Genomic DNA, 56,817 nt, shown 5'->3' on the forward strand with positions numbered 1-56,817 from the left:
GTGCTCAATGGTGGCGAATTGTGCGGGCGTAATCTCCATGCCCGAGATTGTCCGACGAGATCGCCACGATCGCTATTAGTGTTAACACGCCCTAGCACTCCAGTGGCCCGCAGCTCCGGATCTATTAAAAGCTTCTTGACTTCGGTTCGACTCAAGATCGTGAGGTTGCTTCTGCTGCGCACGACCGAAGTTAGGTAGCCCATCGCCGTAGAAACACGGGTCTTGCCATTGTTTGAGACGGGGATGGGCGAGAAACCGTCGTCCCACATCCCGTTCAAGTCCTCGAAGTAGTTGTAGCCCTCACTCTCCCATTGCCTTGCGACGGCGCCCGTAAACTGGTCCCAGTCTGAGCGGAAGTAGCGGCGGATTGGGATAGGGCCGTCCTGACCATGCATGGGGTTGTCGAAGTCGAGGTCCTTTTCCAGTTTCTTGAAGTAGGGGAGAACACCCGCCCAGTCCCAGCCGGTAGCACCCAACTGGTGCCAGCGATCGAACTCGGCTGGAATCCCTCGCAGGGCCACTTGGCCGTTGATGCTGGAGCCCCCCCCTATGACTCGGGCTTGCTCGTATCGCAAAGGCAGCCGGTCTTGCGGATCCAGGTGAGGGACATCGTCTCCTCGGAGCACCCGAAGGTCCCAGAAATAGTCTCTGTTCCCCAGAGCTCGACCTGCATAAGTGTCCAGGATGTCTTCAGGAGTCTCGTCGGGCGAAAAGTCGGCGCCTGCCTCTATGAGGGCAACGTTTTTCTGGGGGTCTTCTGAGAGACGGTTTGCCAATACGCAGCCTGCAGAGCCTCCGCCGACAACGACGTGAGTAAACGACACGAGGGGAGTCTCCTACTTTAGATGGCTCCCTCGATGTAATATGGAGGTGCCTTATAACGGTAGGACCATTGTACTTTTGAGAGAGAACTTGTCAAACGCGGACTCAACGTCGCCATTCGCCCCGCTGCATAACCCAGTGTTTCGAATGCTTTGGACCGCCTCGCTCATAGCGAACGTCTGCATGTGGATGAACGACGTCGCCGCCGCGTGGATGATGACGTCGATGGTCACGGCTCCAATCTGGGTGGCTCTCGTTCAAACAGCTTCAACACTGCCGGTCTTCGTGCTTGGATTGCCAAGCGGAGCTATTGCCGACAACCTCGACCGAAAGCGCTACTACCTCGCGACCCAACTGTGGGTGGCCTGCACCTCGGCTGTGTTGAGTCTCGTGGTCTTCATGGGTTGGATGACGCCTTTGGCACTGCTGCTGCTGACATTTGCGAACGGGGTTGGCCTTGCAATGCGTTGGCCAATCTTCTCATCTGTTGTCCCGAGCCTCGTTTCACGTGGGCAGGTGCCGGCGGCATTGGCCCTGAACGCGGTTTCTATGAACATCTCCCGGATCGCGGGCCCCGTTGTGGCCGGCGCAGTCATCGCTTTGGCCGGCGGCGCGTGGGTCTTCCTGCTCAACGCTGTGATGTCATTGGTGGCGGTGCTCGTCGTGATTCGCTGGAAGAATGACTATGCGCCTCATCCCCTTGGTCGCGAGAGGATGCTGTCGGCCATGCGCGTGGGCTTGCAGTACGTTAGTCAGTCATCTCAACTCAAAGGGATGCTGCTTCGCACGTCCATCTACTTCTTTCACTCCACGGCTCTGCTGGCCCTTCTGCCCGTTCATGCGCGAGACCTTCCGCGAGGAGGTGCGTGGGCCTTTACACTTTTGTTGGCTTCAATGGGGACGGGTGCTGTTCTCATGATGCTCTGGCTGCCAAGATTGCGTGCTCATTTGGAGCGAGATCGACTGCTCTCGTTTGCCGGGGTATGCCTTTTGGGCGCGATGCTAACCGTCGCATGCTCGTCACTTGTGTGGGTTTCTGCGGCGGCGATGCTGGTCGCAGGGGCAGCCTGGATTTCCACCACAAATACTCTCAGCATTTCCATGCAGCATGGCCTTCCTGACTGGGTTCGTGCTCGAGGAATGTCTGTCTATCAGATGGCCATCATGGGCGCCAGTGCGTCCGGTGCGGCAGTTTGGGGGCAGGTTGCAACGTGGGGCACTGTGCCTATGAGCATGGCCTCAGCTGCGCTCAGTGGCTTCGTCGCTCTTCAGGTTGCGAGCCGCCTCATGCCGGATAAGGGAGGCCTGGACGACCTGACGCCGCGCCGATTGTCTTGGACTCCTAAGACCGCAACGCTTCCGACTCAAGGTCACGTCGTGATCATGATTGAGTACATCATTGATCCGTCTCGAGAGGTCGAATTTCAGACCATCATGCGTGACGAGAGCCGACGTAACAGACTCCGAAATGGAGCATTGTCCTGGGAATTGCTGCACGACTTGAATGCACCCGGGCGATTCCTTGAGGTCATCGTCGATGAGTCATGGACTGAGCATCTAAGACGTATCGACAGAACGACCATGGCAGACGATGCTTTGCGAGGAAGGCGAACAGCATTCCATCTTGGGCCCAATCCACCGCGTGTGAGCCGATAAGGACGGCGAGAAAGTCCACGGCCCGTTCCCACGCTTTCTGCGCGAGGTCCTGGCGATCGTTGGTCTGCCTGAGTCCAAGGCGCAGTCCAGAGCGAAAGAAGTCGCAAAGCTGTACAAAACCCCTAAAAAACGCCCCCTTAAATCCAGTAGCGTTCCAACCTGAAGGGGACGAACATTGAGGCATCTCTTCTTGGATGTCTCATATGGAAAAGCGCCACCCTAAATCCCCCTTGCTCGGTGTGTCCCATCGAGCGATCGAGCAACTTCGGGTCGACCTTCGAAACCCAAGGAAACACAGCCCCCGGCAGGTCCAGCAGATCGCCAACAGCATTGCTTCGTTCGGCTTCAATGTGCCGATCTTGGTGGACGCCGCCGACACGGTTGTTGCCGGACACGGGCGCCTGATGGCGGCCAAGCAGTTGGGCCTCGCCGAGGTCCCCGTCATCGTCTTGGAGCATCTGAGCGCGCCGCAGGCAAAGGCTTTTGCCATTGCCGACAACCGTTTGACAGAAATCTCGACCTGGGACGACGCCCTTCTTGCCGAAGTCCTTGTTGAACTAGCCACCCTTCGTTCAGCCCGAGAACCCCACGGGACAGGAGGCCGGTGATTGCCTCTCTGGTGCGGCTGTTGCGCTTGTCGGTGGGGCATGTGAGACGCGCTGCTCCGATTGCCACGGCTTCATCGAGCGCGATGCAGAGGCTCAAAGGTGGGGCTCCTGGCTTCCCTGCTTGACCGGACTTGAAAAGCGGGCGCAAAGCTTCGAGCACGAGGCGCTGGTTCCCCCCGGAAGGTAGCTTGGCCCGCCTCTTGTTCTTTGCCGACATCTGGAACAACGACCATCTCTGGCAACACAGATGATGTGGTGGTTCGGCCTGGTGCGACCCTGCACCTCACGGGCAACAGTGACAGCGTGCGCGTCGAAGGCGTCGCTGAACTGAGCGGGAACACCGGCCCCGTCTATGTGGCTAAGGGTGGGGCGGTGACCATTCGAGGGATTTCTGGCAGCGTAAGCGGGCCAGGTCGAGTGGTGAAGGTGCCGGGTGCCATCATCGGCGGCGTGTACGTCAAGCCCTGAGAAAGGGCGGTGGTGCAGCTCGCTTTAGCCTAAAACGCCAGCGAGCCACATCTAGGGTTTTGACAGGCCCTAAAGGCCAAACCCAGAGTGAAGGCCCCTGCCCCTGCAGTGGCACCTGCGGCGCGATTGGGGTCGGAGCTGTAAACACCTCGCCCGTTTTTTACTAAAGCGCAGCCACACGGTGCTAAAACTCGGCTGGATGGGTGTATTGATGGGTAGAAACAAAAAAGCGGCCCGGAGGCCGCGATTTTGCTTGCTTTGTGGCGGAGAGGGTGGGATTCGAACCCACGGTAGGGTCGCCCCTACGCCTGATTTCGAGTCAGGTACATTCGACCACTCTGCCACCTCTCCGTGTCGAAGCCTGAGATTCTAGCAGACGGCGCAGCGGGTTTTGCCGCATGCGCGCGGCGAAGGCCCGGTGAGACAATCCGTCACCGCTCGTCACCCGGTCCTCCATGCTCGTCGACACACAACCCGCCACTTACCAGCATGTGCCCGCCTCGCCCGAGGTGCGCGACCACTGGGTCGACTCCCAGCTCATTGGCGTTTTGATGGACAACGTGGGCCCGTCGTTGCTCGCGGCCATCTTGTCCCTGCCCGTGCTCGTCTACCTCATGGCGGGGCAGACCAACACCATTGCACTGGTGGTCTGGACCGTGCTGATGGTGGTGATGCTGGTGCTGCGCTATCGCCTGATCGGCATCTACCGGCTGCGCCACGACAGCCTGGAGGGGCCGCAGCGCATGAATTTCGTGCGGCGCTACCAGTGGTCGTGGACGGTCATGGCGCTGCTGTGGGGAGGTCCGGTGTTGCTGAGCTATCAGCAATCCACCCAGGCCACCCAGTTCGTCTGCGGGCTGGTGGTGCTGGGGCAAGGCCTGCTCACGCTCACCGCCTTCAGTTCCTACCTTCCCGTGTTTCGGCAGTACGCCAACGCGCTGATCTTCTCGGTGTTCGTCGGGCTGGCCTGGAACACCCTCTGGGTGCTGCACAAGCCGGACGCGGTGCAGATCGGCCTGGTGCTCATGGCACTGCTTTTCGTGTTCTGGGGTTTGCTGATGATGGCAGGCCGGCGTTTGCACGAGGTTCACCGCTCCAGCTTCGAATTGCAGTTCTCCAATCAGGAGCTGATTGACTCCCTCACGCTGCAGACCCGTGCTTCCCTGCGGGCGGTGGCGACCAAGAACCGTTTCCTGGCCTCGGCCGCGCACGACCTGCGCCAGCCGGTACACGCCCTCAGCCTGTACGCGGACTGGTTGGCCACCGAGCCGGAGATGGCCCGGGACATTGCACCGCGCATCTTGCAGTCCACCCGTGCCATCAACGAGTTGTTCGATTCTCTGTTCGACCTGACCCGTATCGACGCGGGCAACTACAAGGTCCGCCTGCAGCACGTGGATGTGAGGAAGCTGTTTGCCGACCTGTCGCTGCAGTTCGAGCCGGTGGCGGTGGGCAAGTCCCTGCGGTTGCGCACGCACACACGCGCCTGCACCATCTGGTCCGATCCGGTGGTGTTGCGCCGCATTCTCGGCAACCTGGTTTCCAATGCCTTGCGCCATACCCAGCACGGTGGCGTGTTGCTGGGACTGCGCCACCGCGAAGACATGCTGGTGTTCGAGGTGTGGGATACCGGCGTGGGCATTGCCCGCGAGCACCAGCAAGCCATCTTCCAGGAGTTCTTCCGGGTGTCGCAGCACCAGGGAACGGAGGACAGCCTGGGCCTGGGCTTGACGATCGTGTCCAAGCTCACATCGCTCATGGGTTATCAGTTGGCGCTGAACTCGGTGGCCAACCGGGGCAGTGTGTTCCGGGTGATGCTGCCGAACTTCACACAGCGCGAGCCGCTGGAGGCCCACCCGACGGCGTCCGAAAGCAACTCGGGGTTCTGACCGCAGGGTTGGTTGCCGCGAGGCATTCGGCAACCACACCGATGGGCTCAGAGGTCGAGCAGGCCGGCCGTTCGAGCCAGATGGCTAGCCTGCGAACGGCTCTTGACGTTCAGGCGACGGAACAGGCGCCAGAGATGCACCTTGACGGTGTGCTCGCTGATTTGCAGCTGCTCGGCAATGTCCCGGTTGCTCAGTCCCCGGTCCAGCATCACCAGCAGTTGCTTCTGGCGTTTCGAAAGCTTGTCGGGGATGGTCGGCGCGTTTTCGTCTTCCACCTCATCGGCCAGGAATTCGCGCAACACCTTCGCGATCTGGGCTGCACCGGCAGACTTTTCCACGTAAGCATCGGCACCCGCCTCACGCGCAAGATCTTCGTAATCGGACGATGGAGAGGCTGACAGAACGATCAGGGAGGTGTCGGGGAGCATCTGCCTTACTTCGCGCACGCCCGAAACACCATTGGTGTCGGGCAACTTGAGGTCAAGGCACACCAGCTCGGGTTCTCCGTGTTCCGCAATCGCTTTGCTTACTGCCGCCAGGCGCTCGAGTTCGACGACTTGCGTGGAAGCCCGCAGGCGTCGTAACAGCATGACGACGGCTTCGCGCATCAGCGGGTGGTCGTCAATAACAAAAATGCTCATGTCTGGCGGGCGTGGTAATAACAGGTCAATACGACAGCATATCGAGAATGCAGGGGTTTGGCGATAGTCAATGGCAAGCCAATGCAATCGTTCTTTTTAACTTTGGGTACCAAACCCCGAAGGGTATTGAGTCTACCGGCCCAACCGCAAGCGGCGTGCGGGTCGGAAGGACACACTCTCAGGGGAAACGCTGCAAACCCCGATTGTGTATCAAAGCGCGAACACAGTGACAAGAGGCAAGCTGTCACCTTGATTGAGGGTTGAAATGGGCGAGCGCGCGGGCCAGTGCGTCCGGCTCTACCTGTGGCCCCAACTGCGCTCGCAAGCCTTCCAGCGCGTCTTTGCCTTCCCGTTGCAGGCGGGCGATGGCGGCAGCCGCTTCTCTACCGGACGCAAAGCCGGTGCTTTGAAGCAGCACCTGCCCACCTGCTTCCACCAGCTTGAAATAGAACAGACCGTCGCTTTCGCGGTACTGCTTGAAAGCTGGTGTGGAGGACCGGGCCGCTTTGGCAGCGGCGGTGGTTGCCACGCTGTCGAGCCGCCGCAGACCCACGGCTTCGCGCAGGCGTGCCGTGAAAGGCGTGGCGATGGCGCGCGCCTTGTCCGCGCCCGTCTTGAGGGTCTTCTCGATCTCTGCGGGGTTCTGGATGAGCTGCTCGTAGACCTCGCGCATGGGTGCGATCTCGCGATCCAGGCGCTCGAACAGCGCCTGCTTGGCATCGCCCCAGGCGATGCCGTCGGCATAGGCGCGGGCCAGCGCCGTGGTTTCCTCGGCAGTGGCAAAGGCCTGGTAGAGCTGGAACAGGGCCGAGCCTTCGGTGGCTTTGGGTTCACCGGGAGCACGTGAGTCGGTAACGATGCCCATGATGAGCTTGCGCAGCTGTTCGCGGGGGACGAACAGTGGAATCGTGTTGTCGTAGCTTTTGCTCATCTTGCGGCCATCCAGGCCGGGCAGCAGAGCCACGTGGTCTTCGGTCACCGCGTCGGGCAGGGTGAAATGTTCGCCATAGAGGTGGTTGAAGCTGGACGCCATGTCGCGTGCCATCTCGATGTGCTGGATCTGGTCGCGTCCCACGGGCACCTGGTGGGCGTTGAACATGAGGATGTCGGCGGCCATCAGCACAGGGTACATGAACAGGCCGGCGGTGACGCCGGCATCGGGGTCTTCACCCGCGGCATTGTTCTTGTCCACCGATGCCTTGTAGGCGTGCGCACGGTTGAGAATGCCTTTGCCGGTGACGCAGGTCAGCAGCCAGGTGAGCTCAGGGATTTCGGGGATGTCGGACTGGCGGTAGAACGTGACCTTCTCCGGATCGAGGCCGCAGGCCAGCCAGGTGGCGGCGATTTCCAGCGTGGAGCGTTGCACGCGCGCAGGTTCGCCCACCTTGATGAGCGCGTGGTAGTCGGCGAGGAAGTAGAAGCTCTCGACCTCGGCCAGGCGGCTGGCGCGAACGGTGGGTCGGATGGCACCGACGTAGTTGCCCAGGTGCGGGGTGCCCGAGGTGGTGATGCCGGTGAGGACGCGTTGGGTTTTCATGGCGGGATCAGAACAGGAGCATGCGAAGAGGGGTGAGCAGCAGCTGGATGGTGCTTTGCGTGATCGACATCAGGGGGAGCAGCCAGAGCGTGCCGACCACGCCAGTGATCACCAGGGCCATCACGATGAAGAAACCCCAGGGCTCGACACGGGAGACCATGGCGGCCTGCTTCCAGGGCAGCAGGCCTACGAGGATGCGGCCACCATCCAGCGGCGGCAGCGGGAAAAGGTTGAACGCGTACATGACGAGGTTCACCTTCAGGCCGGCCTCGCACATCTTGAGGAAGAAGGGTTCCTCCACACCGGCGGCGACCAGCACATAGAACAGCACGGCCCAGGCGATGGCCTGGATCAGGTTGGCGCCCGGGCCTGCCAGCGCCACCCAGATCATGTCGCGCTTGGGGTTGCGAAGGCGCCCGAAGTTCACCGGCACCGGTTTGGCATAGCCAAACAGGAAGGCGCCTGACGTGGCGAAATACAGCAGCAGCGGCATGGCGATCGTGCCCAGCGGATCGATGTGGCTGATCGGGTTCAGCGTGATACGGCCCATCTGCTCGGCCGTGTTGTCGCCGTAGTGCCGCGCGACGTACCCGTGCGCCGCCTCATGCAGTGTGATGGCGAACAGCACCGGGATGGCGTAGAGGGTGACGGTTTGAACGATCTGGGCGAAGTCCATGGGCGGCGTGGCGGAGCAAATGCCTATTGTCCCAGACTGGGTGCAGGCGCCATGGGGTGGCGGTTCACAGGCCCAGCGGTGCCAATGGGCCCTGGCCGGTGCGCACCACCTCGGGCTCGCCGCCTGTACCCATGGGGGTGAGATCGACCACGGTGGTGGGCTCCAGAGCGCAGGCCCCAGCGTCGATCACGCCGGCAAGTTCGTGTTCGAGCCGCTCGCGGATATCGTGCGCGTCGTTGAGGGGTTCGGACTCATCGGGCAGGATCAGCGTGGTCGCCAGCAGCGGCGCGTCGTGCAGGTCCAGCAGCGCGCGCAATGTCTTGTGCTGGGGTACGCGCAGACCGATGGTCTTGCGCGAGGGGTGGCTCACACGACGAGGCACTTCCTTGCTCGCCTCGAGAATGAAGGTGTAGGGCCCCGGCGTGGCGAGTTTGAGTAGACGGTATTGCCGGTTGTCCACCCTGGCGTAGCTGGCGAGTTCGCTCAGGTCTCGGCAGAGCAGGGTGAGGTGGTGCTTGTCGTCCACCTGGCGGATGCGCCGGAGGCGATCGGCTGCGGCCTTGTCGTCCAGATGGCAGACGAGGGCGTAGCTCGAATCGGTGGGCACGGCGAGCACGCCGCCGCGTTCCAGCAACTGCACCGCCTGCTTGAGCAGGCGCGACTGAGGGTTCTCGGGATGGACTTCGAAGAACTGGGACATGCCCGCATTGTGACCGCCGAGCCACCCTGGACGCTCGACAGGGGCATGGAAGGAATTGCCGCAAACCGCAGGGCTGTACCGTCAGAACGGCTGACTGGCGCAGGAGCGTCGTTTGCCCTGCGGTGCCATGACCCGCACCAACGCCAGCGATCCTCTGCAGCGCTATAACGCCCGGCGCGATTTCCAGCGCACGCCGGAGCCTCGGGGAAAGGCGGCGAGTGGCCGGAAGGCGCTGGGCTTCGTGGTGCAGAAGCACTGGGCCAGCCGCCTGCACTACGACCTGCGTCTTGAGCTCGGCGGTGTGATGAAGAGCTGGGCCGTGCCCAAGGGGCCGAGCCTGGACCCGGGCGACAAGCGCATGGCAGTGGAGGTGGAAGACCATCCCGTGGCCTACGCCTCGTTCGAAGGCACGATTCCGCCGAGACAATATGGCGCGGGCAAGGTCATTGTCTGGGACAAGGGCATCTGGGTGCCACTGGGCGATCCTCACGGCGGGTTGCGCGCGGGCAACCTCAAATTCGAGCTGCAGGGCCACAAGCTGCGAGGCCGCTGGGCGCTGGTTCGCATGAAGACGGGCGACGAAAAAAAGCCGGCGTGGCTGCTGATCAAGGAGCGAGACGGCTATGCCCGCGCGTCCGAAGAACTCGACGTCGTCGAGGCTGAGCCTGACAGCGTGGCTTCGAAAGCCATGCCGGTGCCGGCACGCCGCGCGCGGCAAACGACCGCGCTGGTGCCGGACGCCTTGCCGCCCCAGGCGCTCAAGAGCACGCTGCCGGCCGTGCTGTCCCCGCAACTGGCGGTGCGCGCGGATGCCCCGCCCACCGGGGGGCAGGAGGACTGGCTTTACGAGGTCAAATTCGATGGTTACCGTCTGTTGACCCGCATCGATGGTGATCACGTGCAGTTGATCACCCGCAACGGTCACGACTGGACGCACCGGCTCCAGCCGCTTCACCGGGCCTTGCGGAACATGCATCTACCACCCGGCTGGTACGACGGTGAGATCGTGGTATTCAACGAGGCCGGCCTGCCGGATTTCGGCGCACTGCAGCAGTCGATGGAAAACGAGCGCACGTCCCGGGTGGTGTACTACCTTTTCGATCTCCCTTACGTTGGCGACCATGACCTGCGCGAAGCGCCGCTGGTGGCGCGCCGCGCTGTGCTGGCGCATCTTCTGCGCGAGACGCCATCGGATGAGGTGCGCTTCAGCGAGGTGTTCGAAGCGTCAGCCGCCAGTGTGCTGACGTCTGCCTGCCGGCTCGGGCTGGAGGGCGTGATCGCCAAGCGCAAGGACGCTCCCTACCGCTCCACGCGCAGTACCGACTGGCTCAAGCTCAAATGCGGGCAGCGCCAGGAGTTTGTGATCGGCGGCTTCACCGAGGGCAAGGGCACGCGCGCAGGGTTCGGCGCCCTGTTGCTGGGCTTGCACGAGCGGGACGGCTCGCTGCACCATGTGGGCAAGGTGGGCACCGGTTTCGACGCGAGCACCCTGGTGAGCCTGCACCGCAAGCTCGTGGCGATCGAGCGGCGCACCAGCCCGTTTGCCGCCGAGGTGAAGATCGCCGGCAAGACACACTGGGTGCGGCCGTCTCTGGTGGCCGAGGTGGCGTTCGCGGACTGGACGCTCAGTGGCAACATCCGCCATGCCGTGTTCATCGGCCTGCGCGAGGACAAGCCCGCCGAGTCGGTGGAGAAGGATGTGGAATTGCCCAAGCCGAACGATTCGCCCGCGCCTCTGCGCAAACCCGCGAACCCGCCCGTGCCCGCGCGGCGGCCACCCGCGCCCTCGGTCCGCGTGACGCATCCGGAGCGCGTCATCGATGCCAGCACCGGGGTAACCAAGCTCGACCTGGTGCGGTACTACGAGACCGTGGGGCCACTGATGATCGAACACCTGCGGCAGCGTCCAGTGGCGCTGATGCGCGCGCCCGCTGGCATCGACGGCGAGCTGTTTTTCCAGAAGCACCTGCCCGTCGCCACGAAGATGGCCGGTGTCGTGCGGCTGGACCCCGCGCTGGACCCCGGGCACGACCCCTGGGTGGCCATCGCGACGCGCCGGGGCCTGCTCTCCACCGCGCAGTGGAATGTGGTGGAGTTCCACACGCAGAACGCGTTCGCTCGCGGATTCGACAAACCCAACCGCATGGTGTTCGACCTGGACCCAGGAGAAGGCGTGGCCTGGCAGCAGGTGCGCGAAGCGGCACAGCTCACGCGGTCGCTGCTCGACCAGCTCGGCCTGGTGAGCTTCCTCAAGACCAGTGGCGGCAAGGGGCTGCATGTGGTGGTGCCGCTGCGCCGCCAGCATGGATGGGACACCGTCAAGGGCTTTGCGCAAGCGGTGGTGCAACACATGAGCGACACCATTCCGCAGCGTTTCGTGGCCAGGAGTGGTCCGAAGAACCGCGTGGGCAAGGTGTTCGTGGACTACCTGCGCAATGGTCGCGGTGCAACCACCGTCAGTGCCTGGTCGGCCCGGGCGCGCCCGGGCATGGGCGTCTCGGTGCCATTGGCGTGGAACGAGCTGTCCGAGCTGCGGGCTGGCGACCATTGGACCGTGCGCAACATCGAGGAGCGCCTGGCGATCGGCAATGGGCCGTGGAAGGACTACGGCCGTTCAGCGCGTCCGCTCACCACAGGGATGAAACTGATGGAGTTCCGGCCATGAGCACTGCGTCAATCCGATCCCGTACCGGTTCGCCGCGCTCTGGGCAGGACGAGAGTGCTCCGGATCGCCCCCGGGTGATCTGGAAGGGCGCGATCAGCTTCGGCCTGGTGCACGTGCCGGTCGCTCTCTATCCGGCTTCGCAGGACAACGGCATCGACTTTGACTGGCTCGACAAGCGATCGATGGACCCGGTCGGGTACCAGCGCATCAACAAGCGCACGGGAAAGCCCGTCAAGAACAGCGACATCGTCAAGGGCGTACAGCAGGACGACGGCGAGTACGTGATCTTGAGTGAAGCGCAGATCAAGGCCGCCTACCCTGCAGCCACACAGACGATCGAGATCGAGACCTTCGTGCAGGCTGCGGAAATCCCGTTCCTGCTGCTGGAGAAGCCTTATTACCTGGAGCCCGTCGGCAAGGGCGACAAGGTGTATGCGCTGCTGCGCGAGGCGATGCTGGAGTCGGGCGTGATCGGCATTTCGCGCGTGATCCTGCACACCAGGGAGCACCTCGCCGCGCTCATCCCCATGGGGCCCGCACTGGTGCTCAACACCATCCGCTGGGCCTCCGAAATCCGCCCCGTGGACGGCCTTCGCCTGCCCGCTGCGGGCAAAGCAGCCGCTGGCGTGAAGGCGGCGGAGCTGAAGATGGCGACTCAGCTGATCGGTGAGATGACCCGGTCATGGGACCCGGAGGCCTACGAAGACCGGTTCGTGGACGCGGTGCAGGCGCTGGTGCGACGCAAGGTGAAGGCGGGCGACACGAAAACCGTGAAACCCGTTGCCGAGGCGCCCGCAAGTGCGGCGCCATCGAACGTCGTGGATCTCACCGAATTGCTTGCGCGCAGCCTGGCGGGCCGCCAGGGCGAGGTGGGGACGGGTGGCGGAGCGGCCGTACGGCCAGCGCGTCGCACCAGAAACAGCCCTTCGACCGCACGCAAGCGGGCCTGAGAGCGGGCGCGAAAACGGCTACTCGGGCGGGTGCGCTTCCACCGGCAGGCGTCGGTCGCGCGCGGTGAGCCAGCTCGCGGTGGCCCCGCACAGCACGATCATGCCGATGCCAATGAGCTCCAGATGGCCGGGCACATGGCCGAACACCACCCAGCCGCAGAACATGGCGAAGGCGATCTGGCCATAGAGGTAGGGCGTGAGGGTGGACGCCTGCGTGCGCTTGAACGCCAGGATGAGCAGGAAGTGGCCTACCGTGCCCATGAAGCCGATCAGGCACAGGATGGCGAAGGTGGCGGCGTCGGGGATGGTCTTCCACACCACCGGCAGCACGAGACTGGACACCAGCGCGCCGACCCAGCCGGTGTAGAAGTGCATCGTCATCGGATCTTCCGTTCGAGCCATCTTGCTGGTCAGGATCTGGAACCAGGCATAGGTCAACACCATCGTCAGCGGCAGCAGGCTGGCCCAGCCCACCACCTCGCCACCGGGTTGCACCACCAGCAGGGCACCCGCGAACCCGCCGACCACCAGCCCCCAGCGCAGCAGGGAGACGCGTTCGCGCAGGAAGAGGGCAGCCAGCAAGGTGACCATCAGCGGCGTGATCATGACGATGGCCGTGAACTCGCCCACCGGCATGTACTGCAGTGCCACGAACGACAGGGAGCTCACCGTCAGCAGCAGTGCACCGCGCAGCAGCTGGAAGCGGGGGTGTTCGGTCCGCACCAGGCCGCGGCCACGCAGCGGCAGCATGACGGCAGTGACGACCACCGCGTGGAAGACGTACCGGAACCACACGGCCATGAGCACCGGTACCACGGCACCGACGTATTTGACGGAGGTGTCCAGCACGGCAAAACACGCTGTGGCAAGGATCAGGCAGGCGATGCCCAGCGCGGCCTGTGCGTGCGGATGGCGGGCAGGCTCCGCCATCACTGATGGATGCGCGATTCGAGCAGTTCCCACACCGGCGTGAGGCTGCCAGGAAGGTCGGGCAGCTGACCCAGGTCGGTGTGGCTTTCCTCGGGGCTGTGGAAGTCGCTGCCGCGCGATGCGGCAAGGCCGAACTCCTGGCAGAAACCGGCATACTTGGCGTAGTCGGCTTGTCCGTGCGCACCGGTCATGACCTCCACCCCCTGGCCGCCGTGCGCCTTGAATTCGCTGAACAGGGCGAATTCCTCGTTGGTGGTGAGCTTGTAGCGGCCCGGGTGTGCGATGACCGCCACGCCCCCCGAGCGGGTGATCCACCCGACGGCGTTGGCCAGTGTGGCCCACCGGTGCGGCACGTAACCCGGCTTGCCTTCGGTGATGTACTTGCGGAACACCTCACTGGTGTCCTTGCACACACCGATCTCCACCAGGTAGCGCGCGAAGTGCGAGCGCGAGATCAGGTCGGGATTGCCCACGTACTTGAGGGCGCCTTCGTAGACGCCGTGGATGCCGACCCGCGCCAGGTCGTCGCTCATTTCGCGGGCGCGTTGCTCGCGCCCGCCCCGCGTGGCGCGCAGACCGTCCTGCAGCTCCGGGTGCCGGTGGTCCATGCCCAGGCCAACGATGTGCACAGTGATGCCGGCAAAGGTCACAGAGACTTCGACGCCGGTCAGGTAAGGCAGGCCGGCATCGCGAGCGGCGGCCATGGCGCGATCCTGTCCACCCAGCTCGTCATGGTCGGTGAGTGCCCAGAGCTCCACGCCGTTGCCCTTCGCACGGTGCGCGAGGGCCTCGGGGGTGAGCGTGCCATCCGAAACGACGGAATGGCAGTGCAGGTCGGCGTTGAGCAGGGGGTTCACGCGACCATTTTAGGGTTCGGTGCCAAGGCCCTGTGTGAGCAAGGGTTCAGCCCGTGTTCCGCAGGCCCGCGGCGATGCCGTTGATGGAGATGTGGATGCCCCGGCGCACCCGTTCGTCCCGATCGGCCTGCTGTTCGCCGGCGCGGTAGCGGCGCACCAGCTCGACCTGCAGGTGATGCAGCGGGTCGATGTAGGGGAAGCGGTGGCGCATGGAGCGCTGCAGCGCGGCGTTGTTCAGCAGACGTTGCTTCTCGCCGGTGATGAGCGCCAGTGCGTCTGCGGTGCGCTGCCATTCCGCCTCGATCGCGGCGAACACCTGCTTGCGCAGGCGGGTGTCTGGCATGAGCTCGGCATAGCGCGAAGCCAGCGCGAGGTCGCTCTTGGCCAGCACCATGTCCATGTTGGAGAGCAGGGTGCTGAAGAAGGGCCACTGTTTCACCATCTTCTGCAGCAACGCCTTCTGCGCGGCCACGCCCCTGGGGCCGTCGCGGTGCAGGAAGGTGTGCACGGCTGAGCCGAACCCGTACCAGCCGGGCAGGGTGAGGCGGCACTGGCCCCAGCTGAATCCCCAGGGAATGGCCCGCAGGTCTTCGATCTTCTGCGTCGCCTTTCGCGAGGCCGGGCGCGAGCCGATGTTGAGTTCGGCAATCTCGCGGATCGGCGTGGCGGCAAAGAAGTACTCGGCAAAGCGCGGGGTGTCGTACACCAGCGCACGGTAGGCGGCCATGCTCTGCCGCGAGATTTCGTCGGCGGCCGCCAGAAAGGCCGCCGGTGCGTTTCGCGTGGGCTGGAGCAGCGTGGCCTCCAGTGTGGCGGCGACCAGCGTCTCCAGGTTGCGCCGGCCGATTTCCGGATTGGCGTACTTGGAGCCGATCACCTCGCCCTGCTCGGTCAGGCGTATCTGCCCGCGCACAGTGCCCGGGGGCTGCGCCAGGATGGCCTGGTAGCTCGGGCCACCGCCCCGGCCCACGGTGCCCCCCCGGCCATGGAACATGCGCAGCTGGATCGGTTGGTCGGTGTTCTTGTTGAGCGAGTCGAACAGCTCGACCAGCGCAATCTCGGCGCGGTACAGCTCCCAGTTGCTGGTGAAGATGCCGCCGTCCTTGTTGCTGTCCGAGTAGCCGAGCATGATGTCCTGCTCGCTGTAGCCACTGGCCGCGCCGCGCTGGACCATCGCGCGCACCCCCGGCAGGGCGATGTACTCGCGCATGATAGGGGCGGCGTTGCGCAGGTCTTCGATGGTTTCGAACAGTGGCACCACAATGAGGTCGCACACCGCGTCGTCGGCGAGCGTGCCACGCATCAGGCCGGCCTCCTTCTGCAGCAGCAGCACCTCCAGCAGGTCGCTCACGGTTTCCGTGTGGCTGATGATCGCGTGGCGGATGGCCTGTTCACCGAAGCGCTCGCGACCGGTGCGCGCGCCGTCGAAGATCGCGAGTTCGCCGAGTGTGTGCGCCGAATAGGTGGCTCCCGGCACGCGCAGGGGGCGGGCATCGTTGAGCTGGCGCAGCAGCACGGTGCGTTTGCCAGCCTCATCCAGGCTGGAGTACGCCGGCTCGATGCGCGCGGTCGCGAGCAGCTCGGCAACCACCTCCTCGTGCTTGTCGGAACTCTGCCGCAGGTCAACGGTGGCCAGGTGGAAACCGAACACCTGCACCGCGCGCATGAGCGGATGCAGGCGCGCGCGGGCCAGCGCGGCGCCATGGTGGGATTTCAGGGACGCATCGATGGTGCGCAGGTCGTCCAGCAGTTCGCTGGCACTGTGGTAGGGGTCCTGCGGTGCAACGGCGTGTCGCGCGGCCTCGCCGCCGGTGAGTTGCCTGAGCGTGGCCGCCAGGCGTGCGTACATGCCGGTGAGTGCGCGGCGGTAGGGTTCGTCCTGGCGGTGGGCATTGGTGTCTGGCGAGCGTTCGGCCAACGCCTGCATGGCAGGACTCACGTTGTTGAGCATGGCCGAGACCGACAGCTCGGCACCCAGGTTGTGCAGCTGCGTGAGGTGGTGGCGCAGCACCATCTCGGCCTGGCTGTGCAGGGCGAGCTCCAGCGTTTGCGCGGTCACGTTCGGGTTGCCGTCGCGGTCCCCCCCGATCCACTGGCCCATGCGCAGAAATGGCTCGATGGCGGTGCTCTCTCCGCTGCTGCCAAGTCCATCTTCCAGCTCGCGGTACAGGCGCGGGATCTGCGTGAGGAACGTCGCCTCGTAGTAACTCAGCGCGTTCTCGATTTCGTCGGCCACCGTGAGCTTGGTGAAGCGCAGCAGGCGCGTCTGCCACAGCTGCGTGACGCGGGCGCGGATCTGCGCCTCGATGTCTTCGCGCTCGCGCGGCAGGCGCTGCGGTTCGTCGCGCTCACCGAGCAGGCGGGCGATGGCCCGTTCGGCGTCCAGGATGCTCTTGCGCTGCACCTCGGTGGGGTGGGCGGTGAGCACGGGCGAGATGTGGCTGTGCGCGAGTGTGCGGACCACCTCCGCCGGCGCGATGCCCGCCTTGCGCAGCTTCTGCAGCGTGTGCGCGAGGCTGCCTTCCTGCAGGTTGCCGGCGCGCTCGTGCACGGCGCGGCGGCGGATGTGGTGGCGGTCCTCGGCCAGATTGGCCAGGTGGCTGAAATAGGTGAAGGCGCGGATCACGCTCACCGCCTGATCACCGCTCAGACCCTTGAGCAGCTTCTTCAGGGCCTTGTCGGCCGACTGGTCGGCGTGGCGGCGGAACGCCACCGAGAGCTGGCGGATCTGCTCGATCAGGTCGAAGGCTGCCTGGCCTTCCTGCTCGCGGATCACGTCGCCAAGGATGCGTCCGAGCAGGCGGATGTCATCGATCAGCGGCTGGTCCTTGTCCGCCCGGCCGGCGCCCTTCATGGTGCTTCGGGCGGTGGCGGTTCTGGCGGGCTTTCGCGTCATGATGGTGTTGTGGTGGAAGTGGACAGGCGCTCAGACAAACAGGCCATGCTAGCATCCAGAAGCGCCTGTTCCGTTACCAGATGGGTACCAAATGTTGCCCGTGCCGCGCGTCCCGCCGGCCCACCTTCCTGACCCATGTCCCTATCCGCTTCCCCCCTGGCCATCACCATCGCCACCCGCGAAAGCCGGCTCGCCCTGTGGCAGGCGGAGCACGTCAGGAGCCTGCTCGAAGGCCGGGGTCATCGCGTCACATTGCTGGGCATGACGACGCTGGGCGACCAGATTCTGGACCGCAGCCTGTCCAAGGTGGGCGGCAAGGGGCTCTTCGTGAAAGAGCTCGAACTCGCGCTCGAGGACGGACGTGCCGATATCGCGGTGCATTCGCTCAAGGATGTGCCCATGGAGCTTCCGCCGGGATTTGCCCTGGCCTGCGTGATGGAGCGGGAAGATCCGCGCGATGCCTGGGTGTCGCCCCATTGCGCCGGCCTGGCCGATCTGCCGCCGGACGCGGTCGTGGGCACGTCCAGCCTGCGTCGCCTGGTGTTGCTGCGTGCTGGCCTGGACCAGCTGGGGCGACACGACGTGCGCATCGAGCCCTTGCGCGGCAACCTGGATACACGGCTGCGCAAGCTGGACGAAGGCCGGTACCACGCCATCGTGCTGGCGGCCGCAGGGCTCAAGCGCCTGGGGCTCGAAGCGCGCATTCGCCACATCTTCGAAGCGTCGGATTCGTTGCCCGCTGCCGGGCAGGGTGCGCTGGGCATCGAAGTGCGCGCCGATCGGTCCGACCTCTTGGCCGCTCTGGCGCCGCTGGCCCACCAGCCCACATGGCTGCGCGTGGCCGCCGAGCGCACGGTCTCGCGTGCCATGGGTGGCAGCTGTTCCATGCCCCTGGCTGCCTACGCCGACTGGGACCGCAGCGGCGCGCTGCGGCTCGACGCCGCCTGGGGCGACCCGGAAGGCCGTTCCTCCCTGGTGCGCGTGGGCGAACAGGCGACCGTGACCACCCTGGCCGATGCCGAGGTGCTGGGCGAACGTGTGGCCCGCTCGTTGCGTGATGCCGGCGCTGCGAGCCCGGCTGCGGAGGCCTGAACCCCTGGTGGACACCGCTGTTCCATCCCGAGACACCAGGCGCCGGCTGGAACGTCTCATCGTCACACGACCTGCGCCCGAGGCGCAGGCCTGGGTACAAGCCTTGCGGGCGGACGGCTGGCCGGCGCACGCCCTGCCACTGATCCGGATCGCGCCGCCAGAGTCCGAGGCGGATCGGGCGGGTTTGAACCACTGGCGCAGGCACTGGATGCAGGCCGACGCCATCCTTTTCGTGAGCGGGGCGGCCGTGGGCCATTTCTTTGACGGGCCGGTGGCGGCGCCTGCTTCGCCTCCGCGCACCCGCTTCTGGGCGCCGGGGCCAGGCACGGCCAGCCTGATCGGGCAGGCCATCCAGCCGCTGGGCCTGGACATGTCCAGCATCGATGCGCCGCCTGCCGACGCCACGCAGTTCGACTCCGAGCACCTGTGGCCGGTGGTGTCGTCCCAGCTGGCCCCGGGGCGGCTTGTGCTGATCGTGCGTGGCGGCCCCTCAGCGCAGGACGGCGCGACCACCACCCCTGGCGTAGCCGGTAGGGGGCGCGACTGGCTGATCCGGCAATGCCTCGACGCCGGGGCGCAGGTGCAGGGCTGTGTGGCTTACGAAAGGCTCGCACCAACGCTCACCACCGATGACCACCGACTGATCGACGCGTCCGCCCATCCTCAAAGCGCCTGGCTTTTCAGCAGCTCGGAGGCGCTCACACCCCTGCAGAAACTCCAGCCCGCACCCGTCTGGGCGGAGACCACCGCGCTGGTGACACATCCCCGCATTGGGGACGCCGCGGCGCATACCGGCTTCGGGCAGATCGTGCAAACCCGGCCCGCGCTGGCCGACGTGGTCCGCGCTCTAGAATCGGGCTGGAGCCGACCATGAGCGCAGACATCCCTGACCCCATTCCTGCCGCGACGCCGGCGCCCGCGGTTGCCGCGCCTCCCGTCGCCCCTGTGGCACCACGCCGACCCGGTGGTGTCCTGAACTGGCTGGCCCTGCTGATCGCCGCGCTGGCGCTCGTGATCACCGGCGTGCTCTGGCAGAAGCTCGGCTTCACGCAGCAGGAATTGGCACGCCGCAGCCAGGACACCGTGACGCAGGCCGTGGAGGCGCGCACGCTGGCGGCACAGGCCGAAGCACTCACACAGGAACTCCAGGCCCGGCTCGCGGTGGCCGAACTGCGGCTGTCCGAGGTGACGCTGCAGCGCAGCCAGCTCGAGGAGCTCATGCTCTCGCTGTCGCGCTCGCGCGACGACAACCTGGTGCAGGATCTCGAATCCGCGTTGCGCCTGGCGCAGCAGCAGGCACAACTCACGGGCACCACCCAGCCCCTGATCTCGGCTCTGCAGGCGGCAGACCAACGCATTTCCCGCGCTGCGCAGCCGCGTCTCAACCCGGTGCAACGGGCCATCGGACGCGATATCCAGCGCATCCAGGGTTCCGCGCTGACCGACATTCCCGCGCTTGTGCTGCAACTGGACGATCTGGCGCGCCAGGTCGACGAATGGCCCCTGCTCAACCAGGTCGGGCAACCACCTGCGCCGCCGCCGGGCAAGACCAAGGCCGGGCGCAAGCCGGCATCTCCTGCCACCCCCGAACCCGCCGCTGCGCCTGCCGCCGCGCGCGATGCCGCAGAAGTGAGCAGCGATGGGGCGCAAGGCTGGGGCCGCGTATCGGGTTGGTGGAGTGCGCTGTGGACGCGCATCTGGGACGATGTGACCCGCAACGGCCGCGAACTCGTGCGCGTGAGCCGCATCGACCGGCCCGAAGCCGTGCTGGTTGCGCCCGATCAGGCGCTCTTCATGCGCGAGAACATCAAGCTCAAGCTGCTGAATGCGCGCCTGGGGTTGCTGGCCCGCCACATGCAGGCCAGCCAGGCCGATCTGGCGGCCGTCGAGACCGCGCTCGCACGCTATTTCGACACCGCCTCCCCGCGTGTGACGGCGGCGCAAACCACCCTGGCCCGGCTGCGCAAGGATCTGGTGGACAGCGACCTGCCCCGGCCCGAGGAAACCCTGACGGCGCTGGCCGCCGCAGCGGGGGGGCGCTGATGGCGGCCCGTATCGGCGGCGCCATGCGCAGCGTGTTCTGGCTGCTCGGCCTGGCAGCCCTGGCCGTGGCGCTGGCCATGCTGGTCGGCCATAACGAAGCCACTCTCACGCTGTTCTGGCCGCCCTATCGATTCGACGTCTCCTTCAACTTCGTCGTCTTCTGTCTGATCGCCGGCTTTGTGCTGCTTTATGCCGCGCTGCGAGCCTTCGCGATGTTGCGCGATCTGCCCGCGCAGGCACAGCGGTGGCGCAGCCAGCAGGTGGAGCGCTCGGTGGTGGGCGCGGTCATGGACGCCTTGTCCCATCAGCTGGCGGGGCGCTTTGTACGTGCACAGTCGGCGGCGCAGCAGGCGGTGGACCAGCTCAAGGGCGTGCCCTCCGGCCATTGGCCGCGCCGCGACCAGCTCCAGTTGCTGGCGCATCTGTTGCTGGCCGAAAGCGCGCAGTCGCTGCAGAACCGCGAACGGCGCGACGACAACCTGCAGGCCGCGCTCGATCCCAAGCTTTCCAGAAGCTCACCCGAAGCCCACGAAGGTGCCCTGTTGCGCGCAGCGCGCTGGGCGATCGAGGACCGGGATGCCGATGCGGCGCGCGCGCGTCTGGCCGAGTTGCCGCAGGGTGCTGCCCGGCGCATCCAGGCCTTGCGTCTCAAGCTGCGCATCGCCCGCCTGGGTGGCGAGACCGCAGAGGCCCTCGAGACCGCGCGCGTGCTGGCCAAGCACCGTGCGTTCTCGCCCGAAGTCTCGCGGAGCATCGTGCGTGGCCTCGCGCTCGATGCGCTGCGCGAAGCGCACGACGTGGCTCAGCTGGAAACGGTCTGGCATGGCCTGGACGCCGACGAACGCGCCATGCCAGAGCTGGCGCTGGCGGCCGCGCGTCGGGCCAACCACCTCACGAGACGGGGCTCGGATGAACAGGATCGCCAGGCGGTGAGCGCCCGTGTGCGCGCCTGGCTCGAACCCCTGTGGCCCGACTTCGGTTCCCTTGACGGGACGCAGCAGTGCCAGTTGGTGCTGGCCATGGAGCCTGGACTGGAAGACCTCGACGCAGCGGGCTTGGCGCGCCTGGAGCAATTGCAACGCCAGTGGCCGCAGAACGGTTTTCTGCAATACCTCGCGGGGCAGGCCTGCCTGCGGCGCCAGCTCTGGGGCAAAGCTGCGCAGATGCTCAATCAGGCGAGCCACAGCCTGCACGACCCCGCCCTGCTGCGCCGCACATGGCGTGGGCTGGCGCAACTGGCGCAAGAGCGTGGTGATGAAACCGCAGCCCAGGCTGCCTGGAAGCAGGCAGCCCTGCTGGACTGAAACCGTTCCCCGGCGGCGGCAAAGCGCGGGGTGAAGCGACAAAGAAAAAGCCGATCGGGTTCCGACCGGCTTTTTCTTTGTCTGCTGCTGCCGCGCATGACGCGCGGCACCAGGATGCCCTTCAACTCAGGAGTTCTCGAACGGCAGCTTCATGTCGCGCAAGTCCTTGCGCGTTTCCACCAGCACCAGAGGGCCCTCGTCCAGCACCACCGGAGGCTTGGGCTCGCGAGGCACGTGGATCGGCTTGGGTTCGGCGGCGATCGCGGCCTGAACCTGGGCGACCTTCTCGGCGTTGGAGTTCACCCACTCCAGACCGCTGGCCTGGGCCACCTGGTTGAGGGCTTCGATGGACAGGGCATACGGCTGCACCCTGGGCAGCCCACGGCTCACTGGCTCCGCACCCACCTGAGGTGCCGGAGTGGCTGGCACAGCGCTCGGCGCGCGGGGCGCTGCTTCAACGGGAGCCGGTGTATCGACCACCGCAGCGGCCGCAGGTGCCTCTTCCACCACCGGTGCAGCCACCACCACGGCGGCGGGGGCGGCGTCTGCGGGGGAGTGTGCCGCGGGCATGGTGAAGTAGCTGCGCACGGGGGCTTCGTAGGCCGAGGCATCGGCCGTCTCGCGCACGGCTTCCGTGCCGGTATCGGTCGTCGCCACGGCGTCGGTGCTGTTCTCTTCGCCTTCCACGGCGGCGCCTTCACGGGGGCCCCGCTCCCGGCGGTCGCGGCCATAGCGGTCGCGGCTGCGGCGCTCGCGGTTGCCGCGGGGAGCTTCCGTATCGCCTTCGCGCGGTGCCTCCGTGGCAGAGGTGCCTTCTGCGATCACGGCGGGCTCGGCGTCGATGGTCTCGGGGCGAACGCCCTCGGCGCCTTCAGCGCCTGGCTGTCGGCGGCGGTTCTCTCCGCGCGGGCGGCGATCACGATCACGGCGCGTCTGCTGGCTTTCGGTCGCCTCCGGCGTGTCGGTGGGCGCAACGTCCAGCGGCAGTGCGTTGACAGTGCCTTCTGCCGTCGCCGGGGCTTCACGGCGGCCGTTCTCGCGGCGGTTGCCACCCTGGCGGCCCTCACCACGACCCTCGCGCTGTTCACCACGACCTTCGCGGTTCTCGTTGCGGCGGCCTTCGGCGCGTTGCTCATTGCGGCCTTCCACGCGACCGCCTTCGGCGCGCGCCTCGACCGGGCGGCCTTCACCGCCACGGCTGCCGTTGCGTGCACCTTCGCGGCCGTCGCGCGAGCCACGTCCTTCCGAACCGCCACGGCCACCACGGCTTCGGCCATCGCGGCCACCTTCGCGGCGCCCGCCTTCCGAGCGTTCGTCACGGCCACCGGCCTTGGCGGCCGGTGCGGCCACGGCCGGTGTGGCGGCCGGCTTGGCCACCGGTGCGGGTTCTGCACCGAACAGGCTCTTGAGCCAGCCGAAGAAACCCTTCTCGGCCGGCGCCGGTGCGGCGGGGACTGCCTTGGCCACCGGGGCGGGCGCGGCCACGGGGGCCGGCGCGTCAGCGCGGGGTGCGGCCACCGGTGCGGGACCATCGGGCAGCACACCCTTGATCACGGGTTCCTGCTTGTTGGTGCGTTCCTGGCTGCGGCGCGTGAAGCTGGCCACATCGTCGACTTCCTCGGCCAGCTTGTAGCTGGAGTCCAGGTTGTCCAGGCGCGGATCGTCGTGCTTGAGGCGTTCGAGCTTGTAGTTGGGCGTGTCGAGTGACTTGTTGGGCACCAGCATGACGCTGATGCGCTGCTTGAGCTCGATCTTGGTGATTTCGGTGCGCTTCTCGTTCAGCAGGAAGCTGGCCACCTCGACCGGCACCTGCACCAGCACGGCGGCCGTGCTTTCCTTGAGGGACTCCTCCTGGATCACACGCAGGATCTGCAGCGCGGAGCTTTCCGTGTCGCGGATGTGCCCCGAGCCGCCGCAGCGCGGGCATGGGATGGAGGCGCCTTCGCTCAACATGGGCTTGAGGCGCTGGCGGCTCATTTCCAGCAGGCCGAACTTGCTGATGGAGCCGAACTGCACGCGCGCACGGTCCTGCCGCAACGCGTCGCGCAGGCGGTTTTCCACTTCGCGGCGGTTCTTCGACTCTTCCATGTCGATGAAGTCGATCACGATCAGACCGCCGAGATCGCGCAGGCGGGCCTGGCGGGCCACTTCGTCGGCGGCTTCCAGGTTGGTGCGGGTGGCGGTTTCCTCGATGTCGCCTCCCTTGATGGCACGGGCCGAGTTCACGTCCACGGCCACCAGCGCTTCGGTCTGGTCGATCACGATGGCGCCACCGCTGGGCAACTGCACGATGCGGCTGTAGGCGGTCTCGATCTGGTGTTCGATCTGGAAGCGCGAGAACAGCGGTGCGTCATCGCGGTAGCGCTTCACGCGGTGCTCGTGCTCGGGCATCACGTGCGCCATGAACTGATGCGCCTGCTCGAAGATGTCGTCGGTATCGATCAGGATCTCGCCGATGTCGCTGTTGAAGTAGTCGCGGATCGCGCGGATCACCAGGCTCGATTCCTGGTAGATCAGGAAGGCACCCTTGCCACCCTTGGCCGCGCCGTCGATGGCGTTCCACAGTTTGAGCAGGTAGTTCAGGTCCCACTGCAGCTCGGCGGCATCGCGACCGATGCCGGCCGTGCGCGCGATGATGCTCATCCCGTTGGGGTATTCAAGCTGGTCGAGCGCCTGCTTGAGTTCCTGGCGGTCTTCGCCTTCGATGCGCCGGCTCACGCCACCGCCGCGCGGGTTGTTGGGCATCAGCACGACATAGCGGCCGGCGAGGCTCACGAAGGTGGTGAGGGCCGCGCCCTTGTTGCCGCGTTCTTCCTTCTCGACCTGGACCAGCAGTTCCTGGCCCTCTTTGATCACGTCGTTGATGCGTGCCTGGTTGACCGGCACACCCGCAGCGAAATACTGGCGCGAGATTTCCTTGAAGGGCAGGAAGCCGTGGCGCTCCTCGCCGTAGTCGACGAAACAGGCTTCAAGCGACGGCTCCACGCGGGTAACGACCGCCTTGTAGATGTTGCCCTTGCGCTGTTCGCGCCCTTCGATTTCGATTTCATAGTCGAGCAGTTTCTGCCCGTCCACGATCGCCAGGCGGCGCTCTTCGGCCTGCGTGGCATTGATCAGCATGCGTTTCATGATGCGTTCCTTCGTTCAGACACAAGGACGCATGGACCAGTGGCCCATGCGCCAACCTGCCGTGAACCAGCGGAAGCGCGAACGGGGGGAGGAATTGCCGGAGAGCCGATGACCCGCGGATCGGGAGGCGTTCAACACGAGCGGGCACCGGGGTGCCGCGTCGAACCGCCAGGTCAGGGCGTAGGCGCGTGGATGTGGGTGAACAGGGCAGGCTCGATGGCTGTCATTGACATGGATCTGGCCGTTGTCTCTCTGGCTTCACTTCGTCCTCACCCAGCCACGTGTTGCGGGCTGGGCGATTGGGGTATTCCGTATTCGGGTTCGCGATGCTTCTGCGGATTCGCCCGCCGCTTCGACCGATCCGTCGCCTCGCCTGGATTCGCATGGGAATGCTGCTGGCGGTGGCGTTGGACCCGGGTGCTGCGGGTGGCAACCCACCCGCGGCGGACGCCTTGCCTTGCAAGCTGCGGTCCCTGCCTTGGGCGACTGCCTTAAACTCAAGACAAATCAATCACTTACGGCACACGACGGGTGTGACGCATTATAGTCAGCTCCCCGCCATTCGTGGTGGCCTTATTCACATTCATGCCCAGCAGCCCGCATCCCGGGGAAATCAGACACATCACGGTTGACGAAGAGTCGGCGGGGCAGCGGTTGGACAATTTCCTCTTCCGCACGCTCAAAGGTGTGCCCAAATCCCACATTTACCGCATCATTCGTTCCGGCGAAGTGCGCCGGAACAAGGGGCGTGTGTCCGCCGATGACCGCCTGAACATTGGCGACGTGTTGCGCATTCCGCCGATTCGCCTGTCGGAGCGCGCGGAGGAAAAAGCCGCCAATCCGGCGCCTGCGCGCGAATTTCCCATCGTCTTCGAAGACGAGTCGTTTCTGGCCATTGACAAGCCGGCCGGTGTGGCGGTGCACGGCGGCAGTGGCGTGAGTTTCGGCGTCATCGAACAAATGCGGCAGGCGCGGCCGCAAGCCCGATTGCTGGAATTGGTGCACCGCCTTGACCGTGAAACCAGTGGGGTCTTGCTGATTGCCAAGAAGAAAAGCGCGCTCAAGGCCTTGCAGGACCAATTCCGCGAGCGCGAAACCGGCAAGACCTATCTCGCATTGGTCAAGGGTACCTGGCCGGAGCGGCTCAAGGTGCTGGATCAGCCGCTGCACAAATACCTGCTGGCCGACGGGGAGCGCCGTGTCCGGGTGACGACCCCCGACGACCCCGATGGCATGCGCTCGATCACCCTGGTCAAGGTGTCGCAGCGGCTCGCCTCTCCCGTCGGTTTGGAGGCGGCTGCGCCCGATGGCTTCAGCCTGCTCGAGGTGACCATCAAGACCGGGCGTACCCATCAAATCCGGGTGCATCTGGCCAGCGCGGGTCACCCGATTGCCGGAGATGACAAATACGGTGATTTCGAACTCAATCGCCAATTGGCGAAACAAGGCCTGAAACGGATGTTCCTCCACGCATGGCGTTTGAGATTGACACATCCTGTCACCAATTCGACCCTCGAACTCAAGTCGGAATTGCCCAGGGAACTCCGGGATTGGGTGGCGTGTGAATAGAATGGCCGTCTGCGTCGTTGGCAGCTGTTGGACCTCGCATCACAACCCGACAGAATGATCAAACTCTTAAAAGGACGATTTAAATGGCAAGTTATTCCGAACTCATGGCGCAAGCCCAGAATCTGATGGCTCAGGCCGAACAGGCCCGCAAGGACGAACTGGCGTCCGTCATCGCCGACATCAAGGCAAAGATGAAACAGTTCGGCATCACTGCCGCTGATCTGGGTGGTACGTCGGGTGGCAAGAAGACTGGCAAATCCAAATCCGGTGCGCCCGCCAAATACCGTGGTCCCAATGGCGAGTTGTGGGCAGGTGGCCCGGGCCGCAAGCCCGAGTGGGTTCGTGCGGTGCTGGCTTCCGGCAAGAGCCTCGACAGCTACCTGATCTGATCTCTTCCGCAGCCAGACAAAAGGCCCGCTTTCCGCGGGCCTTTTGTCTTGGCGGCTCCGCTCGGAGCCGGCTGCCTTCCAGCGGTCAGTCCTTCTGCCAGATCACACGCTTGCCTGACGATTCCCAGGTGTCGTAGTAGCGCGCATAGAGGTCTTCGATGCGGTTGCGCTTGACCTTGAAGGTCGGGGTGATGATGTCGTTGTCGACCGTCCAGGCGGTGGTGACGACCACGATGCATTGCAGTTGCTCGTGCGGATCCAGCGTCGCGTTGATGGCTTTGAGGTGGCTGGCGAGCGAGGCTTCGAGCTCGGTGCGTGCCGCAGCGTCGTTGACCACACGGGCTGCCGTGTCGGCATTGAGCATCACGATGCCCAGGGGCTGGCCGAGGTTGGCACCGGTCACCACGCAGGCTTCCACGGCCTCGTGCATCACCAGCTTGTCCTCGATCGGCGCGGGCGCCACGTATTTGCCCTTGCCGGTCTTGAACAGGTCCTTGACCCGGCCGGTGATGCGCAGCAGTCCCTGCTTGTCGATGGTGCCCTTGTCGCCGGTCTTGAGCCAGCCGTCCTCGGTGAAGGACTCACGGCTTTTCTCGGGCTCCTTGTAATAGCCCTGCATCAGCGCCTGGCTGCGCATCTGCACCTCGCCCGTGTCGGGGTCGATGCGGTGCTGCACGCCGTCGTACGTCGGGCCGACCGTGCCTTGCTGGTTCTTTCCAGGTTCGGTGATGTGCGAGAGCGCGAGGTTTTCGGTCATGCCGTAGCCCTCGTTGATGTTCAATCCAAGCTGGCTGTACCACTGCAGCAGCGCCATCGGCATGGGCGCGGCACCGCCGGCGGCGAACTTGCACTGGTCCAGCCCCAGCGCTTTCATCACCTTGCGGCGCACGATGCCGCCGAGGATGGGAATGCCTAGCAGGCGGTTGAGCTTGGCCGGTGGCATCTTCGCGTGGACGCCTTGCTGGAACTTGACCCACAGGCGCGGCACCGAGAAGAACACCGTGGGACGAGCGCGCTGCAGGTCGGCGGCGAAGGTGTCGAGCGATTCCGCGAAGAAGATGTGCATGCCGGTGCGCAACCAGCCATGTTCCACCAGCATGCGTTCCACCACGTGGGCCAGCGGCAGGTAGGACAGCATGCGGTCATCGCCGGAGAGTGGAATGCGCTTGAGACCGGCGTCGATCGCCCAGGCGAAATTGCCGAAACTGTGCATCACACCCTTGGGCAGGCCGGTGGTGCCGGAGGTGTAGATCAGGGTGGCGATCTCGTCGGCACGCCGCGTGGGCTCACCTTGCAAGGGCGGCGTGCGGCCACAGATGGCCTCCCAGCCTTCGTAGGACTTGATGGCGTCCAGCGGCGAGAGCGCGTAGCTGATGCAGGGCATGTCGGCGGGCACGCCGGGCTTCATGCCTTCCCAGCCATCGAGCTTGCCGATGAAACACGCCTTGGCCTCGCTGTGCGTGAGGATCTGGCGAACCGTTTCTGGCGCGAGGGTGGGGTACAGCGGGACCGAGACATGGCCGGCCATCCAGATCGCCAGGTCGCTCATCATCCACCAGGCGCAGTTCTTGGAGAGGATGGCGACCTTGGAGCCGGGTTCCCAGCCTTGCGATTGCAGGTGGGCGGCCATGCGGCGGACCTGGTCGGCGACTTCGGCCCAGGTGAAGTCCTGCACCGCCCCGGCCCCCATGGGCTGGGTGAGTGCCACGCGCTTCGGGTCGGTCTTTTCCCAGTGGTACAGGCGTTGCAGGGCCAGCAGCTCAGGCGCGACTTGGGTCATGAATCATGTCTCCGGTGTGGTATGTGCGAAGGGCGAATCTATCAAGCCGTCCGCATGCTGTTTAGAGGGTTTCACCTGTTCGGAGCCGCTGCGCGGCCTGGGGCTCAATCGGTGAAGTTCACCGTGAGGCTGGGCAAGGGGGACGTGAAGCGCGCCGACCAGCGTTGGCCTGGCTGCACCGACCAGGCGTCGGTCCAGGTCCCTGTGGTGATCACGTCGCCAGATTGCAACGCGGGGGCCCCAGGGCAACTGCGCAGCGTCTCGGAAAAGTGCCTGAGCGCACGCAGGGGGCTGTCGAGCACGTTGCTGCCCTTTCCCAGCTCGACCGGATCCTCATTCTTGAGCAGCGTGACTCCAGCGTTGGACAGCAGCGCGTCCAGCGCATCGGCGCTGGACGCGAGTTGGCGCACCGGTATCCGCTGGCCCACCAGCAGGTGAGCGTGCAACGCGCCATCGGCCACGGTATCGGCCGGCAGGAACTTCCAGTCGGGCAGGTGGGATTGAACGATCTCGAAGCCAGGGGCCACCCACTCGATGGCATCGAACAACTGGTCCAGCGTGGCATCCGCCGCAAGCGCGGACTTCAGGCCGAACACCGTTTCGGGTTCCAGGCGGGGCTGGCAGGCCTTGCCCAGCGACACGCGGCCTTCGCTGTCGCAGAACGTGAGAGTGGTGTTCCACACCGTGCCCCAGATGGGCGCGAACACGTTGTAGCGTGCCCAGATGGTGCGGTTCGTGAAGCCCACCTTGAAGCCGCGCGGCTGTTCGCCGCGGGCGATGCGCAACTGGCGCACGGCCAGCGCCAGTGCATAGGCCTTGTCGAGATCGAAGCCGGCTTGCGCGGTGAGAGGAGTGGACCAGAGGCGGCCCTGGTCCAGGTGATCGAGCAGGGACTGCGGGTTCATCCACCCATCATAGTCAGGCACGCGTCTCGGTCCGACCGAACAGCCGGTGCACCTGCGCGCGGATCCACTGGTGGGCCGGGTCCTGCGCGGTGCTGGCGTGCCACACCATGCGCACCTCGTAGCTGGGCGCGGCCGCGCGCGGAAGTTCCCACACGCGAAGGTCGTGGCGCTGGCCGAGGTTGGCCGCGTACATCTGCGGCACGATGGTGAGCAGGTCGGTGTTGAGCGCCAGCTCGGGCAACGCGCCGAAGTGTCGGGCGCGCAGCACGATGCGCTCGGAGAGTTTCATGCGCACCAGCATCTTTTCGACGCTGCCATGAAAGGTGGCCGTGGGCGAAGCCACGACCAGCGAGGCTTCGGCCAGCTGGCGCGCGCTCAGCGTGCGGCCCGCCGGTCCCGACGCCGGCCGCCAGCTTGAGGAGGTGAGTGCCACATAGTGTTCGCGGAACAGCAGGTCGGCGCGCACGCCGCGGTGGCGCGGTTGCAGGATGCCGATGGCGAAATCGATGTCGCGCGATTCGAGCGCGGCCGGCACATCGTCTGCGGCCACCGAGACGTTGGTCACGTGTGCCTGTGGGGCCTGTTTGCGCAACGCGGCCGCCAGCGGTGGCAGAAACATCATTTCGCCCAGGTCCGACAGCGACAGCCGCCAGCGCATTTCGCTGCTTGCGGGATCGAAGTCGTCGCGTACGCTGACCAGGGCCTCGAGTGTCTGGAGTTGCGCCTGCACTCCCGGTGCCAGGCGTTCGCACAGACGGGTGGGTTGAAGGCCGCTGGGCGAGCGCACGAAGAGGTCGTCCTTGAAGTGGTCGCGCAGTCGCGCCAGCGCATTGCTGGTGGCGGGCTGCGACAGCGCGAGGGCCTTGCCCGCTGCCGTCACGGAGCCGGTGCGGTGGATGGCGCTGAGCACGCGCAACAGGTTGAGATCGAGCTGGCGGAAGTTCATGGCGGGCCTCTCAGGGTTCCTACTGATTATCCATACCGTGAATACACCACATCTGATCAATCCATTTGTCAGATGAAGGAGAGCCGCCTACATTGCCGGGCATAACGACAGGAGACCCACGATTGGAACGTTCATTCCATAGCGAGATCGAGGCCCTCAAGCTGGGCAACGGCGAGACCTTCCATGGCGAAGGCATCCTCGCCGTCACCAAGGCATTGCTGCAGTCCGGCGTCACCTACGTCGGTGGCTATCAGGGCTCGCCGATCTCCCATCTTCTCGACGTGATGGTGCAGGCCAAGCCGTACATGGACGAACTGGGCGTGCACGTCGAGGCCTGCACCAACGAGAGTTCGGCGGCCGCGATGCTGGCCGCTTCCATCATGTACCCGGTGCGCGGGGCGGTGACCTGGAAGTCCGTGGTGGGCACCAACGTCGCGTCGGATGCGTTGTCGAACCTGGCCTCGCCGGGCGTGATGGGCGGCGCGCTGATCGTCGTGGGTGAGGACTACGGCGAAGGCGCCAGCGTCATCCAGGAACGCACGCACGCCTTCGCGATGAAGTCGGCGCTCTGGTTGATGGACCCGCGTCCCAACCTGCCCACCATCGTCCGCATGGTGGAGAAGGCCTTCGAACTCTCCGAGGCCTCGAACACGCCGGTGATGATGGAACTGCGCATCCGCGCGTGCCATGTGCAGGGCAGTTTCGTGGCCAGCGACAACATCGCTCCCGCCATCTCCAGCCGGCAGATGCAGCAGGAAGCCGCGTCGTTCAGCTACGACCGACTGTCGCACCCGCCATCGACCTTCAAGCACGAGAAGCACAAGTACGACGTGCGCATGCCCGCCGCGCGCAAGTTCATCGAAGAGGCCGGCCTGAACGAACGCTTCGATGGCCGGCATGGCGAGGTCGGTCTCATCGTGCAGGGAGGCCTCTACAACACCACACTGCGGGCACTGCAGCAGGCGGGCCTGGCCACCGGGACGGGTGAGAGTGACATTCCGATGCTGGTGCTCAATGTGGTGTACCCGCTGGTGCCCGGGCAGATCGCGGCCTTCTGCGCGGGCAAGCGCGCGGTGCTGGTGATCGAGGAAGGGCAGCCCGAGTTCATCGAGCAGGACATCGCCACGCAGCTGCGCCGGGCCGACCTTCAGACCCGCCTGCACGGCAAGGACCTGCTGCCCATGGGCGGTGAATACACCGCCGAAATCCTGCTCAAGGGCATCACCGCCTTCGTGGGCGAGCACCTTCCCTCGCTCGACACGTCGGCCGCCAGCCGTTTCACCACCGAGCTCGCCGAAGTGCGCGAGCGCGCGCTGGCCGAGCTGGGCGGTGGCGTGCCGGCACGGCCACCCAACTTCTGCACGGGCTGCCCGGAGCGCCCCGTGTTCGCCGCACTCAAACTGGTCGAGCGCGAGGTGGGGCGCCTGCACATCTCCACCGACATCGGCTGCCATTCCTTCGCCACCTTCGAGCCGTTCTCATTCGGCAACTCCATCCTCGGCTACGGCATGAGCATGGCGTCCAGCGCCGCGGTGAAGAACTTCTCGTCGAAGCGGCCGATCGCGATCATGGGCGACGGTGGTTTCTGGCACAACGGCCTGCTCTCCGGCGTGAGCTCGACTTTGCTCAACCAGGGCGACGGCGTGCTGGTGATCATGAAGAACGGCTACACCTCGGCCACGGGCACGCAGGAAACCATGTCCACGCCGGCCTCCGAGGCCAAGCGCGTGGCCGAAGGGTCGAGCGCCACCGCCGACGAGATGACGATCGAGAACACCCTGCAGGGTATGGGTGTGAAATGGGTGAAGACGGTCCACAACTACCGCGTCTCCCAGGTGCGCGACCTGCTGAAGGAAGCAGTCAGCTCGCCGTTCAAGGGGCTCAAGGTGGTGATTGCCGAAGGCGAGTGCCAGCTCGAGCGCCAGCGTCGCCTCAAACCCATCCGGGCGCGGCGCCTCAAGGAAGGTTTGCGCAGCGTGCGCACGCGCTATGGCGTGGACGAAGACACCTGCACCGGTGATCACTCCTGCATCCGTCTCTCCGGTTGCCCGACCCTCACGGTGAAGAGCACCACCGATCCCTTGCGCCGCGAACCGGTGGCCCACGTCACCAACGGCTGCGTGGGCTGCGGCTTGTGCGGCGAAGTGGCCGATGCGGCCGTGCTGTGCCCGTCCTTTCACAAGATCGAAATCGTGACGCACCCCAACTGGTGGGACCGCGTGACCGACCGTTTCAACCGCTTCTTCATCGGCCTGCTGCAGCCGGCCTGAGCCATGACGACACAAGACAACTCCTACGGCATCCTGATCGCGGCACTCGGCGGCGAAGGTGGCGGTGTGCTGGCCGACTGGCTGGTGCAGTGCGCGCGGCGCCATGCCTTGCCGGTGCAGGCCACGTCGGTGCCGGGTGTGGCGCAGCGCACGGGCGCGACCAGCTATTACATCGAGATGCTGCGCGAACCATCGGATGGCGCGGGCACACCGGTGTTCGGTCTGACACCGGTGGCGGGCCGCGTGGACGTGGTGGTGGCCAGCGAACTGCTGGAGGCCGCGCGCATGGTCGAACGAGGTTTCGTCACCGGACGGACCACCTTGCTGGCGTCCACCCACCGTGTCTACACCACGGTCGAAAAGATGCACATGGCCGATGGCCGCTTCGATGCGCAACGCCTGGCCGACGCGGCCCGTGCGCTGGCGGGCAAGACCGTGCTGTTCGACATGGAAGCTCTCACGACCAGGACCGGGACCGTGGTCTCGGCCGTGATGTTCGGTGCGCTCGCGGGTGCCGGCGTGCTGCCCTGGCCGCGCGGGGTGTGTGAAGACGTGATCCGCGAGTCCGGCAAGGGCGTGCAGGCGAGCCTGGCAGGTTTTGCTGCCGCCTTCGACCAGGCGTGCGCACCATTCGGCGGCGAGGCGGAGGTCTCGAAAGACGCGCTGCAGGTGCTGGCCGATGCCGGGTTGCCCCATGCCCTGCACGGTGCCTGGGTGATGCGCCTGCAGGCCTGGCCCGCTGCTGTGCAGCTGTTGGCCGCGCATGGCGCGTTGCGCTGCCGCGACTACCAGAACGATCGATACGCCCACGTCTTTTTCGATCACGTGCAAAGCCTGGTGTCGGCCACCGGGCCCGGCCGCACCGACGCGCTGGAAGAAAGCGTTCGCCATCTCGCGTTGTGGATGTGCTTCGAGGACGTGATCCGTGTGGCCGATCTCAAGACGCGACGCAGCCGTTATGCCCGTGTCGCCGACGAGGCGCAGGCGAAGCCGGGCGACATCGTGCGCGTCACGGAGCACTTCAAGCCCGGCATCGATGAGGTGGCGGCCGTGCTGCCACGCGCCCTGGGCGAATGGCTGGTGGTGCTGGCGACAAAGCGGGGCTGGATGGGCAAGGCCCATGTGAGCCTGCACATCCGGTCCACCAGTCTCTGGGGTTACCTCATGCTGCGCAGTCTGGCCTGGTTGCGCCCATTGCGTCCGCGTTCGCTGCGCCATGCGCAGGAGCATGAAACAATGGGCATCTGGCTGGCCGCGATGCGGCAGATGCTGCCGCTGTCGCCCGCGTTCGCACTCGTGCTCGCGGGCCTGCCGCAAGTGCTCAAAGGCTATGGCGACACGCAGGTACGAGGCCGCGAGAACTACGCGCGGCTGTGGGCCACGCACGTGGCGCCGGTGCTGGGCGGTGCCGCCGAGGCAGATACCGCCACCGTGCGTTTCCGTGAAGCCCTCAAGACCACGCTCGCAGACCCCGAAGGAAAACTCAACCAGGCGCATCGCTCCAGCTCGCCCAAAGCGCAGCCCATCTTCTGGGCCTCGAAACCGCCACATCGGGAAACCACGCTCACCCCCCACGCATGAATGCCTGCAACATGCGCTTTCTTGAAAAACGTCATCAACAGGAGACAGACATGAAAAGCCGATTCCACTCTTCCCTTCGTGCGGTGGCCGCTGCCGCGCTGATGCTCGGTGCGCTGGGCGCACAGGCGCAGGACAAGCCGGTCGAAATGAAATTCGCCCACTGGCTGCCGGCCTCGCACCCGCTGGCCAAGCTGGGCTTTGAACCCTGGGCCAAGTCGGTGGAGGCGGCTTCGAAGGGGTCGATCAAGGTCGCGCTGTTCCCGGCGCAGCAGCTGGGCAAGGCGGCCGACCACTACGACATGGCGCGCGACGGCATCGCCGAGATGACATGGGTGAACCCTGGCTACCAGGCCGGTCGCTTCCCCATGATCGCGGCGGGCGAACTGCCCTTCCTGATCGCCAAGCCCGGCCCGGGATCCGCCGCGCTCGACCAGTGGTATCGCCAGTACGCCGCCACCGAAATGAAGGACGTGAAGTTCTGCTTCGCGCACGTGCACATCGGCACCTTCCACGCCAAGAAGCCCATCACGGAACCTGGCCAGCTCAAGGGCATGAAGATCCGCTCGGCCAACGGCACCGTGGCGCAGACGATGACGCTGCTGGGCGCCACGAACGTGCAGGTCTCGGCGCCCGAGGCACGCGATGCGCTCGACAAGGGCGTGGCCGACGCCATCACGTTCCCGTGGAATTCCATTGTGTCCTTCGGCATCGACAAGGCCGTCAAGTTCCACAGCGACATGCGTTTCTACGCTTCGGACTTCGTGTGGGTGCTGAACAAGCCCTGGTACGACAAGCTGGCCGCCGGCCAGAAGAAGGTGATCGACGACCACTGCAACAACGAGTGGGCGGGCAAGGTCGGGGGCGCCTGGGGCGACGAGGAGGACTCGGGCCAGGCCAAGCTGGAGAAGACCGCCGGCCACACCATCGTGCCGATCTCGGCCGCGCAGCTCGACGTCTGGAAAAAGGCCGTCGACCCCGTGTACGCGCAGTGGGTGAAGGCCGCTGACGCTGCTGGCAACAAGGGCCAGGCCGCGCTGGACGACCTGCGCAAGGAACTGGCCAACCGCAAAGCCGGCAACTGATGAAGCGCCTGTTCTCGGCCATCGAGACGGTGGCCGCGCTCTTCCTGCTGCTGATCGCCCTGATCACCGCGGGCAACGTGCTGTTGCGCTATGCGTTCAGCATGCAGATTCCCGACTGGTTCGACGGCACGCAGATGCTGCAGGGCATCGCGATGTTCTGGGGCATTGCCCTGGCCACGTACTATGGCACCCACATCGGTGTGGACATCGTGTGGGAGCACCTCGGCCTCAAGGGCAGGCGCCGCATGGACCTGCTCGCCACCGCCCTGACCGTCGCCTTCCTCGTGCCCCTGGCGTGGATGGTGTGGGTCAAGGTGGGCGGCACCGGCAGCCAGGGCACCATGGACCTGCGCCTGCCGCTGCAGTGGTTCTACAGCGTGGCCGCTGTCGGCGCCACGGTAGCCGCTGTGCTGGCGCTGGTGCGCCTGGTGCAGCTCTGGCAGGGCCACGAAGCCCGTCCAGAGTCGATCGATGAAGGTTCTCCGGGAGCTGCGCATGGATCGTGATCTGGTGGCCCTGCTGGGCTTCGTGACCATGTTCGCCCTCATGGCCGTGCGCGTGCCCATCGGCATCGCCATGGGCATCGCCGGGGTGGGCGGCTTCGCGCTGCTCTCGAGCACCACGCCCGCGCTCAACCTGCTGGCCAACGTGCCCTTGTCGGTCCTCACCGACTACAACCTCAGCGTGATCCCCATGTTCATCCTCATGGGGGCTTTCGCCTCGCATTCGGGCATGAGCGCCGAGCTGTTCACCGCGGGTCGTGCGTGGCTCGGCCACCGCAAGGGTGGCCTGGCGCTGGCGTCCATCGCGGCCTGTGGTGGCTTTTCGGCCATCAACGGTTCGTCGGTGGCGACCGCTGCCACCATGACGCAGGTCGCGCTGCCCGAGATGCGCCGCGCGGGGTACCACCCCGGCTTCTCCGCCGGGCTGATCGCTGCCGGAGGCACGCTGGGCATCATGATCCCGCCCTCGGTGATTCTCGTGCTCTACGGCATCATGACGGAGACCGACATCACCAAGCTGTTCGCCGCCGGCATCATTCCCGGCTTCATGGCGATTGCCTTCTACAGCGTGGTGGTGGCCATCGTCGCCCGACTGCGGCCAGACGCCATGCCCAGTGGCGAGCGCGTGGGCTGGGGTGAGCGGTTCGCTTCGCTGCGCCCGCTGTGGGCTGTGGTGGTGCTGTTCATCTTCGTGCTCGGTGGCATCTATGGCGGCCTTTTCACGGTGCAGGAAGCGGCGGGTATCGGCGCCATCGGCACCTTGCTGATCGGCATGCTGCGTGGCCGCCTTGGCTGGAAACGGATCAAGGCCGCGCTTATCGGTGCGCTGCGCGTGTCCTCTGCCATCATGATGATCGTGGTCGGTGCGTACCTGTTCGGCTACTTCCTCACCATCACCCAGTTCACGCAGAACGCCGTGGAGTTCCTCGTGCACCTGCCGGTGGGACCGTACGGTGTGCTGGCGCTGATCATGGTGGGCTACCTGATCCTTGGCGCGGTGATGGACGAACTCGCCATGATCCTGCTGACGGTGCCCATCGTGTTTCCCGCAATGATGCAGCTCGGTTTCGATCCGGTGTGGTTCGGCGTGATCGTGGTGATGGCCGTGACCTTCGGCATGATCTGCCCGCCGGTCGGCATGAACGTGTTCGTGATCAACTCGATCGCGCGCGACGTGCCGCTGGGATCGATCTACAAGGGCACCATGCCTTTCATCGCGGTGGACGTGGTGCGCCTGCTCATCCTGTGCGCCTTCCCGATCCTCTCGACATGGCTGCCGGGGTTCATCGAGTAGCGCCCTCGCGGGCGCGGCGTGGCGCCACCGGCGCTATGCTGTGCCCATGAACCAGCCCTCTCTCGAACTCCTTGAAATGGTGAGCGGCGACGCCGCCGCCATGCCCGCCGCCTCCATCATCGTTCTGCACGGCCTGGGAGCCGACGGCAACGATTTCGTGCCGATCGCCGGCGAACTTGACCTGGACCGCATCGGACCGGTGCGCTTCGTGTTCCCCAGCGCGCCGGTGCGACCGGTCACTATCAACGGTGGCTACGTCATGCGCGCCTGGTACGACATCCACCCACCGAACGCCAACCCCGCGGCGCCGCGCCAGGAAGATGAAGCCGGCTTGCGTGCTTCGCAGAACCTGGTGCAAGCGCTGCTGGACCGCGAAGCGGCGCGTGGCGTGCCCAGCCGCAAGACGGTGTTGATGGGCTTCTCGCAAGGCTGTGCGATGACCCTCATGGCGGGTTTGCGCGCACCGCAGCGCCTGGCGGGTCTGGCGGGACTGTCGGGCTACCTGCCGCTGGCCGATACCCTGGGTGCTGAACGGAGCGGCGCCAACCGCGACGTGCCGATCTTCCTCGCGCACGGCGCCCACGACCCAGTGGTCACCATCGACCGAGCGGTGGCGTCACGCAACGTGCTTCAGACCCTGGGCTACGGGGTGGAGTGGCACAGCTACCCGATGGAACACACCGTGTCCCTGCCCGAGATCCAGGACATCAATGCGTGGTTGCTGAAGGTGCTGGCCTGAGCGAACCCGCCAGCCGCACGATGTCGCGTCCGTAGAGGATGAGGGCCAGCGCCAGGCCGATCACCGGCAGCGCCACGAACACCCAGCCGGTCAGGCGTTCGCCACCGAGCCACACGCCCACGCCCAGCGCCACCACCGGGTTCACGAACGAGTAGCTGCCGGCCAGCGCGGCCGAGGTGTTCTTCAGCAACCACAGATAGGCATTGAGCGTGACCATGGTGCCCATGACCACGAGGTACAGCCAGGCCAGCGCCGAAGCGATCGACACCTGCTGCCAGGTCACCGAGCGCGCGCCCGGTTCCCACACCCAGGCCACCACCAGACCGAGCAGCCCACCCAGCAGCCACTGCGCGGCCGAGGCCATGGCCGGCGCGGGCAGGGTGAGGCGGCGCGAGGCGTAGGAGCCGATGCTCCAGGCCAGGGGCGCTCCGAAGGCGCACAGCGTGCCGATGAGCGTGGTCGAAAAATCGCCTTCCAGCGCCAGAAGCAAGGCCCCCGAAGCGCCCAGCGCCAGGCCGATCCAGCTCGTCACCGGCACGCGCTCACCGCCCCAGCGTGTCCACAGCGCGAGCCACATCGGCATCGTCGTGACCACGGTGGCCATCAGGCCCGAGCCAATGCCCGCCTTCTGTGCGAGCACCACCAGCGCCATGGCCGCGAAGGCCATGAGGCTGCCGATCAGCGCGCTCGCGCGCCACTGCGCGACCGTGGGCCAGGCCTGCCCCTGCCAGCGCGCGATGGCCAGCATCAGCACGCCAGCGAACACAAAGCGCGCGCCATTCATGAGCACCGGCGGCAGCGACTGCATGACCACGCCCAGCGCGAAGTAGGTCGTGCCCCAGACCAGGTAGACGATCAGCAGTGCGCCAGCGAGTCGCAAGGTCTGGCGGTCCAGGCGATTCAGGTTGAAAATGGCAGGCATGATGTCTCCTGGATCGTAAATTTTCCGGCAAAACAGATTTTTTCTGTATTTTGATCAGAATATCGTTGTCATGCAAGTAAATATCCATATTGATGACGTCGACGCCAGAATTCTTACGGCGCTTAGCGGTGACAGCCGTCGTTCTTACGCCGATGTGGCCTCCGAGGTCGGGCTGTCCACGGCGGCTGTGCACGAGCGGGTGAAGAAGATGATCGAGCGCGGCGTGATCGAACGCTTCTCGCTGCGCGTGGACCCCGACCGCGTGGGTCTGCAGTTCACGGCGTTCGTGGCGATCCGCAACGATGGGGGTGCGCATTGCCGCGACATCGCACCGCGCCTGCGCGAATTGCCCGAGGTGCTCGAGCTGCACAGCGTGGCCGGCGAGCACGATTTCCTGGCCAAGATCCGCACCACGCACGCGCGTGCGCTGGAAGACGTGCTCTACAAGATCAAGGCCATCCCCGGTGTGGCGCGCACCACCAGCACCGTGGTGCTCAACACCGAGTTCGAAGACCGACCCCTGCGGCTGCCTGGCGTGGGCGAAGGCTGAGCCTTCAGGCGCTGCGCGCGGCCCGCGCGAGTTGCATCGCCAGCCGGTTGTGCCGCTCCACCAGCGGGCCCAGCTCCACCGTCGTGAGCTGTCCGTCGCGCACCACCACCCGGCCGTTGACCACCGTGTGCGCTGCCATGGGACTGGCGCACAGCAGCAGGCTGGCCACCGGGTCGTGCACCGCGCCGCCGGCAAAACGCAGCGTGCGCAGGTCGAACAGCGCGAGGTCGGCGCACATGCCCGGCGCGAGGTGGCCGATGTCCGGGCGGCCCAGCACCGTGGCTCCGCCGCGCGTGGCGATGTGCAGCGCGTCGCGCGCCGTCATCTCGGCCGGGCCGAGGTCGCAACCGAAGAAGGTCTTGCCATTGCGCGTTTCGGGGGGCTGCAGTGCCCGGCCCACGCGCGCGAGCAGCAAGGCCTGGCGTGCCTCGTTGACCATGTGCGCGCCGTCGTTGCTCGCGCTGCCGTCCACACCCAGGCCCACCGGCACGCCGGCGTCCAGCATGCGGCGCACGGGAGCGATGCCCGAGGCCAGCCGCATGTTGCTGCAGGGGCAGTGCGCCACGCCGGTGCGGCTGGCGGCGAACAGCGAGACACCTTCATCGTCCAGCTTCACGCAGTGCGCGTGCCAGACGTCGTCGCCGAGCCAGCCGAGATCCTGCGCGTACTGGGCGGGCGTGCGGCCGAACTTCTCGCGGCTGTAGGCGATGTCGTGGTCGTTCTCGGCCAGGTGCGTGTGCAGGCGCACACCCCGGCCGGTGAAGGAGCGCGCCAGCGCCGCGCTGTCCTTCATGAGCGCAGGGCTGACAGAAAACGGCGAGCAGGGCGCGAGGGCCACCTGCAGCATCGCGCCGTGGCGGGCGTCGTGCCAGGTCTCGATGAGGCGCTGGCTGTCTTTCAGGATGGCGTCTTCCTTTTCCACCACGCTGTCGGGCGGCAGGCCGCCCGCGCTGGCGCCCACGCTCATGCTGCCGCGCGTCGCCACGAAGCGCATGCCGATCGCCTGTGCGCCTTCGATGCTGTCTTCCAGCCGCACCCCGTTGGGGTAGATGTAGAGGTGGTCGCTGCTGGTGGTGCAACCCGAGAGCAGCAGCTCGGCCATGGCCACCTGCGTCGACACGCGCACCATCTCGGGCGTGAGACCTGCCCAGATGGGGTAGAGCCCGCGCAGCCAGCCGAACAGCTCGGCGTCCTGCACACCGGGAATTGCTCGTGTGAGCGACTGGACCATGTGATGGTGCGTGTTCACCAGGCCGGGTACGACGAGGTGGCCGCGCGCGTCGATGGTCTCGTGGGCCTCGTCGCGCAGCGCAGGCGGCAACTGGTCCGCCGGTCCGATCCACTCGATGGTGTGGCCGCGCACGAACAGCGAGGCGTTGCGCAGCTCGCGGCCTCGGGCCGGCTCCGCGTGGTCGAAGGTGGCGATGCACTCGGCGTTGTGGATCAGCAGGCTTTGCATGACAGGGGAGTTCCTCTACTTCATCCAGTAGTTGGGGCGTTCGTAGATCTTGCGAAGGTGATCGATGAAGAAACGCACCTTGGCAGGCAGGTGGCGCTGCTGCGGGTACACGGCCAGGATGTCGTACTCGGGCAGGGCGAACTCGTCCAGCACGGTGACCAGCTCGCCGCGTTGCAGCTGTGCCTGGATCTCCCAGGTGGAGCGCCAGCCCAGGCCCATGCCCTCGCTGACCCAGCGGTGCAGCAGCTCACCATCGTTGCAGTCGAGATTGCCGTCCACGCGCACCGTCACCGTCTTGCCGCCCTGCTGGAAGTACCAGCCGCGCTGCTGGCCGCCCTGCAGGTTGAAAGCCAGGCAGTTGTGCTGCTTCAGATCGTCCAGCGTGCGGGGCTTGCCGTGCTTGCGGAAGTAGGCCGGCGTGCCGCAGACCACGCGCTGGTTGGTCGCGAGCTTGATGGCGACGAAGTTCGGGTCGATCGCGCCGCCGATGCGCAGGCCCATGTCGTAACCCTCGCGCACGAGGTCCACCACGCGGTCGGTGAGGTTGAAGGAGAGCTTGACCTCGGGGTTGGCCTTGAGGAACGCGCTCGCGTGCGGCGCCACATGCAGCCGCCCGAAGGCCGCCGGCGCCGAGACCACGAGATGGCCACTGGCGCGGTGCTTCTGCGCCGATACGGTGGCCTCGGCCTGCGACCACTGCGCCAGCAGCGTCCGGCATTCGTCGAGAAAACCCGCACCCTGCTCGGTGAGCGCCAGCCGCCGCGTGGAGCGGTGGATGAGCTGCGTGCCCAATCGGCGCTCCAGCGCGTCGATGCGCCGGCCCATCATCACCGGCGTGATGCCCGCGTGCAGCGCGGCGGCGGCCAGGCTGCCGTGCTCCATCGCCATCACGAAAGCCTCGATTTCCTTGAAGCGGTCCATGCCGGGCATGTTAACGCTGCAGGGCGCGGATTGCATACCTGAAGTATCGAATCGACGTACCGCCACTGCCATTCTCAAGAGGAAGGGTTCTCCCTAGCATCGAAGCCAGTCCATCTACCCAGGTAAGGAATCGCATCATGGCCCGAATGACCGCGGCGCAGGCCGCCATCTGTGTGCTGGAGAAGGAAGGCATCTCGCAGGCCTTCGGCGTGCCGGGTGCCGCCATCAACCCGTTCTACGCCGCCATGCGGCAGCGCGGCAGCATCGGCCACATCCTGGCGCGGCATGTGGAGGCCGCGTCCCACATGGCCGAGGGCTACACCCGCGCACGCGCCGGCAACATCGGCCTGTGCATCGGCACCAGCGGGCCAGCCGGCACCGACATGATCACCGGGCTGTATTCGGCGCAGGCCGACAGCATTCCCATCCTCTGCGTCACCGGCCAGGCGCCGCGCGCGCGGCTCTACAAGGAAGACTTCCAGGCGGTGGACATCGAAAGCATCGCCAAGCCCGTCACCAAGTGGGCGGTCACGGTTCGCGAGCCAGCGCTTGTGCCGCGCGTGTTCCAGCAGGCGTTCCATCTGATGCGCTCCGGCCGCCCCGGGCCGGTGCTGATCGATCTGCCGTTCGACGTGCAGATGGCCGAGATCGAATTCGACCCCGACACCTACGAGCCGCTGCCGGTCTACAAACCCGCCGCGAGCCGTAAGCAGATCGAGAAGGCGCTGGACATGCTGGCCGCGTCTACCAGGCCGCTCATCGTGGCCGGTGGCGGCATCATCAACGCCGACGCGGCGGACCTGCTGGTCGAGTTCGCCGAGCTCACGGGTGTGCCGGTGATTCCCACGCTCATGGGCTGGGGCACGATACCCGACGACCATCCGCTCATGGCCGGCATGGTGGGCCTGCAGACCAGTCACCGCTACGGCAACGCCACGATGCTCGCGAGCGACTTCGTGCTCGGCATCGGCAACCGCTGGGCGAACCGCCACACCGGTTCCATCGAGACCTACACCAAGGGCCGCCAGTTCGTGCACGTGGACATCGAACCCACCCAGATCGGGCGCGTGTTCGAGCCCGACTTCGGCATCGTCTCGGACGCGAAGGCCGCGCTCCAGCTGTTCGTGGACGTTGCCCGCGAACGCAAGGCAGCCGGCCACTGGCCGAGCTACGCCAACTGGGCCGGCCGCTGCGCCGAGCGCAAGCGCCTCATGTTGCGGCAGACGCACTTCGAGCAGATTCCGATGAAGCCGCACCGCGTGTACGAAGAGATGAACCAGGTGTTTGGCCGCGACACGGTCTATGTGAGCACCATCGGTCTGTCGCAGATTGCGGGCGCTCAGTTCCTGCATGTGTACGGTCCGCGCCAGTGGATCAACTGCGGCCAGGCTGGCCCCCTGGGCTGGACCATGCCGGCCGCACTCGGCGTGGTCGCGTCCGACCCCACGAAGAATGTGGTGGCGCTCTCGGGCGACTACGACTTCCAGTTCCTCATGGAGGAACTCGCGGTGGGCGCCCAGTTCCGCCTGCCTTATGTGCACGTGCTGGTGAACAACGCCTACCTCGGTCTCATCCGCCAGAGCCAGCGCGGTTTCGACATGGACTACTGCGTGCAGCTCGCCTTCGAGAACCAGAACCTGGACGAAAGCGAGGGTGAGCGGCGAGGCTACGGCGTGGACCACGTCGCCGTCGTCGAGGGCCTGGGTTGCAAGGCCCTGCGCGTGAGCGACCCCGAGAAGTTGCAGGGCGCCCTGCGCGAGGCACAGCGTCTCGCCGCTTTGCACCGCGTGCCGGTGGTGGTCGAATGCATACTCGAACGCGTCACCAACATCGCCATGGGCACCGAGATCGACAAGGTCAACGAGTTCGAGGCCATCGATTGCCGCGCGCCGCAGGGCCTCGAGACCGCCGGCCTGCTGGATTGACCACGACAACAACGACAAGGACCCTTCACATGCCGAAGTTCGCCGCCAACCTTTCCATGCTCTGGAACGAGCTGCCGTTCCTGGATCGCTTCGAAGCCGCCGCGCGCGCGGGTTTCACCGCCGTGGAGTTTCTCTTTCCCTACGACTTCCCGGCCGAACAGATCGCGCAGCGGCTGCAGGCGCACCAGCTGCAGCTGGTGCTGCACAACATGCCCCCGGGCGACTGGGCCGGTGGTGAACGCGGCACCGCCTCGTTGCCTGGCCGCGAAGACGAGTTCCGCGCCGGCGTGGCGCAGGCGCTGCAGTACGCCACGGAGCTCGGCGCGCCGCAGCTGCACTGCATGGCGGGCATTCCGCCGGCCGGCGTGAGCCAGGCCCAGGCCTATGCCACGCTGGTGCGCAACCTGCGTTTCGCCGCCGATGCCGCGAAGCGCCAGGGCGTGCGCCTGCTGCTCGAACCCATCAATCACTTCGACATGCCCGGCTTCTTCGTGAACCGCCCGCGCCAGGCCATGGCGCTCATGGACGAAGTGGGCTCCGACAACCTGTTCCTGCAGTACGACATCTACCACGCGCAGCGCATGGAAGGCGAGCTGGCCAACACCATCCGGGAGCTGCTGCCGCGCATCGCCCACATGCAACTGGCGGACACACCGGGCCGGAACGAACCGGGCACGGGCGAGATCCACTACCGCTACCTGTTCGACCACATCGACGGCCTGGGTTACACCGGCCACATCGGCTGCGAATACAAGCCCCGCGACACCAGCCCGGGGGGCACCGACCGGGGCCTGGCCTGGATCGCCGCACACGGTCAATCGCTGGAGCTGCAGGGAGAGCCGGCATGACGAAGAGCGGTCTCAAGGTCGGCTTCATCGGCCTGGGCATCATGGGTGCGCCCATGGCCCTCCATCTGGTCAAGGCCGGCCACACGCTGTTCGTGGCCAGCCGCAGCAGGATCCCGGCGTCGTTCGCAGAAGCCGGTGCCACGGTCTGCACCAATGCCACCGAGGTGGCGCGGCGTGCCGACATCGTCATCACCATGGTGCCCGACACGCCGAACGTCGAGGACGTGCTGTTCGGCGACACCGGCGTGGCCAGGGGCCTGACGCCCGGCAAGCTGGTGATCGACATGAGCTCCATCAGTCCCATGGCCACCAAGGCCTTCGCGCAGAGGATCAACGCACTGGGCTGCGATTACCTCGATGCCCCGGTGAGCGGCGGCGAGGTCGGCGCCAAGGCCGCCAGCCTGACCATCATGGTGGGCGGGCCGCAGGCCGCCTTCGAGCGCGCGCAACCCCTGTTCGCGGCCATGGGCAAGAACATCACGCTGGTGGGTGGCAACGGCGACGGCCAGACCACCAAGGTGGCGAACCAGATCATCGTGGCGCTGAACATCGAGGCCGTGGCCGAAGCCCTGCTGTTCGCCAGCAAGGCCGGCGCCGACCCGGCCAGGGTGCGCGAGGCCCTGATGGGCGGGTTCGCGGCCAGCCGCATCCTGGAAGTGCATGGCGAGCGCATGATCCAGCGCACCTTCAACCCCGGCTTTCGCGTCGAGCTGCACCAGAAAGACCTCAACCTCGCACTGCAAGGCGCGAAGGAACTGGGCGTGAGCCTGCCGCACACGGCCAGCGCGGCCCAGCTGATGCAGAGCTGCGCCGCGCATGGCATGGCCGGGCTGGACCATTCCGCCCTGTGCCGCAGCCTGGAGCTCATGGCGGGCCATGAGATCGCCCCTGCGCCAGGCTGAAGCGGTGCGTGTTACCGGTCTGTAACTTCTGCCACCGGGGACTCGCTAGACTTCTGCCCCATGCCCAAGCCGACCGCCCCCAGCCTGAACGATCCCCGTGCCCTGCTGCGCCACCTGTACGACGTGGCGGTGCAGCGCGCGCTGCCCCTGCACAACACGGCCACCAGCCTGCCCCAGCCGCCCAGGGGCCGCACCCTGGTGCTGGGCGCGGGCAAGGCCGGGGGTGCCATGGCGCAGGCGGTGGAAGCCCTGTGGCCCGCCGACGCGCCGCTCTCGGGGCTGGTGGTCACGCGTTACCACCACACGCCGCCGCGGCCCGAAGGCCTGCCGCAGCGCATCGAGGTGGTGGAAGCCTCTCACCCCGTGCCCGACGCGGCCGGTCTCGCGGCGGCACAGCGCATCCTTCAGCTCACGCAAGGCCTCACCGCGGACGACCTGGTGCTCTGCCTCATCTCTGGCGGCGGTTCGGCCCTGCTCACGCTGCCGTGCGAAGGCCTCACGCTGGAAGACAAGCAGCGCATCAACCGCCAGCTACTGGAAAGCGGCGCGCACATCGGCGAGATGAACACCGTGCGCAAGCACCTCTCGGCCATCAAGGGCGGGCGGCTGGCGGCGGCCTGCGCCCCGGCGCGTGTCGTCACGCTCACCATCAGCGATGTGCCGGGCGATGACGTCAGCGTCATCGCCAGTGGCCCCACCGTGGCCGACGCGTCCACCTGCGCCGAGGCGCTCGACATCCTGCGCCGCTACGGCATCGACGTGCCGCCCACTGTGCGCGCCCGGCTGGAGAGCGGTGCGCTGGAAACCCCCAAGCCCGGTGATCCAAGGCTGCAGGGCCACGCGGTCGAACTCATTGCCACGCCACAGCAGAGCCTGGAAGCCGCGGCCGAGGCGGCGCGCGCGCTGGGCCTGAACGCGGTGATCCTGAGCGACGAGATCGAAGGCGAGTCGCGCGAGGTCGGCAAGGTGCACGGCGCCCTGGCGCGCTCCACCGCGCTGGGCCGCAGCAGTTTCCAGAAACCTTGCGTGATCCTGAGCGGCGGGGAAACCACTGTCACCGTGCGCCCGCGCGCCGAAGGTCAGGCCAGGGGCCGAGGCGGGCGTGCCGGCGAGTTCTGCCTGGGCCTGGCGCAGGCACTGGGTGGACAGGCCGGGGTGTGGGCCCTGGCGGCCGACACCGACGGCATCGACGGGGTGGAGGACAATGCGGGGGCGCTGGTGACGCCCGACACCCTGGCCAGGGCAGGGGAGAAGGGCCTCAAGCTCACCGACCATCTGGCCCGCAACGATGCCTACGGGTTCTTCGAGCCGATCGGCGATCTTGTGATCACCGGGCCGACGCACACCAATGTGAACGACTTCCGGGCCGTGCTGGTGGTGTGACACCGGCGTGTTCCGCTGCGGCCCGGCCGCTGCCGGAACGCCGACAATCTGCTCCCGTTGTTCGTGTCCTCCCGGGGACGCCAAGGAAAGTTCTTTTGCGCAGCCATTTCAACCGTTCCGCACTGGTGCGCCATCTCACCGGGTGGTTGCCAGCGCCCATGGATCCGCCGCGGCAGGACATCGCCGAGCGCCTCGGGGAATGGTTGAACGTGGCCGATGCGATCGCCCTGCATGCGGTGCATCAGGCGCTTCCAGGGGCCAGGCCGGGCCGGTCCACCGCGCGCAAGGCCGCTCCCGACCTGCGGGCCGACCTGCTGCGCGTGCGCGCAGCGCTCACCAAGGCGTTCAGCACGCCACCCCATACGCCCACCCTGGCCACCGATACCGAATTCGCCCACCACCACCAGCGCTACATGGACCAGCAGCGGCGCATGGAAATGGCCATCGACGCGCTGCGCGGTCATGTGCGCCAGACGCTCGCCGACGCCGGCTCACCTCGGCTGGCACAACTCGCTGCGCTGGACGCCACGCTGGCGCCGATGTTCGGCGCCCGCGAGCAGCGGCTGCTGGCTGGCGTGCCGGCCTTCCTCAAGGCGCGGCTGGGCCAGCTGCAGCAGGCCCGGCCCGAAGAATGGCCGCCCCTGTTCGAACAGGCCCTGCAGCACACGCTGCTGGCCGAGCTCGACCTGCGCCTGCAGCCTGTGGTGGGCATGATCGAAACGTTTGAACATGCGGGCCATGCCCCGCATTGAATGCATCCCATGAACCGTCTTTCCTTGAACCGTGTTTTCTTCATCGCCGCGTTCGTGCTCGGCCTGGCGTGCGTCGCCTGGGTGGGCGCGGGCTTCGTCGGCTCCAGTGGCTTTGCGCTGGCCATGACGCTGCTCATCGGCGCGGTGTACCTGCTGGGTGCGCAGGAGCTCCGGCGCTACCGGCAGGCCACCTCGTCGCTGGCGGATGCCCTGGCCCAGGTGCCCCAGCCGCTGAACAGCCTCGACGCCTGGCTGACGCGTGTGCCTTCGACGCTGCAGAACGCGGTGCGCCAGCGCATCGAAGCCGAACGGGGTGCGTTGCCCGGTCTGGCGCTCACGCCCTACCTGATCGGCCTGCTGGTGATGCTGGGCATGCTCGGCACCTTTCTCGGCATGGTGGTCACGTTCAAGGGCGTGGTGTTCACACTCGAGGGCTCTGCCGATCTGCAGGCCATTCGCGCCGCGCTGGCAGCCCCGATCAAGGGGCTGGGCCTGGCGTTCGGCACCTCGGTGGTGGGCGTGGCCACCTCGGCCATGCTCGGGCTCATGTCCGCCATCAGCCGGCGCGAGCGCACCGAAGTGGCCCGCCTGCTCGATGCCCACACGGCCACTGTGTTCCGCCCCTTCTCGCTGGCCCACCAGCGGCAGACCACCTTCGATGCGCTTCAACAGCAGGCCAACGTGTTGCCCGAGGTGGCGGAAAAGCTGCATGCGCTCATCGGGCAGATCGAACGCCGCAACCAGCACCTGGACGACCAGTTGCTGGCCCGTCAGGCGCAGTTCCACGTCGAGGCGAGCGAGGCCTACCGCCGGCTGGCCAAGTCGGTGCAGCGCTCGCTGGAAGACAGTCTGAGCGCGAGTGCACGTTCCGCGGGCGAGAGCCTGCAACCCGTGGTGGAGAAGGCCATGGCCGCCATCGGGCAGGAGTCCACGAGGCTGCACGAACGCGTGAACGCCTCCGTGCAGGCCCAGATGAGTGGGCTGGCGGAGCGCTTTGGGGCCACCGCCGGCACGGTGGCCGACACCTGGACCGCCGCACTGCAGCAGCACGCCCACACCAGTGAACAGCAGGCGCAGGGGCTGGATCGCGCGCTCACGGCCTTCACCACCACCTTTGAGGAGCGCTGCGCCGCCCTGATCACCGGCGTGCAGGACACCGTGAGCCGCTCGCACGCCGAGCAGAGCGCCGCAGACCGGGAGCAACACGCAGCATGGACACAGGCCCTGCAGGCCATGGCAAGCACGCTGCAGGACGAATGGCGGCAACTCGGCGCGCAGGCGGTGGCACAGCAACAGGCCGCGGTTCAAACGCTGGAGCAGACGGCCTCGCTCTGGCGCGACGAACTCGCCGCCCTGCGCAGCGAGGAGGCGGCTCGCGGCGAGGCCAGCGTGCAGCGCCTGGGCGAACTGCAGTCGTCGCTCAATGGCCAGGTGGCCACCCACCTCGCCACGCTCGGTACCGCGTTCGAGGCGCCCATGGCGCGCCTGCTGGAGACGGTCGCGGAAGGGCCACGCGCGGCTGCCGAGGTGATCGCGCAGCTGCGCCACGATGTCAGTCAACTCGCCGAACGCGACGAGGCTCGCCAGCAGGCGGTCGCGCAGACGCTGGAACAGACCGCCACCGCCTGGCGCGATGAACTCGCCGCCTTGCGCGGCGAGGAGGCCGCTCGCGCCGAAGCGACTGCGCTGCGACTGGGTGAACTCCAGTCATCGCTCAACGGGCAGGTCGCCAGCCACCTCTCCGCACTTGGCACCGCCCTCGAGGCACCCATGGCACGCCTGCTGGAGACCGCTGCGGAAGCGCCCCGCGCGGCCGCCGAGGTGATCACACAACTTCGCCGTGACATGAGCCAGCTCACCGAACGCGACAACGCCGCGCTGCAGGAGCGTGCCGCGCTCATGCAGAACATCGACGACCTGCTGCAGTCCGCGCAACAAGCCACCGGCGCGCAGCAAGCGGCGATCGAATCGCTCGTCACATCTGCCGGTGCCGTGCTCGACCAGGTGGGCCGGCAGTTTGCCGAGACCGTGGGTGCGCAAGCCGTTCGCGCGGAGGATGTGGCTGCACAGGTCAGTGGCAGTGCGATTGAGCTCGCCAGCCTGGGCGAGGCCTTCGGTCACGGGGTGCAACTGTTCAGCAGCACGAACGAGAAACTCATCGACAGCCTGCAGCGCATCGAGACCGCCGTCAGCCAGTCGATGGCGCGCAGCGACGAGCAACTGGCCTATTACGTGGCGCAGGCCCGCGAGGTGATCGACCTCAGCATCAGCTCGCAACAAGGCATCGTGGAAGACCTGCGCCGCCTGCGCGGCCCCGCCACCGGAAAGAAGGCCGCGGGATGATCGGCCTGGATGACCGTCAGATCGACGACGACGACGGCACCGACCGCACCGCGCCAGTGTGGGCCGTGTTCGGGGACCTCATGTCGGGCCTGGTGGGCGCGTTCGTGCTTATCCTGGTGGGTGTGCTCGTGGTGCAGATGGACCTGGTGAGCAGCCTGCAGGCCGAAATGGAGAAGCGCCAGCAGGAAGAGCAGCGCCGCATGGCCCTGGAAAAGGCTTTGGCCATTCCGCTGCAGAACGGCCGCGTCACGCTGGACAACGGCCGCATCGGCATCAGCGGCAGCGTGCTCTTCGCACTCAATTCCGACGAGCTCAAGCCCGAAGGCCGCCAGATCCTGCGCAGCCTCGTGCCGCCATTGCAGGTGTACCTGGGCGAGCGCGACGAGATGCTGATGGTCAGCGGCTTCACCGATGACCAGCCCGTGCAGGCCCGCAACCGGCGTTTTGCCGACAACCTGGAGCTCTCGGCCCAGCGCGCGCTCACGGTGACGCGGGCGCTGATACAGGAAGGCATGCCGCCGCAGCGCGTGTTCAGCGCCGCCTTCGGGCCCGAGCAGCCCGTGGCCTCCAACGCCGACGAACAAGGGCGGGCGCTCAACCGCCGCGTGGAAATGGCGCCCGTGCCCAAGGCCGTGCCCGCGGCGAAACCGGACAGGAAGCCGTGACCGAAGACGCCGTTCGCACCCACTACCGCGAAACCTTGCTGCGCCGCCTGCAAGCCGCGCCCGAGGCCGTGCAGCGCGTGTTGCGTGAGCGGCTGCCACCGCCCCCGACCGATGCAGACGGTGAGCACGGCGGGATGGCAGCCAGTGTGGAGCCGCCGCGGCGCCGCAGGTCGACAGCCGCGAAAGCGCGCACGCCGCTGGCCGAGCTCAACGAACACATTGCCACCATCACCGGCCAGCCCTTGGCCGCACGTGCCGAACTCCGCAGCGCCCATGCTTTCCGCGAGACCTGGTCGCGCATCCGCGCCGAGGACGAGGTGGCTCAAGCCGTGCAGCGCGGGCCCGAGAATGCCGGCCCGCTCAACTCGCACATGCTCGTGCTGCGCACCCTGGGCCTGCTGAGCGAACTCTCGCCCGACTACCTGCGCCGCTTCATGGCGCATGCCGACACGCTGCTCTGGCTCGACGAAGCCGCTGCACGTCTCAAACCCGCACCGGCCAAGGCCAGGGCGGTACGCCAGAAGAAGTGACGGTCGTCGTGGCCGGCATTGCAGCACCTCCCGCCGACATCGCTTCGCAACTGGCGGGTGCGCGGGCGGTGCTGGACAGACACCTCGGAGACGGTCTGCTGGCGCTCCATCTCTTCGGCTCTGCCATCGATGGCGGGCTGCGGCCCCACAGCGACATCGACCTGATGGTGAGCACGAGCGCTCCGCTGGCCGACCCGGTCCGGCGCTCCCTGATGGTGGATCTGCTCTCGGTCTCGGCGCCGCCGGGCGCGCCGGACGGTCTGCGCCCGCTGGAGGTGACGGTGCTCGTGCGCGATGAGGTCGTGCCGTGGCGCTACCCCGCGCGGCGCGAACTGCAGTTCGGCGAGTGGCTGCGCGACGATCTGCGCGCAGGCCGTGTGGAGACCGCTGTGCCTGACCCCGACCTCGCCATTCTGCTCACCCAGTTGCGCCAGCGCAGCGTGGCCTTGCTCGGGCCATCCGCCGATGTGCTGTTCGAGGCCGTGCCACGGGCCGATTTCTTGCAGGCGCTGCGGGACACCGTCGCGCAGTGGAATGGCGAGGCGGACTGGCGGGGCGACGAGCGCAACATCGTGCTGGCCCTGGCGCGCGTCTGGTTCAGCTGGGTCACCGGTGGCATCGCGCCCAAGGACGTGGCAGCGGACTGGGCGATCCCGCGCCTGCCGCCCGCCCTGCAGCCTCTGCTGGCGCAGGCCAGGCTGGCGTACCTTGGCGAGGCCCGGGACGACCCGATGGCCTTGGCCGCGGGCATGGCGGCCTATGTGCGCCACGTGCGGTGCGAGGTGGAGGCGGCCTGATCCGCGCGGGCGGACGCAGCCTTCGCGTTCACAGGCCGCGCGCGTAGCGACCTGGTGACTGGCCCACATGGCGACTGAATGCCGTGCTGAACGTGCTGGCAGAGCTGTAACCCACGCGCTCGGCCACCTCCTCCAGCGCCACCTTGCCTTGCCGCAACAGGTTTTTCGCCAGGGCCATGCGCCAGGCCATCAGGTACTCCATGGGGCGCTGGCCCACGGCGCGCGAGAAGCGCTCGAAAAACGCCGAGCGCGACAGTGCGGCCTGCTTCGCGAGCTCTTCCACCGTCCAGGGGTGCGAGGGTTCGCCGTGCATCAACCGCATGGCCGCTGCCAGCCGCGTGTCCGCCAGTCCACGCAACAGACCTTGCGGTGCGCCCTCGCCTGCGCTCGATCGCAAGGCCTCGATGAGCAGCACTTCCACCAGTCGGCCCAGCACGAGATCGCGACCCGGGCGCTGGTCCGTCGACTCGTCCCGCACGAGCCGCACCAGCGCCTGCAGGCGATCGACCCCGCGCACGTGCAGCAAGGCCGGCAGCAGTGAGACGAGCAGGGCGGCATCGGGCGACTCGAAGGCGAAGTACCCGCCCAGCATGCGCACCTCCGGCGGCCCGTCGATCCGGCCATGGCGGATGTCGCCTTGAGCGTCAGCCACCTGCAGGGGGTCGATGGAAACGGGCACGGCGGGTTCGGTGCCCGACAGGGTGAACCCCGGCGTGGCCGGCATCAGCACGAAATCTCCCGCCTCCAGTGTGACGGGCTCCTGGCCGTTGACGGTGAGCACGCACTGGCCTTCGAGCATGGTGCAGAAGCTGGGCTGTCCGAAATCGGCGTAGCGCACAGCCCATGCACCCGCCCCGCTGATCACCTTGGAGAACACCGCGCGTGGCCGCAACAGGGCGATGACGTCGGACAGGGGGTCGGCCATGGCTGTACTAATGCAAATAATTTTTGGACTTTTCATTGTAGATGGTCTTGTCTCGCGCCGGTATCGTCACGGCTTTCTCAACCCATCCACAGGAACCTCTTCATGAAAACCATTCTGATCACCGGCTGCTCGTCGGGCTATGGCCTTGAAACTGCACGCCACTTCCACGCCAGGGGCTGGAACGTGGTCGCCACCATGCGCACGCCCCGCACCGAATTGCTGCCGCCTGCCGAGCGCCTGCGCGTGCTGGCGCTGGACGTCACCCGGCCCGAGAGCATCGCCCGGGCGATCGACGCCGCCGGCCCTATCGACGTGCTGGTGAACAACGCCGGCCTGGGCTTGTTCGGCGCGTTCGAAGCCACTCCCATGGCGACCGTGCGCGACATCTTCGAGACCAACACCTTCGGCACCATGGCGATGACGCAGGCGGTGTTGCCGCAGTTTCGCGAGCGACGCGCGGGTCTGGTGGTGAACGTCACGTCCAGCGCCACGCTGGTGCCCATGCCGCTGGTGGCCGCTTACACCGCGAGCAAGACGGCGGTGGAGGGCTTCACCGCATCGCTGGCACACGAGCTGGCGGCGTTCCAGGTGCGCGTGAAGCTGGTCGAGCCGGGTTATGCACCCACCACGCGCTTCACCGAGAACGGCACCGGGCGCATGCAGGGCTTGCTGCCTGAGGCGTATGCGGGGTATGCGCAAACGGTCTTCGCTGCGCTCGGTCAACAGAAAGCGTTCACGCGCGAGCAGGACGTGGCCGACGCCGTGTGGCGGGCCGCGAACGACGCCTCTGCCCGATTGCACTACGCAGCGGGCGCGGATGCGCTCGCCCTCGTACGGCAACTGGAGGCCGCATGAAGCCGCGCCACCTGCTGCTGGCCGCCGCCGTGCTGGCGATCGCCGGCTGCGCCACTGGCGGACACCCGGCACCGCCGGAGTTGACCGCGCGAGCGCTGGCCGAGGTTCGCGATGCCCGCGTGGTGTCGAGTGCGGTCGGTGAGCGGCCTCGCATCGGGCTGGTGCTGGGCGGTGGTGGGCTGCGCGGCTTCGCTCACGTGGGTGCCTTGCGCGCGCTGGAGGAGGCCGGCATCCGCCCCGACATCGTGGTGGGCACGTCGGCCGGCTCCGTGGTCGGCGCAGCATATGCGAGCGGCCTGAGCGTCGCGCGCATCGAGCAGGCGGCGCTGGAAGTGAAGGTGGCTTCGCTGCTGGACTTTACCTGGCGCAGTGGCGGCATCATCGAAGGAAACCATCTGGCCGGCTGGGCCGGCTCCGTGACGGGGGGCATGCCCATCGAATCCTTTCCGATCCGCTTTGCCGCGGTGGCCACCGACCTGCAAAGCGGGCAGCCCCTGCTGATCGACACCGGATCGGCGGGGCGTGCCATCCAGGCCTCGTCCGCCGTGCCGGGCGTGAATGTGCCCGTGGCCTATGCCCAGGGCCATCTGATCGATGGTGGCATCACGAGCCTGGTGCCGGTGCGGTTCGCGCGCGCCATGGGCGCGGATGTGGTGATCGCCATCGACATCTATTGCCGCAGCCCGCGCGTCGCGGGCATGAGCATTCCTTCCGTCATCGGGCAGGTGATGCAGACACAGAGCTGCCTCGTGGCCGCGCCGGAAATGGCCGAAGCAGACCTGCTCATCGCGCCGATCACGGCAGCGCCGGGCATGTCGGCCCAGGCCGAGAAGGAGCGATCGATCGAGGCGGGCTACCAGGCCGCGCGCGAGGCCCTGCGGCGCTGGCACGCCAGCGCCGCAGCCGATGCCTAGGAGGGCGCGGTGGTGCCTTCCAGCACGTCGTGCAAGGCCACGTGCCCGAGGAACGCGCCACCGCTGCGAGCGGCCTCACCGTGCTCCACCGCGTGGGCGAAGTGCACCGCAGGTTCCGCCTTCAGGCGCTCATGGAGGTCGTGCAGTGCCGGGAAGTCGCGCCGGTCGAGCACCTGGTGGAAATCGTTCCAGCGGGCAATACCCATGAAGTAGGCATCGGCGGCGGTGCGCTGCCCTCCCGCCAGCCAGGGCCTGGCGCCCAGCATGCGTTCCAGGTCCGCGTGTACCTTGCGCACCTTGTGGCGTCCCATCGTGGTCAGGGTGCGCTGCTCGCTGCCTTCCAGGCAGTGCTCCATGGCGTACCACAGCGGAGAAAACGATTCGAAGAAGTCGGTGTTGAGGAAGGCCAGCACCTCGTTGAAGTGGTCGAATCCGGGCGTGCCCTGCGGGGGCACCAGGCCGCTGCCCGGGCTCTGGGCACCGATGTGCTGGAGGATGGCGATGCTCTGGTGCACCTGGCGGCCATCGGCGGTGCGCAGCGAGGGCGTTTCGGCCACCGGGTTGATGCGCCGGTAGGCCTCGCTGCTCACCACGTCGGGCATGTCGATGCGGCAGAGCTGGTAGGGCAGGCCACTCCATTCGAGGGCCACGATGGAACCGAACGAACAGCCTTCTGGCACGCCGTAGAAGAGGATGGGATACATGGGTGAACTCCTGGGTGGTTGATGACGGAGTGAATTCTTGCTACGTGGACGCTGAGTGCCTAGACAGCAGGAAGTGGATGCAAAGTCCACATCTGTGGACAATGGCGCCATGAACCTCAACGACCTCACCCTGTTCGCCCAGGCCGTGGAAAGCGGGGGCTTCGCACCCGCCGCGCGGCGCTTCTCGGTGCCGAAGTCCACCCTAAGCAAGCGCGTTGCCGCGCTGGAAACCAGCCTGGGCGTGCGCCTCATCGAGCGCAATTCCCGCAGCTTCCACCTCACCGAGACCGGTCGCGACTTCTACCAGCACGCGCGCGCCGCGCTCATCGAAGTGGAAAGCGCGCAACACATCGTTCAGCAGCGCCTGGCCGAACCGAGTGGCACGGTGCGCATCACCGCCGCCGTGCCGGTGGTGCAGTTCCTGCTGGCGCCGCACCTGCCGGCGCTGGCGCACCAGTGGCCCCGGCTGCAGCTCCAGCTGCACGCCAGCGACCGCTTCGTGGACCTGGTGCAGGAAGGCTTCGACATTGCGGTGCGCAGCCACTTCGCACCGCTGCCCGATTCGGGCCTGGTGCAGCGGACCCTGATGGTGGAGCCGGTGTGGCTGGTGGCTGCGCCCGCCCTGCTGGAAGCGCAGGGCACGCCGCGCAAGCCGGGCGATCTGCTCAAGCTCCCCGGCTTGCTGACCTCGCCCGAGGCCAACGGATGGTCATTGCGCCGGGACGATGGTGAGACCCAATCCGTGGCCATGGCACCCCGTCTGGTGGCGGACGAATCGGTCGCGCTGTTGCACGCGGCGGGTGCCGGGCTCGGCGTCACCTGCCTGCCGCAAAGCATCTGCCGGCATCACCTGGCGCGCGGCGAGTTGGTGCGCGTGCTGCCGCGCTGGACGGCCGGCAGCGTCACCACCACCGCGCTGGTGCCGCACCGGCGCAGCCTGCTGCCTTCGGTGCGGGCGGTGCTCGATTTCCTGTCGGCGCATCTTTCGGCACCGAACTGAATCACTCCGCCTCGATGCCGGCCGCCTTGATCACGCGACCCCACAGCTCGGTTTCGCTGGCCTGGAACTTGACGAGGTCGGCCGGTGAGGTGGGGAACACCTCGCCCCCACTGTTGGCGAAGAACTGGCGCACGCCCTGGCTCTCGATGGCCTTGTGCAGCAGTTCGTTGAGGCGGGCCACCACCGGGGCGGGCGTTCCGGCCGGCGCGTACGCGGCGAACCAGTAGCCCATGTCGTAACCCTTCACGCCGGCTTCGGCGATGGTGGGCACGTCGGGCAGCGCCGCCATGCGCTTCGATGCCGTCACGCCCAGCGCGCGCACCTTGCCGGTGGTGATCTGCGGCATGCCGGTGGAGGCGTCGGTGAACATCATCGTGATCTGGCCGCCCAGCAGGTCGGTGATGCCCATGGGGTTGCTGCGGTAGGGCACGTGCAGGATGTTCACGTTGGCCAGTTGCTGGAACAGCTCGCCCGCGACGCGGCTGGACGAACTGCCGCTGC

48 protein-coding genes and 1 tRNA gene (1 of these 49 only partly in view) are annotated in these 56,817 nt (G+C 66.6%); 30 read left to right on the forward strand and 19 right to left on the reverse strand.

The features are described from left to right. A partial coding sequence (locus J2X09_RS06685) for a GMC family oxidoreductase N-terminal domain-containing protein (protein ID WP_204732512.1) occupies nt 1-824 on the reverse strand: 824 nt, incomplete at its 3' end. Between the two features lie 40 nt (nt 825-864). Between J2X09_RS06685 and J2X09_RS06690 the strand changes: the two genes are divergently transcribed. Together J2X09_RS06690 and J2X09_RS06695 are read left to right on the forward strand one after the other, a co-directional pair. Continuing rightward, entirely contained in the window at nt 865-2,478 is a 1,614-nt protein-coding gene (locus tag J2X09_RS06690; RefSeq protein WP_204732511.1) for an MFS transporter, read from the forward strand. A 203-nt stretch (nt 2,479-2,681) separates the two neighbouring features. Beyond that, entirely contained in the window at nt 2,682-3,086 is a 405-nt protein-coding gene (locus tag J2X09_RS06695; RefSeq protein WP_204732510.1) for a ParB/Srx family N-terminal domain-containing protein, read from the forward strand. Nucleotides 3,087-3,815: 729 nt separating this feature from the next. Here the strand turns inward: J2X09_RS06695 and J2X09_RS06700 are convergent. Continuing rightward, a tRNA-Ser gene (locus J2X09_RS06700) sits at nt 3,816-3,905 on the reverse strand. 104 nt (nt 3,906-4,009) lie between these two features. On the opposite strand from J2X09_RS06700, the gene J2X09_RS06705 reads away from it, so the two are divergent. Next, nucleotides 4,010-5,443 carry a sensor histidine kinase gene (locus tag J2X09_RS06705; protein ID WP_204732509.1) on the forward strand — a complete coding sequence of 478 codons (1,434 nt, stop codon included), beginning with the start codon at nt 4,010-4,012 and terminating at the stop codon, nt 5,441-5,443. A 47-nt stretch (nt 5,444-5,490) separates the two neighbouring features. Here the strand turns inward: J2X09_RS06705 and J2X09_RS06710 are convergent, their stop codons facing one another. The 4 genes from J2X09_RS06710 to J2X09_RS06725 all read right to left on the reverse strand — a co-directional run bounded on the left by J2X09_RS06710 (nt 5,491) and on the right by J2X09_RS06725 (nt 8,997). After that, a complete protein-coding gene (locus J2X09_RS06710; protein ID WP_204732508.1) occupies nt 5,491-6,084 on the reverse strand; it encodes a LuxR C-terminal-related transcriptional regulator in 594 nt (197 codons plus the stop codon). A gap of 244 nt (nt 6,085-6,328) precedes the next feature. Beyond that, a complete protein-coding gene (locus J2X09_RS06715; RefSeq protein ID WP_204732507.1) occupies nt 6,329-7,621 on the reverse strand; it encodes a tryptophan--tRNA ligase in 1,293 nt (430 codons plus the stop codon). Between the two features lie 7 nt (nt 7,622-7,628). After that, nucleotides 7,629-8,297, reverse strand: a complete 669-nt coding sequence (locus J2X09_RS06720) for a site-2 protease family protein (RefSeq protein WP_204732506.1) — start codon at nt 8,295-8,297, stop codon at nt 7,629-7,631. A gap of 64 nt (nt 8,298-8,361) precedes the next feature. Continuing rightward, nucleotides 8,362-8,997 (reverse strand): L-threonylcarbamoyladenylate synthase, encoded by a 636-nt coding sequence (locus tag J2X09_RS06725; protein ID WP_204732505.1) that lies wholly within the window; start codon nt 8,995-8,997, stop codon nt 8,362-8,364. 127 nt (nt 8,998-9,124) lie between these two features. On the opposite strand from J2X09_RS06725, the gene ligD reads away from it, so the two are divergent. After that, complete coding sequence (ligD, locus tag J2X09_RS06730) at nt 9,125-11,662, forward strand: DNA ligase D (RefSeq protein WP_204732504.1); 2,538 nt, start codon at nt 9,125-9,127, stop codon at nt 11,660-11,662. Continuing rightward, complete coding sequence (ku, locus tag J2X09_RS06735) at nt 11,659-12,612, forward strand: non-homologous end joining protein Ku (protein ID WP_204732503.1); 954 nt, start codon at nt 11,659-11,661, stop codon at nt 12,610-12,612. The genes ligD and ku overlap by 4 nt, the downstream gene beginning before the upstream one ends. A gap of 18 nt (nt 12,613-12,630) precedes the next feature. Here the strand turns inward: ku and J2X09_RS06740 are convergent, their stop codons facing one another. Genes J2X09_RS06740 through ppc form a run of 3 tightly spaced genes read right to left on the reverse strand, consistent with a single transcriptional unit; the run spans nt 12,631 to nt 17,295 of the window. After that, nucleotides 12,631-13,542 (reverse strand): DMT family transporter, encoded by a 912-nt coding sequence (locus tag J2X09_RS06740; protein ID WP_204732502.1) that lies wholly within the window; start codon nt 13,540-13,542, stop codon nt 12,631-12,633. Next, on the reverse strand, nt 13,542-14,399 hold the full coding sequence (locus J2X09_RS06745; protein ID WP_204732501.1) for a 3',5'-nucleoside bisphosphate phosphatase: 858 nt from the start codon (nt 14,397-14,399) through the stop codon (nt 13,542-13,544). Before J2X09_RS06745 ends, J2X09_RS06740 begins: the two co-directional genes overlap by 1 nt. Nucleotides 14,400-14,445: 46 nt before the next feature. Then, on the reverse strand, nt 14,446-17,295 hold the full coding sequence (ppc, locus tag J2X09_RS06750) for a phosphoenolpyruvate carboxylase (RefSeq protein WP_204732500.1): 2,850 nt from the start codon (nt 17,293-17,295) through the stop codon (nt 14,446-14,448). A 135-nt stretch (nt 17,296-17,430) separates the two neighbouring features. Here ppc and hemC point away from each other — a divergent pair, with 135 nt between their 5' ends. Genes hemC through J2X09_RS06770 form a run of 4 tightly spaced genes read left to right on the forward strand, consistent with a single transcriptional unit; the run spans nt 17,431 to nt 21,734 of the window. After that, a complete protein-coding gene (hemC, locus tag J2X09_RS06755) occupies nt 17,431-18,387 on the forward strand; it encodes a hydroxymethylbilane synthase (protein ID WP_204732499.1) in 957 nt (318 codons plus the stop codon). 7 nt (nt 18,388-18,394) lie between these two features. Continuing rightward, nucleotides 18,395-19,261, forward strand: a complete 867-nt coding sequence (locus tag J2X09_RS06760; protein WP_204732498.1) for a uroporphyrinogen-III synthase — start codon at nt 18,395-18,397, stop codon at nt 19,259-19,261. Further along, nucleotides 19,258-20,430, forward strand: a complete 1,173-nt coding sequence (locus J2X09_RS06765; protein ID WP_204732497.1) for a uroporphyrinogen-III C-methyltransferase — start codon at nt 19,258-19,260, stop codon at nt 20,428-20,430. The genes J2X09_RS06760 and J2X09_RS06765 overlap by 4 nt, the downstream gene beginning before the upstream one ends. A 23-nt stretch (nt 20,431-20,453) precedes the next feature. Next, the gene (locus J2X09_RS06770) at nt 20,454-21,734 is read left to right on the forward strand and encodes a heme biosynthesis HemY N-terminal domain-containing protein (protein WP_204732542.1); all 1,281 of its coding nucleotides are present in this window, start codon (nt 20,454-20,456) and stop codon (nt 21,732-21,734) included. A 126-nt stretch (nt 21,735-21,860) separates the two neighbouring features. On the opposite strand, the gene J2X09_RS06775 is transcribed toward J2X09_RS06770, so the two are convergent. Next, on the reverse strand, nt 21,861-24,863 hold the full coding sequence (locus tag J2X09_RS06775) for an Rne/Rng family ribonuclease (protein WP_204732496.1): 3,003 nt from the start codon (nt 24,861-24,863) through the stop codon (nt 21,861-21,863). A gap of 585 nt (nt 24,864-25,448) precedes the next feature. Here J2X09_RS06775 and J2X09_RS06780 point away from each other — a divergent pair. Next, the gene (locus J2X09_RS06780) at nt 25,449-26,432 is read left to right on the forward strand and encodes an RluA family pseudouridine synthase (protein ID WP_204732495.1); all 984 of its coding nucleotides are present in this window, start codon (nt 25,449-25,451) and stop codon (nt 26,430-26,432) included. Between the two features lie 83 nt (nt 26,433-26,515). Further along, nucleotides 26,516-26,821, forward strand: coding sequence for an H-NS histone family protein (locus J2X09_RS06785; protein ID WP_204732494.1), 306 nt, complete (start codon nt 26,516-26,518; stop codon nt 26,819-26,821). 85 nt (nt 26,822-26,906) lie between these two features. On the opposite strand, the gene J2X09_RS06790 is transcribed toward J2X09_RS06785, so the two are convergent. From J2X09_RS06790 to J2X09_RS06800, 3 genes are all read right to left on the reverse strand, one after another. Beyond that, complete coding sequence (locus J2X09_RS06790; RefSeq protein ID WP_204732493.1) at nt 26,907-28,601, reverse strand: AMP-binding protein; 1,695 nt, start codon at nt 28,599-28,601, stop codon at nt 26,907-26,909. Between the two features lie 104 nt (nt 28,602-28,705). Beyond that, nucleotides 28,706-29,506 (reverse strand): 2-keto-4-pentenoate hydratase, encoded by an 801-nt coding sequence (locus J2X09_RS06795; protein WP_204732492.1) that lies wholly within the window; start codon nt 29,504-29,506, stop codon nt 28,706-28,708. A gap of 13 nt (nt 29,507-29,519) precedes the next feature. Continuing rightward, nucleotides 29,520-30,452, reverse strand: coding sequence for a LysR family transcriptional regulator (locus tag J2X09_RS06800; RefSeq protein ID WP_204732491.1), 933 nt, complete (start codon nt 30,450-30,452; stop codon nt 29,520-29,522). Between the two features lie 122 nt (nt 30,453-30,574). Here J2X09_RS06800 and J2X09_RS06805 point away from each other — a divergent pair, with 122 nt between their 5' ends. The 6 genes from J2X09_RS06805 to J2X09_RS06830 are packed head-to-tail and all read left to right on the forward strand — an operon-like array spanning nt 30,575 to nt 37,921. Then, complete coding sequence (locus tag J2X09_RS06805; protein WP_204732490.1) at nt 30,575-32,722, forward strand: thiamine pyrophosphate-dependent enzyme; 2,148 nt, start codon at nt 30,575-30,577, stop codon at nt 32,720-32,722. Between the two features lie 3 nt (nt 32,723-32,725). Further along, nucleotides 32,726-34,303 (forward strand): indolepyruvate oxidoreductase subunit beta family protein, encoded by a 1,578-nt coding sequence (locus tag J2X09_RS06810; protein WP_204732489.1) that lies wholly within the window; start codon nt 32,726-32,728, stop codon nt 34,301-34,303. Between the two features lie 50 nt (nt 34,304-34,353). Further along, nucleotides 34,354-35,385 (forward strand): TRAP transporter substrate-binding protein, encoded by a 1,032-nt coding sequence (locus J2X09_RS06815; protein ID WP_204732488.1) that lies wholly within the window; start codon nt 34,354-34,356, stop codon nt 35,383-35,385. Continuing rightward, nucleotides 35,385-35,891, forward strand: a complete 507-nt coding sequence (locus J2X09_RS06820) for a TRAP transporter small permease (RefSeq protein WP_204732487.1) — start codon at nt 35,385-35,387, stop codon at nt 35,889-35,891. Before J2X09_RS06815 ends, J2X09_RS06820 begins: the two co-directional genes overlap by 1 nt. Continuing rightward, nucleotides 35,881-37,182, forward strand: a complete 1,302-nt coding sequence (locus J2X09_RS06825) for a TRAP transporter large permease (RefSeq protein ID WP_204732486.1) — start codon at nt 35,881-35,883, stop codon at nt 37,180-37,182. The genes J2X09_RS06820 and J2X09_RS06825 overlap by 11 nt, the downstream gene beginning before the upstream one ends. Nucleotides 37,183-37,228: 46 nt before the next feature. Then, nucleotides 37,229-37,921, forward strand: coding sequence for an alpha/beta hydrolase (locus J2X09_RS06830; protein WP_204732485.1), 693 nt, complete (start codon nt 37,229-37,231; stop codon nt 37,919-37,921). On the opposite strand, the gene J2X09_RS06835 is transcribed toward J2X09_RS06830, so the two are convergent. Further along, nucleotides 37,890-38,843 (reverse strand): EamA family transporter, encoded by a 954-nt coding sequence (locus tag J2X09_RS06835; protein WP_204732484.1) that lies wholly within the window; start codon nt 38,841-38,843, stop codon nt 37,890-37,892. The two genes, J2X09_RS06830 and J2X09_RS06835, sit on opposite strands and share 32 nt — an antisense overlap. 70 nt (nt 38,844-38,913) lie before the next feature. Between J2X09_RS06835 and J2X09_RS06840 the strand changes: the two genes are divergently transcribed. Further along, the gene (locus J2X09_RS06840; protein ID WP_204732483.1) at nt 38,914-39,393 is read left to right on the forward strand and encodes an Lrp/AsnC family transcriptional regulator; all 480 of its coding nucleotides are present in this window, start codon (nt 38,914-38,916) and stop codon (nt 39,391-39,393) included. Between the two features lie 4 nt (nt 39,394-39,397). Here the strand turns inward: J2X09_RS06840 and J2X09_RS06845 are convergent, their stop codons facing one another. After that, entirely contained in the window at nt 39,398-40,852 is a 1,455-nt protein-coding gene (locus J2X09_RS06845; RefSeq protein ID WP_204732482.1) for an 8-oxoguanine deaminase, read from the reverse strand. A 15-nt stretch (nt 40,853-40,867) separates the two neighbouring features. Then, nucleotides 40,868-41,773, reverse strand: a complete 906-nt coding sequence (locus J2X09_RS06850) for a LysR family transcriptional regulator (RefSeq protein ID WP_204732541.1) — start codon at nt 41,771-41,773, stop codon at nt 40,868-40,870. A gap of 137 nt (nt 41,774-41,910) precedes the next feature. Here J2X09_RS06850 and gcl point away from each other — a divergent pair, with 137 nt between their 5' ends. The 9 genes from gcl to J2X09_RS06895 all read left to right on the forward strand — a co-directional run bounded on the left by gcl (nt 41,911) and on the right by J2X09_RS06895 (nt 51,918). Continuing rightward, nucleotides 41,911-43,698, forward strand: coding sequence for a glyoxylate carboligase (gcl, locus tag J2X09_RS06855; RefSeq protein ID WP_204732481.1), 1,788 nt, complete (start codon nt 41,911-41,913; stop codon nt 43,696-43,698). Between the two features lie 29 nt (nt 43,699-43,727). After that, the gene (otnI, locus tag J2X09_RS06860) at nt 43,728-44,546 is read left to right on the forward strand and encodes a 2-oxo-tetronate isomerase (protein WP_204732480.1); all 819 of its coding nucleotides are present in this window, start codon (nt 43,728-43,730) and stop codon (nt 44,544-44,546) included. Continuing rightward, entirely contained in the window at nt 44,543-45,448 is a 906-nt protein-coding gene (locus J2X09_RS06865; RefSeq protein ID WP_204732479.1) for a 2-hydroxy-3-oxopropionate reductase, read from the forward strand. The genes otnI and J2X09_RS06865 overlap by 4 nt, the downstream gene beginning before the upstream one ends. A 60-nt stretch (nt 45,449-45,508) precedes the next feature. Continuing rightward, the gene (locus J2X09_RS06870) at nt 45,509-46,831 is read left to right on the forward strand and encodes a glycerate kinase type-2 family protein (protein WP_204732478.1); all 1,323 of its coding nucleotides are present in this window, start codon (nt 45,509-45,511) and stop codon (nt 46,829-46,831) included. Nucleotides 46,832-46,926: 95 nt separating this feature from the next. Then, a complete protein-coding gene (locus tag J2X09_RS06875) occupies nt 46,927-47,583 on the forward strand; it encodes a DUF3348 family protein (protein WP_204732477.1) in 657 nt (218 codons plus the stop codon). Nucleotides 47,584-47,592: 9 nt separating this feature from the next. After that, nucleotides 47,593-49,926, forward strand: coding sequence for a DUF802 domain-containing protein (locus J2X09_RS06880; protein WP_204732476.1), 2,334 nt, complete (start codon nt 47,593-47,595; stop codon nt 49,924-49,926). Continuing rightward, nucleotides 49,923-50,591, forward strand: a complete 669-nt coding sequence (locus J2X09_RS06885; RefSeq protein WP_204732475.1) for an OmpA family protein — start codon at nt 49,923-49,925, stop codon at nt 50,589-50,591. The genes J2X09_RS06880 and J2X09_RS06885 overlap by 4 nt, the downstream gene beginning before the upstream one ends. Further along, nucleotides 50,588-51,121: a DUF2894 domain-containing protein gene (locus J2X09_RS06890; protein WP_204732474.1), complete on the forward strand. Its 534-nt coding sequence runs from the start codon at nt 50,588-50,590 to the stop codon at nt 51,119-51,121. Before J2X09_RS06885 ends, J2X09_RS06890 begins: the two co-directional genes overlap by 4 nt. 17 nt (nt 51,122-51,138) lie before the next feature. Next, on the forward strand, nt 51,139-51,918 hold the full coding sequence (locus J2X09_RS06895) for an aminoglycoside adenylyltransferase family protein (RefSeq protein WP_204732540.1): 780 nt from the start codon (nt 51,139-51,141) through the stop codon (nt 51,916-51,918). A 28-nt stretch (nt 51,919-51,946) separates the two neighbouring features. On the opposite strand, the gene J2X09_RS06900 is transcribed toward J2X09_RS06895, so the two are convergent. After that, nucleotides 51,947-52,843, reverse strand: a complete 897-nt coding sequence (locus tag J2X09_RS06900) for an AraC family transcriptional regulator (protein WP_204732473.1) — start codon at nt 52,841-52,843, stop codon at nt 51,947-51,949. Nucleotides 52,844-52,945: 102 nt separating this feature from the next. On the opposite strand from J2X09_RS06900, the gene J2X09_RS06905 reads away from it, so the two are divergent. After that, nucleotides 52,946-53,698 (forward strand): SDR family oxidoreductase, encoded by a 753-nt coding sequence (locus tag J2X09_RS06905; protein ID WP_204732472.1) that lies wholly within the window; start codon nt 52,946-52,948, stop codon nt 53,696-53,698. Continuing rightward, nucleotides 53,695-54,612: a patatin-like phospholipase family protein gene (locus J2X09_RS06910; protein WP_204732471.1), complete on the forward strand. Its 918-nt coding sequence runs from the start codon at nt 53,695-53,697 to the stop codon at nt 54,610-54,612. The genes J2X09_RS06905 and J2X09_RS06910 overlap by 4 nt, the downstream gene beginning before the upstream one ends. Here the strand turns inward: J2X09_RS06910 and J2X09_RS06915 are convergent. Then, nucleotides 54,609-55,316 (reverse strand): glutathione S-transferase family protein, encoded by a 708-nt coding sequence (locus J2X09_RS06915; RefSeq protein ID WP_204732470.1) that lies wholly within the window; start codon nt 55,314-55,316, stop codon nt 54,609-54,611. The genes J2X09_RS06910 and J2X09_RS06915 overlap by 4 nt on opposite strands. Before the next feature lie 109 nt (nt 55,317-55,425). Between J2X09_RS06915 and J2X09_RS06920 the strand changes: the two genes are divergently transcribed. Next, nucleotides 55,426-56,316 (forward strand): LysR substrate-binding domain-containing protein, encoded by an 891-nt coding sequence (locus J2X09_RS06920; protein WP_204732469.1) that lies wholly within the window; start codon nt 55,426-55,428, stop codon nt 56,314-56,316. Nucleotide 56,317: 1 nt separating this feature from the next. Here J2X09_RS06920 and J2X09_RS06925 read toward each other — a convergent pair whose 3' ends face one another. Continuing rightward, on the reverse strand, nt 56,318-56,817 hold the 3' portion of the coding sequence (locus J2X09_RS06925; protein WP_204732468.1) for a Bug family tripartite tricarboxylate transporter substrate binding protein. 478 nt of this gene lie beyond the right edge of the window; only the last 500 of its 978 coding nucleotides appear in the window; its start codon lies off the right edge, out of view — the gene reads right to left on this strand; the stop codon is at nt 56,318-56,320.

This window comes from Hydrogenophaga laconesensis, from assembly GCF_031457235.1.
GTDB classification, from domain to species: domain Bacteria; phylum Pseudomonadota; class Gammaproteobacteria; order Burkholderiales; family Burkholderiaceae_C; genus Hydrogenophaga; species Hydrogenophaga laconesensis.

Excerpts from the sequence above, each read along its gene's own strand:
- J2X09_RS06695 (WP_204732510.1), top strand. The coding sequence starts at position 2,682 with ATGGAAAAGCGCCACCCTAAATCCCCCTTGCTCGGTGTGTCCCATCGA.
- J2X09_RS06870 (WP_204732478.1), top strand. The coding sequence starts at position 45,509 with ATGCCCAAGCCGACCGCCCCCAGCCTGAACGATCCCCGTGCCCTGCTG.
- J2X09_RS06905 (WP_204732472.1), top strand. The coding sequence starts at position 52,946 with ATGAAAACCATTCTGATCACCGGCTGCTCGTCGGGCTATGGCCTTGAA.
- hemC (WP_204732499.1), top strand. The coding sequence starts at position 17,431 with ATGTCCCTATCCGCTTCCCCCCTGGCCATCACCATCGCCACCCGCGAA.
- J2X09_RS06780 (WP_204732495.1), top strand. The coding sequence starts at position 25,449 with ATGCCCAGCAGCCCGCATCCCGGGGAAATCAGACACATCACGGTTGAC.
- J2X09_RS06785 (WP_204732494.1), top strand. The coding sequence starts at position 26,516 with ATGGCAAGTTATTCCGAACTCATGGCGCAAGCCCAGAATCTGATGGCT.
- gcl (WP_204732481.1), top strand. The coding sequence starts at position 41,911 with ATGGCCCGAATGACCGCGGCGCAGGCCGCCATCTGTGTGCTGGAGAAG.
- ligD (WP_204732504.1), top strand. The coding sequence starts at position 9,125 with ATGACCCGCACCAACGCCAGCGATCCTCTGCAGCGCTATAACGCCCGG.
- J2X09_RS06800 (WP_204732491.1), bottom strand. The coding sequence starts at position 30,452 with ATGAACTTCCGCCAGCTCGATCTCAACCTGTTGCGCGTGCTCAGCGCC.
- J2X09_RS06885 (WP_204732475.1), top strand. The coding sequence starts at position 49,923 with ATGATCGGCCTGGATGACCGTCAGATCGACGACGACGACGGCACCGAC.
- J2X09_RS06795 (WP_204732492.1), bottom strand. The coding sequence starts at position 29,506 with ATGAACCCGCAGTCCCTGCTCGATCACCTGGACCAGGGCCGCCTCTGG.
- J2X09_RS06920 (WP_204732469.1), top strand. The coding sequence starts at position 55,426 with ATGAACCTCAACGACCTCACCCTGTTCGCCCAGGCCGTGGAAAGCGGG.
- J2X09_RS06825 (WP_204732486.1), top strand. The coding sequence starts at position 35,881 with ATGGATCGTGATCTGGTGGCCCTGCTGGGCTTCGTGACCATGTTCGCC.
- J2X09_RS06810 (WP_204732489.1), top strand. The coding sequence starts at position 32,726 with ATGACGACACAAGACAACTCCTACGGCATCCTGATCGCGGCACTCGGC.
- J2X09_RS06880 (WP_204732476.1), top strand. The coding sequence starts at position 47,593 with ATGAACCGTCTTTCCTTGAACCGTGTTTTCTTCATCGCCGCGTTCGTG.
- J2X09_RS06845 (WP_204732482.1), bottom strand. The coding sequence starts at position 40,852 with ATGCAAAGCCTGCTGATCCACAACGCCGAGTGCATCGCCACCTTCGAC.
- J2X09_RS06910 (WP_204732471.1), top strand. The coding sequence starts at position 53,695 with ATGAAGCCGCGCCACCTGCTGCTGGCCGCCGCCGTGCTGGCGATCGCC.
- otnI (WP_204732480.1), top strand. The coding sequence starts at position 43,728 with ATGCCGAAGTTCGCCGCCAACCTTTCCATGCTCTGGAACGAGCTGCCG.
- J2X09_RS06820 (WP_204732487.1), top strand. The coding sequence starts at position 35,385 with ATGAAGCGCCTGTTCTCGGCCATCGAGACGGTGGCCGCGCTCTTCCTG.
- ku (WP_204732503.1), top strand. The coding sequence starts at position 11,659 with ATGAGCACTGCGTCAATCCGATCCCGTACCGGTTCGCCGCGCTCTGGG.
- J2X09_RS06900 (WP_204732473.1), bottom strand. The coding sequence starts at position 52,843 with ATGGCCGACCCCCTGTCCGACGTCATCGCCCTGTTGCGGCCACGCGCG.
- J2X09_RS06865 (WP_204732479.1), top strand. The coding sequence starts at position 44,543 with ATGACGAAGAGCGGTCTCAAGGTCGGCTTCATCGGCCTGGGCATCATG.
- J2X09_RS06790 (WP_204732493.1), bottom strand. The coding sequence starts at position 28,601 with ATGACCCAAGTCGCGCCTGAGCTGCTGGCCCTGCAACGCCTGTACCAC.
- J2X09_RS06690 (WP_204732511.1), top strand. The coding sequence starts at position 865 with ATGGAGGTGCCTTATAACGGTAGGACCATTGTACTTTTGAGAGAGAAC.
- J2X09_RS06830 (WP_204732485.1), top strand. The coding sequence starts at position 37,229 with ATGAACCAGCCCTCTCTCGAACTCCTTGAAATGGTGAGCGGCGACGCC.
- J2X09_RS06725 (WP_204732505.1), bottom strand. The coding sequence starts at position 8,997 with ATGTCCCAGTTCTTCGAAGTCCATCCCGAGAACCCTCAGTCGCGCCTG.
- J2X09_RS06710 (WP_204732508.1), bottom strand. The coding sequence starts at position 6,084 with ATGAGCATTTTTGTTATTGACGACCACCCGCTGATGCGCGAAGCCGTC.
- J2X09_RS06850 (WP_204732541.1), bottom strand. The coding sequence starts at position 41,773 with ATGGACCGCTTCAAGGAAATCGAGGCTTTCGTGATGGCGATGGAGCAC.
- J2X09_RS06715 (WP_204732507.1), bottom strand. The coding sequence starts at position 7,621 with ATGAAAACCCAACGCGTCCTCACCGGCATCACCACCTCGGGCACCCCG.
- J2X09_RS06815 (WP_204732488.1), top strand. The coding sequence starts at position 34,354 with ATGAAAAGCCGATTCCACTCTTCCCTTCGTGCGGTGGCCGCTGCCGCG.
- J2X09_RS06915 (WP_204732470.1), bottom strand. The coding sequence starts at position 55,316 with ATGTATCCCATCCTCTTCTACGGCGTGCCAGAAGGCTGTTCGTTCGGT.
- ppc (WP_204732500.1), bottom strand. The coding sequence starts at position 17,295 with ATGACGCGAAAGCCCGCCAGAACCGCCACCGCCCGAAGCACCATGAAG.
- J2X09_RS06705 (WP_204732509.1), top strand. The coding sequence starts at position 4,010 with ATGCTCGTCGACACACAACCCGCCACTTACCAGCATGTGCCCGCCTCG.
- J2X09_RS06740 (WP_204732502.1), bottom strand. The coding sequence starts at position 13,542 with ATGGCGGAGCCTGCCCGCCATCCGCACGCACAGGCCGCGCTGGGCATC.
- J2X09_RS06765 (WP_204732497.1), top strand. The coding sequence starts at position 19,258 with ATGAGCGCAGACATCCCTGACCCCATTCCTGCCGCGACGCCGGCGCCC.
- J2X09_RS06770 (WP_204732542.1), top strand. The coding sequence starts at position 20,454 with ATGCGCAGCGTGTTCTGGCTGCTCGGCCTGGCAGCCCTGGCCGTGGCG.
- J2X09_RS06775 (WP_204732496.1), bottom strand. The coding sequence starts at position 24,863 with ATGAAACGCATGCTGATCAATGCCACGCAGGCCGAAGAGCGCCGCCTG.
- J2X09_RS06720 (WP_204732506.1), bottom strand. The coding sequence starts at position 8,297 with ATGGACTTCGCCCAGATCGTTCAAACCGTCACCCTCTACGCCATCCCG.
- J2X09_RS06835 (WP_204732484.1), bottom strand. The coding sequence starts at position 38,843 with ATGCCTGCCATTTTCAACCTGAATCGCCTGGACCGCCAGACCTTGCGA.
- J2X09_RS06840 (WP_204732483.1), top strand. The coding sequence starts at position 38,914 with ATGCAAGTAAATATCCATATTGATGACGTCGACGCCAGAATTCTTACG.